The sequence below is a fragment of the Streptomyces radicis genome (assembly GCF_003626575.1).
GTDB lineage: Bacteria > Actinomycetota > Actinomycetes > Streptomycetales > Streptomycetaceae > Streptomyces > Streptomyces radicis.
In genome coordinates this window covers 111014-168684 of the sequence record NZ_RBDY01000012.1, presented here as the reverse complement: position 1 = coordinate 168684, position 57671 = coordinate 111014, and the positions used below count along the sequence as shown (strand labels likewise).

Genomic DNA, 57671 nt, shown 5'->3' with positions numbered 1-57671 from the left:
CGAACGCCTCGATGGCCTCGCTGCTCGGATGGCTCGCGCCGACGCCGCGGATGACCGGCGCCCGGCAGCCGGCCGGTGGCCGCAGGGGGGCGTGCGGCGCGAGCAGCACCAGCTGGTCGTAGGCCCGTGCGCGGGCGTGCGCCATCAGCGAGTGCACAGGGCGCTGGCCGCTGAGCACGAGCACGAGCTGCTGGGCGAACCAGTCCTGCGGCTTGGGGTGCGGGCGGCGCGCGAGCGGCACGCGGCCCGCGGGGCGCCCGGAATCGACGCGGCGGACATCGCCGCGGCACAGGTCGGCGCGGCCTCTCGGCGCGCGATGGCCGGTCTGCCTTCCGGTCTGGCTGACGGTTTTCACGAGTGGACCACCCCCGATGACGGAACGCCGGGGCCGAGCCCCGGCAACAAGCTACCGACGAGTAACTATCGCGGATTGTAAGGCTCCGATCACCCAGGGGCAAGCGCCCGCCGCACTGGTACAGTGAGCGGCCCCGCGGACCGGGGCGAGGTCCGCCGTTCCCACGCCCTCCCACGACAACGGGGCTTCACGAAAGGGGCCGTTCATGCGTGTCTATGTGCCCCTCACGCTGTCGTCGCTCGCCGAGCTGCACCGGACGGAGAAGCTCGGCCCCGTGCCGTTGACCGCCTACGCCGTCACCCCCGCGCTGCGCGAGTGGTATCTCTCGGGCAACGAGGAGGAGTTGGAGTACGCCGCGCTCAACAGGGCAGCCGCCGCGTCGCTGCGGCTGGTGGCCGCCGAGCCCGGCGTGGCCAGGCGGCGGGTCGTCGCCGCGGCCGACGTGCCCGACCGGGCCGCGGTCGCCGACCCCGATCAGGCGCTGCTGGTCGAGGCGTTGGGCGAGGTGCGGCTGACCGAGCCGGTGCCGCTGCACGCGCTGGCCTCCGTGCACGTCGACGCGGCCGAGGCCGAGCCCGATGTCAGGGCCGCCGCCGACGCGTTGGGCGCGGCCGACCAGGGCGACGACGACGCGCGGTTCGTCGTGGACGGGGCCGCCGACCACGAGCTTCTCTGGTACGGCGTGCAGGAGATCGACCGCCTGGTGTGACGCGGACCGCTCCCCGACGCCGGTCGCTCCAGGACCGATTGTCGGTGGGGCGTCGTACTGTCGAGGCATGGCTTCACGGAACGGCTCGACGCGATCGGACCACATCGTCTGGGACTGGAACGGCACGCTGCTCCACGACATCGACGTGGTGGTCGAGGCGACCAACGTCTCGTTCGCCGAGATCGGCATACCCCCCATCACGTTGGAGCGTTACCGCGAGCTCTACTGCGTGCCCGTGCCGCGGTTCTACGAGCGGCTGATCGGCCGGCTGCCGACCGACGAGGAGTGGGCTGTGATGGACAGCACATTCCACCGGCACTACTTCGCGCGGGCCGACTCGGCCGCGCTCGCCGAGGGGGCCGCGGCGCTCCTCGCCGACTGGCAGGAGGCGGGCCGCACGCAGTCGGTGTGCTCCCTCGCGCCCCATGAGCGGCTGCTGCCGTGGGTCACGCGCCTCGGCATCCACAGCCACTTCCTGCGCGTCGACGGGAACGTCACGGACGGCGTCGTGACGGGCAAGGCCGAGCAGATGGCGCGCCACCTCGCGGCGCTATCCGCCCTGCCCAGCGGGCTCGACCCCGGGCGCGTGGTGGTGATAGGCGACGCCACGGACGACGCGGCCGCCGCCGCGCACGCCGGGGCGAAGGCCGTGCTGTACACGGGGGGTTCGCACAGCAGGCGCAGCCTGCTCGCGGCGGGGGTCCCGGTGGTGGACACGCTGGACGAGGCGGTGCGGACGGCCGAGGAGCTGCTCGCGCGGATGTGAACGACCGGTGAGCTTCCCACGAGCCAGTGGTGAACCGGCACTCCGTTTTTCATCCGATGTCGACCCACCCGTTATCGCGGGGGCGCTAGCCTGGTCGTCGTGATCAGTGCGACAGCGCCTGGACGCCAGGGCGAAGGCGACGCGGCCCCGCCCCGGAATCCGCGTACCCGCGGGGCTGTTCGGCCACTGACTCCTTCCGCCGGGCGCGGCCATGCCATCACAGCGAGCGTCGCCCGGTGACCGTTTCTCGACGTCACGCAACGGCGCGCGACAGGAGTAAGAGGACATGCACAGCAAGCTGGACGAAGCCAAGGCTGAACTACTGACACAGGCCGCGCAGGTGGCCGACCGTGGCACCGCGGGAGGGCCCCCGGGACACGGCCTGGACTCCGAGGCGGTCGTCGCGTACCTCCAGCGTTACTACCTCTATGTGGCCCCCGAGGACATCGTCCAGCGGGACCCGGTCGACCTGTACGGCGCGGCGTTCTCACAGCACCGGCTGGCCGCCGAGCGGCCGCAGGGCACGGCCAGGATCCGCGTGCACAGCCCGACGGTCGAGGAGATGGGCTGGACGTGCAGCCACACCGTCGTCGAGGTGATCAGCGACGACATGCCGTTCCTCGTCGACTCCGTGACGAACGAGCTCTCCCGGCAGGGCCGGGGGATCCACCTCGTCGTCCACCCGCAGATCGTCGTGCGGCGCGATGTCACGGGGACGTTGCTCGAGGTGCTCGACGCGGGCCGTGACCCCGACGGCCCGGTCGCGACCACCTACGACCCGGACGAGCTGCCGGACGACGCGGTGATCGAGAGCTGGATCCACGTCGAGATCGACCTGGAGACCGACCACGACGACCTCGTCGGCATCGAGGCCGGCCTGCGGGCCGTGCTCAGCGACGTCCGCGAGGCCGTGGAGGACTGGCAGAAGATGCGCGGCACCGCGCTGCGCATCGCCGAGGGGCTCCCCGACGAGTCGCTGCCCGCGACGCTGCCCGAGCCCGACGTCGAGGAGGCCAGGGAGCTGCTGCGGTGGCTGGCCGCCGACCACTTCACGTTCCTCGGGTACCGCGAGTACGAGCTGGCGCGCGAGCGCGAGGACGGCTCGGTCGACGTGTTGCGCGCCGTCCCCGGCACCGGCCTCGGCATCCTGCGTTCCGACCCCGCGCACGACCGTGACTCGCCGTACCCCAGCGCGTCGGCGGCGTTCGCCCGCCTCTCGCCCTCCGCGCGCGCCAAGGCGCGCGAGCCCAGGCTGCTGATCCTCACCAAGGCCAACAGCCGCGCGACCGTGCACCGTCGTTCGTATCTCGACTACGTCGGGGTCAAGACGTTCGACGCCGACGGCCGGGTCACGGGGGAGCGGCGCTTCCTCGGTCTCTTCTCCGCCGCCGCCTACACCGAGTCGGTGCGCCGCATCCCGGTCATCAGGCGCAATGTCGCCAAGGTGCTGGCGGCGGCCGGGTTCGCGCCCGACAGCCACAGCGGCCGTGACCTGCTCCAGATCCTGGAGACCTATCCGCGCGACGAGCTGTTCCAGACGCCGGTCGGCACGCTGCGCTCCATCGCCACATCCGTGCTGCACCTCCAGGAGCGGCGCAGGCTGCGGCTGTTCCTGCGGCAGGAGGAGTACGGGCGGTACTACTCGGCGCTGGTGTATCTGCCGCGCGACCGCTACACCACGTCGGTGCGGCTGCGGCTGACCGACATCCTCATCGAGGAGCTGTCGGGCACCAACGTGGACTTCAGCGGGTGGAACACCGAATCGGTGCTCTCCCGGCTGCACTTCGTGGTCCGCGTCGAGCCGGGCACCGAGCTGCCCGAGCTCACCGAGTCGGACGTGGAGCGCATCGAGACCCGGCTGGCCGAGGCTTCCCGCTCGTGGACCGACGGCTTCGCCGACGCCCTCGCGGCCGAGTGCGGCGAGGAGCAGGCCGCCGAGCTCGGCAGACAGTATCTGGACGCCTTCCCCGAGGGGTACAAGGCGGACTTCGCCCCGCGCGTCGCCGTGACCGACCTCCAGTACGTCGCGGGCCTGCGCCCCGACGCCGGGCGGGACTTCGCGCTCAGCCTCTACGAGCCGGTGAACGCGGGTCCTGGCGAGCGGCGTTTCAAGATCTACCGCACGGGCGAGCCCGTCTCGCTCTCCGCGGTGCTCCCGGTGCTCCAGTGCCTGGGCGTCGAGGTGGTCGACGAGCGGCCCTACGAGCTGCGGCCCGTCGGCGGACCGACCGCCTGGATCTACGACTTCGGCCTGCGGATCCCCGAGCGGCTGGCCGGCGGCCTGGTGGGCGACGGCAGGGAGCGCTTCCAGGACGCGTTCTCCGCGGCCTGGACCGGCGCGGCGGAGAACGACGGGTTCAACGCCCTGGTGCTCACCGCCGGGCTCACCTGGCGCGAGGCGATGGTGCTGCGCGCCTACGCCAAGTACCTGTGGCAGGCGGGCGCGCGGTTCACCCAGGAGCGCATGGAGGCGACCCTCAGGAAGAACGCGCACACCACGCGCCTCCTGGTGAACCTCTTCGAGGCCAGGCTCTCCCCGCAGCGCCAGGGCGCGGGCCGGGAGTTGACCGACGGCCTGCTCGAGGAGCTCGACGGCGCGCTCGAGCACGTGGCCAACCTCGACGAGGACCGCATCCTGCGCGCGTTCCTCACGGTGATCAAGGCCACCCTGCGGACGAACTACTTCCAGAGCGGCGGGGACGGCGCGCCCCACGCCTATCTGTCGATGAAGCTCGAGCCCAAGGCCATCCCCGAGCTGCCCGAGCCGCGCCCGGCGTTCGAGATCTGGGTGTACTCGCCCCGGGTCGAGGGCGTGCACCTGCGCTTCGGCAAGGTGGCGCGCGGCGGGCTGCGCTGGTCCGACCGGCGCGAGGACTTCCGCACCGAGATCCTGGGCCTGGTGAAGGCCCAGGAGGTGAAGAACACCGTGATCGTGCCCGTCGGCGCCAAGGGCGGGTTCGTCGGCAAGCGGCTGCCCGACCCGGGCGCCGACCGCGACGCGTGGCTGGCCGAGGGCATCGCGTGCTACCGGACGTTCATCTCGGGCCTGCTCGACATCACGGACAACCTGGTGGACGGCCGGGTCGCGCCCCCCGACGACGTCGTGCGGCACGACGGCGACGACACCTACCTGGTGGTCGCGGCGGACAAGGGCACCGCGACGTTCTCCGACATCGCCAACGAGGTCGCCGTCTCGTACGGCTTCTGGCTCGGCGACGCGTTCGCCTCGGGCGGCTCGGCCGGGTACGACCACAAGGGCATGGGCATCACCGCGCGCGGCGCCTGGGAGTCGGTCAAGCGGCACTTCAGGGAGCTGGGGCACGACACCCAGACCGAGGACTTCACGGTCGCGGGGATCGGCGACATGTCGGGCGACGTGTTCGGCAACGGCATGCTGCTCTCCGAGCACATCAGGCTGGTCGCCGCGTTCGACCACCGGCACATCTTCCTCGACCCCGACCCCGACGCGGCGGTCTCGTTCGCCGAGCGGCGGCGGCTGTTCGCGCTGCCGCGCTCGTCGTGGGCCGACTACGACGCGTCGCTGCTGTCCAGGGGCGGCGGGATCCACCCGCGTTCGGCCAAGTCCATCCCGGTCACCCCGCAGGTGCGCCAGGCCCTGGGCATCGAGGGCTCGGCGCCCTCGCTCACCCCGGCCGAGCTGATGCAGGCCATCCTGCGCGCCCCCGTCGACCTGCTGTGGAACGGCGGGATCGGCACCTATGTGAAGGCGGCGACCGAGACCCACGGCGACGCGGGCGACAAGGCCAACGACGCGATCCGGGTCAACGGGCGTGAGCTGCGCGCCAAGGTCGTCGGCGAGGGCGGGAACCTCGGCCTGACCCAGCGCGGCCGCATCGAGTACGCGGTCTCGGGCGGCCGGTGCAACACCGACGCCATCGACAACAGCGCGGGCGTCGACACCTCGGACCACGAGGTGAACATCAAGATCCTGCTCAACGCCGTGGTGGCCAACGGCGACCTGACGGTCAAGCAGCGGAACGTCCTGCTGGCCCGGATGACCGACGAGGTCGGCGCCCTCGTCCTGCGGAACAACTACGCGCAGAACATCGCCCTGGCCAACGGCGCCGCCACCGCGCCCGGGCTGATCCTGGCCCACCAGCGGTTCATCGCCCGGCTCACCGGGGAGGGCAGGCTGGATCGCGAGCTCGAGTTCCTGCCGTCCGACGACGAGTTCCGCGAGCGGCGCGCCGCGGGGCGCGGGCTGACCGAGCCCGAGCTCGCGGTGCTGCTCGCGTACGCCAAGCTGACGGTCACCGGCGAGCTGCTCGGCACCGAGCTGCCCGACGACCCGTATGTCGGGCGCCTGCTGCACGCGTACTTCCCCTCGGCGCTGCGCGAGCGCTTCCCCGACCGGATCGAGACGCACGCGCTGCGCCGGGAGATCATCACCACCCTGCTGGTCAACGACACGATCAACGTGGCGGGTTGCTCGTTCGTCCACCGGATGCAGGAGGAGTCGGGCGCGGCCACCGAGGAGATCGTCAGGGCGCACACCGCGGCGCGGGCGATCTTCGGCCTGGCCGAGATCTGGGACACGGCCGAGAGCCTGGACAACGTGGTGGAGGCCGAGGTCCTGACCCGGCTGCGGCTGCACGCCAGGCGGCTGGTGGAGCGCGGCGCCCGCTGGCTGCTGAACAACCGCCCGCAGCCGCTCGAGCTGGCCGACACGATCGACCTGTTCGCCGACCGGGTGGGGCAGGTCTGGCAGGAGCTGCCGAAGCTGCTGCGCGGCCTCGACCTGGAGTGGCACACCGCGCGCCTGGACGAGCTGGTGGCGGGCGGCATCCCGACGGAGCTGGCGCTGCGGGTGGCGGGGTTCTCGGCGGCGTTCCCGACGCTGGACATCGTGGCGGTCGCCGACCGCACCGCGCGCCCGCTGCTCGACGTCGCCGAGGTGTACTTCCACCTCAGCGACGAGCTGGGGATCTCCGACCTCCAGAACAGGATCAGCGAGCTGCCGCGCGCCGACCGCTGGCAGTCCATGGCGCGCACGGCGATCCGCGAGGACCTGTACGCCGCACACCAGTTGGTCACGGCCGATGTGCTGGCGGCGGGCGAGGCGGACGTGTCGCCCGAGGAGCGGTTCGCGGCCTGGTCCCGGCGGAACGCCGCGATCCTCGGCCGGGCCAGGGGCACCCTGGGGGAGATCCAGTCGTCGGAGAGCTTCGACCTGGCGAACCTGTCGGTGGCCATGCGCACGATGCGCACGCTGCTGCGCAGCAACCGGTAGCGGGGTCCGCGGCCTCAGCCGGTCGCGGATCCGGAGGCGGATCCGGTCGCGGGGCCGGACGCCCTGGGGCGGGCGCGGACGTGCATGCGCTCGCCCTGGGGCCCGAAGAGGCTCAGCACCTCGACGGGCCGCGGGTCCGCGCTGCCGAACCAGTGCGGCAGCCTGGTGTCGAACTCCGCCGCCTCGCCCTGGCCGAGCACGATGTCCCGCTCGGCCAGCACGAGCCGCAGCCGCCCGGCCAGCACGAAGAGCCACTCGTAGCCCTCGTGGGTGCGCGGGTCAGGCTCGCCCCGCTCCGGGATGATCATCTTGTACGCCTGAAGCGGGCCCGGCTGCCGCGTCAGCGGGACGACGGTGTGGCCGTGCACCGTGCGCGGCACGAGGCGCACGCGGGGATCGCCCGTCTCGGGGGCGCCCACCAGCTCGTCGAGCGCCACGTGGTGCGCGCGGGCGATGGGCAGCAGCAGCTCGAGGCTGGGCCGCCGCTGTCCGGACTCGAGCCGGGACAGCGTGCTCTTGGAGATCCCGGTCGCCTCGGACAGCGCGGCCAGCGTCACGCCACGCGCCGTCCGCACCCGCCGCAGCCGGGGCCCGACCCCGGCGAGCACCTCGGTCATGTCAGCCGTCATGGCGACATTCAAGCGAGCGCGTCCCGGAAATGGCAACGTGAGTTGCTCCCGGCGCCGCCACGGCCCAGGCTCGCCCTGAGCACCCCGACGCGACACCCCGTGTGAGCCACCACCCCAGGAGGACACCTTGACCCGCAGTGAAGACGGCCCCCCGCACGGCGACCGCCACCCGCACACCCAGGACCACGCCCATGCCCGTGGCCATGCCCACAGTCATGGCCGCGGCGCCGACGACGTCGACTGGGAGGCCATGGCCGACCAGCTGGAACGCGGCGGTGAGCTGCACCGCCCCGCCGTGGCCGAGGCCGCGGCCTGGCTGCGCGAGCGGCTGCCCGAGGAGCCCCGCCTGATCCTGGACGTGGGCAGCGGCCCGGGGGTGGGCACATGCGTGCTGGCCGAGGCGTTCCCCGGCGCCGAGGTGGTCGCGGTCGACGGCGCCGATGGCCTGCTCGAACGCGCCACCGCCCGCGCCGAGCGCCTCGGGCTCGGCGACCGTGTGCGCGTCCACCGGGCGGAGCTGCCCGGCGGGCTCGACGCGTTCGGCGGCGTGGACCTGATCTGGACGAGCAGATTTGTGCACCATGTGGGCGACCAGCGGGCGGCGTTGGCCGCGCTCGGCGGGGTGCTGCGCCCTGGCGGGCTGCTCGCGGTGGGCGAGGGCGGGCTGCCCGTCAGGTTCCTGCCGAGCCACCCGGGGGTCGGCCGCCCCGGCCTCCAGGCCAGGCTCGACGCGGCGGGCGACGAGTGGTTCGGCGAGATGCGCGCGGAGCTGCCGGGCGCGGTGGACGCCGTGGACGACTGGCCCGCGCTGCTGACCGCCGCCGGGCTCGCCCCCGCGGGCAGCCGCAGCTTCCTGATCGACCACCCCGCGCCGCTCGGCGAGGTGGGCCGCGCCTATCTGCACGCCCACCTCACCCGGATCAGGGGGAACGACGGCGACCGGCTCGCACCCGAGGACCGCGCGGCGCTCGACGCGCTGCTCGCGCCCGACGGGATCCTCACGCGCCCCGACGCGTTCTATCTGACGGCCTCCACGGTCCACACCGCCCTCACCCCACCCGCCTCCTGAGCCCGCCGCCCGGCGCGGGGGAGAGCCGGGGGCGCGGGGTGACCGCGGCGGGGGCCGGGCGGCGTTCGGCCTCGGGCACGGTCGGCGGGATGCCGCGCCCGCCGAAGAAGACCTGGCGCACGACGCGTTCGGCGGCGTACCCGTCGTCGTGCGGGCAGAACCTCCGCCGGAACGCCGCCCGCCGCGCCGCCTCATCGCGACCGGTCCACAGCGCCGCCCCCGACAGCGCCGCCGCCAGCTCGGCCGGGGTGCGCGTCACGGGTCCTGGGGCGGCGGCGGGCAGGTCGAGATAGGCGCCGTGCACCGCGCGGTACGCCTCCCAGTCGTCGGCGTGCAGGACGATGGGCCGGTCGAGGTTGGCGTAGTCGAACAGCACGGGCGCGTAGTCGGTGACCAGCGCGTCCGCCGCCAGGCACAGCTCCTCGATCCGGGGGTGCGCGGAGACATCGAGCACGCCGGCGCCCGCGCCCGCCGCCACACCGGGGGCGCGCACCAGCAGCAGAAAGCCGGGGCCGAGCGCCCGCGCGAGCCACCGCGGGTCGAGACGCGGCGGGCGCCCCCGGTCGTAGCCGCGCCGCGCGGGCGCGTACAGGATCGCCAACACGTCGTCGGGAACGCCGAGTTCGGCCCGCACCCGGCGCACGTCCTCGCCCGTGGCGGTGTGGAAGAGGTCGGCGCGGGGGGAGCCGAACTCCAGGGTCAGATAGTCCGCCGGATAGGCGCCCTCGGTGGCGAGGGTCGCATGGCGGCTGGCGGAGAGGCAGTAGTCCCAGCTGTCGATCTGGCGCAGCAGGCGCGGCAGGTCGCGCGGGGCCGCGTCGAGCCCGGTGTGGGTGAGCGGGGTGCCGTGGTGGGTCTGGAGGCGGAGCTGTCCCGCGCGGGGGCTGAGGGCGTCGGGGAAGCCGTTGTCGCTGATCAGGTAGCGGGCGCGGGCCATGGCGGTCCAGTAGGGCGCGGTGCCGGGGACGAGCCGGTCGCCGGGGGGCGCGTTTCCTCCGGGGGGCGCGGGCCCGTCGGTGCGGGTGTGCTCGCCGGGCGCGGCGACCCAGGCGGTGCGGATGCCGGGTGCCATCTCGCGGAGCTTGGCCTCGATCGCGGCCGGGTGGCCGCTGCGGCCGCCGACGCTCGTGAAGACGGCGAGCCGGTGGTTCACCGGGAGGCGCCGCTGGACCAGGTAGTGCGCGCGCAGCAGCCCGGCGCGCAGCCGCCCTCGCGCGCGGGCGCGCAGCCGCCGGGTCAACCGCTGGCAGGCGCCCAGCAGTTGGAACGCGCGCCGGGCGCCGAGGCGCATCAGCAGCGCGCGGGGCCCGGGGCGTCGGCGCCCGCCGATCGCGGTCGCGCCCGACGCGGCCCTGTGGCGGCGGCACAGCGCGGCGGCGCGCCGGAAGAACTCCGCGCGGTCGGCCGCGGGCAGCCGGTCCTTCGCGTGGTACACGGCCGTGAGGTGGTCGACCATGCGGCGGTGGACGGCGGGCCGCCACCGGTCGCCGCCCGGCAGCGCGGCCAGCCGGGCGAAGACGCGCTCGTACTGCGTCAGCACGTCGAAGTGGCCCCGGCCCGCGGTCCGCGTCCTGCCGCCGGTCCTGCGGCCGCGGTGCTCCACACAGACCCGGTCGAGCACGGCGACGGAGGCGGCCGCGGCGAGCGCCGCGTAGACGAACGGCAGGTCCTGGTAGTGCCCCGCGGGGAAGCGCAGATCGAGCCCCTCGACGAGGTCGCGGCGGTAGGCGGCGCCCCACGCGACGGGTGGCAGGCGCAGCAGCGTGGGGCGTTCGGCCAGGGTGAACGCGCCCGGCGCGCGCTGGGTGAGAAGCCCGGGGCGCGTGCCCGGGGCGCTCGCGCCGTGCCATGCGATCCGCACATGGTCGAACAGCAGCAGCTCCGGCCCGCCCGTGGCGGTCAGGCGCTCGGCGACGGCCGCCAGGGCGCCGGGGGCGAGGGTGTCGTCGCCGTCGAGGAAGAGGACGTAGTCGCCCCTGGCCCGGTCGAGGGCGGCGTTGCGCGCGGGGCCAGGGCCGACGGCGCGCTCCATGCGCAGCCCGGTGACGCGGGGGTCGTCGGCGGCGGCCTCGGCGATGATCTCGCCACAGGCGTCGGGGGAGGCGTCGTCCACGGCGATCAGCTCGAAGTCCCCGAAGTCCTGGGAGCGTACGGACGCGAGGCAGGCCGGGAGCTGGGCCTGGATCCGGTGGGCGGGGACGATGATGCTGAAGCGGGGCACGGCGACATCCAGGGGCGTCCGGAGGGCGAAGGCATCGGGATACACCGACCATCCGACAATCGCCCTTCGGGGCGGGGATTCGGGGGAACCGGCGCCCTGGAGGCCGCCCTTTCCCCCGTTCGGCCGACCCGGCGCCGCCACCCGGCCCCCCGGGTCGGCCCTCCGGATCGGCCGAAGGAGAGGCCCTACTTCACCGCGCCCGCCATCACGCCCGACACGAACTGCCGCTGGAAGGCGAAGAAGATCGCCAGCGGGATGACCATCGTCAGGAACGCACCCGGCGCCAGCACGTCGAAGTTGCTGCCGAGCTGCCGCATCTCCTGCTGGAGCGCCACCGTCATGGGCGGCGAGCCCGAGTCGGCGAAGATCAGCGCGACCAGCATGTCGTTCCACACCCACATGAACTGGAAGATCGCGAGCGCCGCGATCGCCGGGCCGCCGAGCGGCAGCACCACCCGGGTGAACAGCCGCAGCTCGCCCGCCCCGTCGAGGCGCGCCGCCTCGAGCAGCTCCCGCGGTATCTCCGCGAAGAAGTTCCGCAGCAGGAAGATGGCGAACGGCAGCCCGAAGGCCGTGTGGAAGATGACCACGCCGAGCGTCGTCTCGAAGATGCCGAGCGTGTTGAACAGCCGCGCCACCGGGATCAACGCCACCTGCACCGGCACCACGAGCAGGGCGACGACCAGCAGGAACCACCAGTCGCGGCCGGGGAAGTCCAGCCAGGCGAAGGCGTAGGCGGCGGCCGAGCCCAGGACGATCACCAGCAACGTCGAGGGAACGGTGATGGCCACCGTGGTCCAGATCGAGCCGGTGAAGTTGTCGCTGGAGAGCAGCGCGTCGTAGTTGCTCCAGGTGAGCTGGTCGAGATCCGTGAGCGTCTCCCACCAGCCCGTGGACGCGATGTCCCTGGCGTCGCGGAACGACGACGCGAACAGGCCCGCGGTCGGCAGCAGCCACACCACGGCGAGCACGACGAGGACGACCCGCACGCCGCCGCCCGCGGCGATGGAGGCGAGCCGGGAGGCGACCGAGCGCTTCGGCGGTCCCACGGGGGAGACCGGCCGGGCGTCCGCCGGCTCGGGTAGTTGAGCGGTCTTGGTGGGAGTGGTCACCGCGCGTTCTCCCGTCGCAGCCTACGCAGATTGATGAACATCACCGGCAGCACCAGCAGGAGCAGGACCACCGCGATCGCGCTGCCCACCCCCTGGTGGGAGTCGGCGCCGAAGGACGACAGATAGAGCTGAAGGGCCAGCACGTTCGCCTCGTCCTGGCTTGCCGTCGGCGCGATGACATAGACGAGGTCGAAGATCTTCAGCACGTTGATCATCAGCGTCACCATCACCACCGCGAGCACAGGGGCGAGCAGCGGGACGGTGATGCGGCGGAAGACCTGCCACTCGTTGGCGCCGTCGACCCGCGCCGCCTCGAGCGTCTCGCGTGGAACGCTGGCCAGGCCCGCCGCGATGAGGACCATCGCGAAGCCCGCCCACATCCACACATAGCTGCCGATGATCGCCGGGGTGATCAGGGAGGGGCCGAGCCAGTCGGCGCCGTTGTAGGGGGCCGAGAAGTTGTCGGCGCCCATGCGGAGTTGGGCGCCGTCGGCCTCGGCGGGCAGCGAGAACGTCCCGTCCGCCGCCGTCTCGGCCTCCGCGACCACCCTGCCGTCCACCACCGCCTCGACGGATATCCCGGCCAGCGCCTTCTCCTCGGGGTCGATGGCGCCGGGGGTGCCACCGCCGCCCCGCGTGAAGTCCATCCACACCGTGCCCGTGACCGCGTCGGCCGCGGGCTCGGGCACCGCCGCCGTGTCGGCGTCCTCGAGCTCCGGCTGCGGGACCGCGACCAGCGGCAGCAGCGCCGTCCCGCCCGCCTCGGCGGGCGGCAGCAGGACATAGGAGCCGTCCTCCTGTGCCTCGATCGGGCCATCGGGGCGCGGCTGGGCGTCGGGCCAGGACGAGCCGTCCGTGAACGTGTCGTGCACGGTCGTCATGACCGCGTTCGCCACACCCCGGTCGGGGTTCTGCTCGTACACCAGCCGGAAGATGATGCCCGCGGCCAGCATCGAGATCGCCATCGGCATGAAAATGATCAGCTTGAACGCCGTCGCCCACCGCATGCGCTCGGTGAGCACCGCGAAGACCAGACCGAGCGCCGTGGCCACGGTCGGGGCCACCACGATCCAGATCAGGTTGTTCTGAAGTGCTGTCCTGATCCCGTCGTTGGTGAACAGCTCCACGAAGTTGTCGAGGCCCACGAACGAGTCGCCCGACGCGTCGAAGAAGCTGCGCCACACCGAGTACCCGATGGGGTAGAGGACCAGCGCGCCGAGCAGCAGCAGCGCGGGCAGCAGAAAGCACGCGACCGCCCAGGGCCGCGCCCTGATCACCGCCACCTTGCCGGATGCCATGGGAAGTTGTCTCCGTCCGTCTGGTCGTCAGTCGCCGTAGGCGTCGGCGGCCTGGGACTCCAGGTACGCCTGGGCCCCCTCGATGTCGTCGGGGTCGGCCAGGAAGTCCTGGAGCCCTCGCCACATGCCCTGCCCCGTCGTGCCACCGAACGCCGCCGGGGTCTGGTCGGACAGGTCGAACCTGAAGTCGTCGCCCGCCGCGATCAGCGCCTCGGCGATGCCGCGCTGCACGTCGTTGGGGTACGCCTCGAACTCCAGCGACTTGTTGGGCGAGATGAAGCCGCCCCGCTCGGCCCAGATGCGCGCCGCGTCCGTCGACGCGAGGAACGTCAGCATCGCCTGCTGCGCCTCGGACGCCTCGCCGCTCGGCGCCACCGCCACCGCGGCGTCGCCCGCGCTGACCACCGGGGCGTCCCCGGCGCCCACCCGCGGGAACGGGAAGACCAGCGCGTCCTCGCCGATGACCGCGTCGGTGGTGTCGTTGATGACCGCCCCGACGAAGTCCGCCTCGAACACCATCCCGGCGTCGGGCGTGGTCAGGTCGATGAACGTCTGGGTGACGGAGTCGGGGAAGATCGTCTGGAGCGAGCCACCGGTGCCGTTGGCCAGCAGCCTGGACTCGCCGAAGACCTCGCCGAGGGCCGTCAGCGCCTCGGTGACGCTCGGGTCGGTCCACGGGATCTCGTGGGCGGCGAGCCGGTCGTACATCTCGCCGCCGGCCACGGAGAGATAGATGTTCTCGAACCAGTCCGTCAGGGTCCAGCCGTCGCCGCCCGCCACCGAGAGCGGCGTGGTGCCCGACTCCCACAGCGTCCACGCGGTGGAGACGAACCCGTCCCAGTCCGCGGGTGGTTCGACGCCCGCGTAGTCGAACGCCGCGGGGCTGTACCAGACGAGCGACTTGTTCGCGGCCTTGACATAGACGCCGTACTGCTCGCCCTCGTGGGAGCCGAGGTCCTGCCAGCCCTGTGTGAAGTTGGCGTCGAGCTGCTGCCGCACCGCGTCGTCGACCGGCGCTATCCAGCCGTTCTCGGCGAACTCCCGCAGCACGCCGGGCTGGGGCACCATCACCACGTCGGGCGGCGAGCCGCCCTCGATCTTCGTGCCGACGAACTGCGAGACGTTGTCGCCGCTCGGCACGAAGCTCACCGTGGCGCCGGTGAGCGACTCGAACTCGTCGAGCACCGCCTCGAAGTTGTCCCGCTCGGCGCCGGTCCAGACGGCCGAGACCTCGATCCGCTGGCCGCTGAGATCGGGCAGCTCGATCGTGGACTCTCTCTCGCCGCGCTCGCCGTCGCCGTCGTCACCGCACGCCGTCAGCGTCAGCGCGGACACGGCGACCAACGCCGCTGCCGCACGAGTGGCTCTCCGCCGGGAAACCCGGCCCGAACCGCGCATTGAGCACCGCCCTCACCCGAATCAGGTGCGGCCGATGCCCTACCAAGCGCAGGGCCTGCCACGCCGCACGTCCTACGGGGGACTTTCCTACGCGCTACCAGAGGAACGAGCAAGGGTCCGGCACATGTCAAGTGCCCTTTGTGATCATGATGTTACCGCCAGGGGGCGATCTTCACCGGACCTGTCAGACCAGGGTGGCCGGGGTGGCGGCGCGCTCGCCCCGCGCCGCGCGGGCCGCGGCGCTGGCCAGCAGGGCGACATCGGTCGGCCCGTTCCCCAGCTCCCTGACCGGGCGCCGGGCGGGCGGATCCCCGGCCCTGGCCCAGTCGAGCCGCGTCACGGTGGGCCGCAGCGTCGAGGTGCGCGGGATGCGCGCGGTGACCCGGCCCGCCTGGAACGGAACGGCGGGGGCCGAGGGCCGCCGCAGCTCGGCGCGGCCCACCGGCCCGCCGGTCAGCGCCAGGCGTATCGCCGCGCCGGGCAGGGCCCCCGCGACGATCAGCCGCACCCGCAGCGTGTGCCCGTCCTGGACCACCGCGTCCAGCGCCCGCACCACCGACCCCGCGGCGGGCCGCCCCGGCGCCCCCAGCGGCGGCGAGGTCAGCGCGTCGAAGTCGTCCACGAGGACCGCGAGCCACGGCAGCGCCCCGACGCCCCCGCCAGGGCCGCCCTCGGCGGCGACCGCGGCCCGCCGCTTCAGCTCGTCGCGCAGCGCCTGGGTGAACGCCCGCATCCGCACCGGGTCCGTCGCCCCCACGTAGGAGGTGACATGCGGCAGCTCCGCACAGGGCCGCAGCCCCTCGCCCGCGCCCTCGACCAGCAGCAGCGACAGGTCTCCCGGGCCCGCCCCGGTGGCCAGCGACGCGGCGAGCGCGCTCAGCAGCTCCGTGCGCCCTGAGCCCGGCGCGCCCTCGACCGCCACCGGTCCTGGCGCCTCCGCCAGGTCGAGCGCGAGCGGCCCCTCGGCCGCCGTGCCGAGCACGAGCGGCAGCCCCGAACGCCGCGCCCAGCGCTCGCGCAGCGCCCCCGGGGTGACCCGGGCCAGCTCGAGCGCGTCGAGCAGGCGACAGCTCTCGGGGAGCGCGCTCGCCGAGGGCGGCGGGGGCGTGGCCGCGTCCTCGCGCACGGGGGCGAGCGCCCGCGCGAACCGCTCGGCCCACGCCGGGGACACCGCGTCCGCGCCCGCCGTGGGCCCCGGCACGCCCCCCGCGCCGACCAGCCGAAGCGCCGTGGCCACGGGCCCCGTCAGCACCCCGACCGTCCCGCAGTCCCGCAGCGCGGGAACGGCCGCCGACGCGGCGGCCAGCGTCTCGGCCAGCGGCGAGGACGCCGTGGCCGACGGCGCCTCGGCCAGCACGAGGAGGTGGATGCCCGCCGCGGGCCCCTCGGCCGCGAGCCGGTCGAGGGCCGCCCTGGTGTCCGCGCCGCCCGGATCGCCGTCGACCAGCACGACCGTGCGCCGCCCGTCCCCCGGCACGCCGAGCCGCCGCGTCAACTCCCGTAGCCTGGCCGCCACCTGGCGGGCGTCGAAGCCGAGCAGCAGCGAGCAGTCCTGGCCGCGCTCGGGCCGCACATGCGGCAGCCAGCCGAGCCACGACCACGCGTCGGCCCGCCCCGGGGCCAGCGCCACCAGCTCGAGCGCGCCCGGCGGGTGCGAGGCGGCCAGCTGCGCCACCACGGCCCTGGCCACGCCGGCCAGCCGCTCGCGCGGCCCGACCAGCCCGAGCGAGCCCGCGTCGGTCAGGGAGACCGTGACGGGCGGCAGCACGTCGGGCGCCTGCTGGGCCGCGCCCAGCCTGACGGTGAACGCGTCGGGGTGGGCCGCGCCGCGCTCCCACAGCCTGGGCCCCCGGTCCAGCGCCATCAGCAGCACCGCGGCCAGGTCGGGCCACCTGGCCTCGGCCGCCTCACCGCGGCGCACCGCCCCGCCCGGCGCGGGCCGCACGGGCTCGGCGGCCTCGGGCGCCGCGCCCCCGAGCCGCTCGCGCGCCCACTCGGCCAGGCCGCGCCGCCCGCCCCCGCGCTGCGCTGGCACCTGGGCCGGCGGCCGCGGGGGCACCGGCGGCGGAGCGGCCCGCCGCGCGACGACCCGCAGCACGGACTCGCCGATGCGCAGCAGCGCCCCCGACCGCACGGGCACGGGGCCGTGGCGCACGGGCGCGCCGTCGAGCAGCGTGCCGTTGGTCGAGCCGAGGTCGGTCACGGTCACGGACCCGTCGGGGTGGAGCGCTATCGCGCAGTGCGTCCGCGAGACGTCGGGGTCGTCGAGCGGCACATCCGCCTCGGCCGACCTGCCCACCCGCGCCTCCCCGCCGCGCAGCAGGTGGACGCCGCCCGCGTCGGGCCCGGCGACCACCAGGACCGTCGCGGGCACCTGAGCGGGCACGGGAGCGGCGTCGAGCGGCCGGTGGAACGCCAGCACCGCGCCGTCCACGAGCGGCGGGCTGCCGAGCGCCGTGCGCCTGGGGTCGAGCCGCCGGTCCTCGCAGAACACCACGGCGGGCACGCTCGCGCCCGGCGCCACCGTCGTGGCCAGGGTGCCGAGCACCGCGTCGAGCGGGGTGCCGTCGGGGGCGGTGACCTGGACGTCGGTGCCGCCTTCGGCGTCACCGTGTCCGAGAACGGTCAACCTGATCTGAATCGGCATCGGCCCTCCCGGTCACCTCGCCCATCCGCCCGCCACACCCCCGACCGCGCGAGCCGACCGCGCAAGCCCGACCGCACGAGTCGTCGCATCGGATGGTGATGCTGAAAACATCCTCGCACCCGCCGCTGACAGCTCGCTCCGCCCCCGGCCCCCGATGATCTTGATTGACCGCTTCTGGGCGTTTCCCATCGCCATCTCGACCGCTTCTGGACTGCTCCCCGGCCTGAACGCCGCGTTCCCCGCCCTCGCAACCGCGCGCCGCCGCGCGAGCGTCCCCCCGGGCGGGAACCCCGTCGAGGCCACGGACCGCCCCGAACACATGGCCGCCCGCCCACCGGGCAGGCGCCACTACAGTAGGTGGCTCGGGTCTCGACACCACCAGCGAAGCATCAGGGAGCACACGTGCGGCCGGTAGGCAGCAAGTATCTGCTTGAGGAGCCGATCGGGCGCGGCGCGACCGGCACCGTCTGGCGGGGGCGGCAGCGCGAGGCCGCCGGGGACGAGGCGGCGGTCACCGGGCAGGCGGGCGAGCCCCTGGCCGTCAAGGTGCTGAAGGAGGAGCTGGCCCACGACCCCGACGTCGTGATGCGCTTCCTGCGCGAGCGCTCCGTCCTGCTGCGCCTCGGCAGCGACTCCCACGACAACATCGTGCGCACCCGCGACCTCGTCGTCGAGGGCGAGCTGATCGCCCTCGTCATGGACCTGATCGACGGCCCCGACCTGCACCGTTACCTCTACGAGCGGGGCACCCTCAGCCCCGTCGCCGCCGCCCTGCTCACCGCGCAGATCGCCGACGCGCTCGCCGCCGCGCACGCCAAGGGCGTCGTCCACCGCGACCTCAAGCCCGCCAACGTCCTGCTGGCGGGCGCGAACGACGAGGACGGCCCGCTGCGCCCGATGCTCACCGACTTCGGCATCGCGCGCCTGGCCGACTCCCCGGGCGTCACGCGCGCCCACGAGTTCGTCGGCACCCCCTCGTACGTCGCGCCCGAGTCCGCCGAGGGCCGCCCCCAGACCTCCGCCGTCGACGTCTACGCCGCCGGAATCCTGCTGTACGAGCTGGTCGCGGGCCACCCGCCGTTCAGCGGCAGCAGCACCCTCCAGGTGCTCCAGCGGCACATCACCGAGGAGCCGAGGCAGCCCGAGGGCGTCCCTGGCCCGCTGTGGACCGTCATCGACTGCTGCCTGCGGAAGAACGCCGACGAGCGCCCCGCCGCCGCCAGCCTCGCCCGCGCCCTGCGCACCGTCGCCGCCGGGCTGACCGACCACGCCACCCCCGAGCAGCGCACCGCCGCCCTCGGCGTCACCGCGCTGCTGACCCCCGACCCCACGCCGATCCGCGTCGTCGGCACGGGCATCACGCCCGCCGGGTCCGCCGAGCCCACCCGCGCGATGCCGGGCGGCTCGGCCGCCCCCGACCCGTTCGCCGCGACCAGCGTCCTGCCCCAGCCGGGCCGGAGCGGGGCCGACGACGTCAACACCACCCGCGCCATGCCCGCCGGGGGCCCGTCCGAGCCCGATGGCCCGCACCCCTGGCAGGACCAGATGCGCGCGGCCCGCGACCGGAACGAACCCACCCGCGTCCAGCCGCCGGTCGCCCCCGGCGAGGACCCGCTGCACCGCGCGCCCCAGCGCCAGCCGCAACGGCGCCCGCAGCGCCGCCCCGTCCCCCCGCCGCAGCCGCAACAGCAGCAGAGCTACGGCTACCCCCCGCAGTACCAGCAGACCCAGGCGCCCTACCCGCCGCCGCAGCAGTACCAGCGCCCCGTGCCGCCGCCGTACCAGGAGCCCCAGCCCCGCAGGCGCGACGCCGAGCCCCCGCGCCGGGACCGCGAGCCGCGCTCCCGGTCACGCAGCGCGAACCCCATGCGCATCCCGGGACTTGGCTGCCTCAAGGGCTGCCTGTTCATGGTGCTGATCCTCGTGGTCATCGGCTTTCTCGTGTGGAACTTCACACCGCTCCAGGACTGGATTGCGGACGGCCGGAGTTTCTGGGAGGCGACCCAGGACTGGTTCGACGACGTTCGCGAATGGATGGGTCTGATCGAGGAGGCCGATCAGCAGCGCCAGGAGATCGAGGAGAACATCTCGAATAACCAATGACCCCGGAGATTTATCGACTTCCGGGGGTTGAATTTCGCCGGAGCACCCCACTAAAACCGGGCACAACGGGCGGGGCGTCCTCCCGCTGTCGGAGCGGCGTCGTAGCCTCACGCCATGGCACGGAACATCGGTGGCCAGTACACCACTCACCGCGTCCTCGGCCGCGGCGGCGCAGGGACGGTGTGGCTCGGGGAGGGGCCCGAGGGGCCCGTCGCCATCAAGGTGCTCCGCGAGGACCTCGCGGCCGACCCCGACCTCGCCGAGCGCTTCGCCCATGAGCGGCACGCCCTCCTCGGCCTCGAGCACCCGCACATCGTCGGCGTTCACGACCTCCTTGTCTCCGAAGGGCCCGAGGGCCGCGACATCGCCCTCGTGATGGACCTGGTCAGGGGCCCCGACCTGCGCGCCCACCTCGACCGCGAGCGCCGCCTCGCCCCCCATGACGCGGTCGCGCTCACCGCCGAGGTGGCGAGCGCCCTGGCCGTCGCGCACGCCGCGGGCATCGTCCATCGCGACGTCAAGCCGGAGAACATCCTGCTCGACCCCGTCGAAGGGGGCCGCGGAGAGGGAGCGGGACGCGGATTCACCGCGCTGCTCACCGACTTCGGGGTGGCCAAGCTCATCGACGAGCCCCGGCACGGCGGCAAGGGCGGCGTCGTCGGCACCCCCGACTACATGGCCCCCGAGATCGTCGAGGGCCTGCCCCCGCGCGCCGCCGTGGACATCTACGCGCTGGTCACCGTGTTGTACGAGCTGCTCGCCGGGTTCACGCCCTTCGGCGGCGGCCACCCCGGCGCCGTGCTGCGCCGCCAGGTGACCGAGACCGCGGCCCCGCTGCCCGGCGTCCCCGCGGAGCTGTGGGAGCTGATCCAGCAGTGCCTCGCCAAGGCGCCCGCCTCCCGGCTGCGCGCCGCCGAGCTGGCCTCCAGGCTCCGCGAGCTGCTGCCCGCCGTCGCCGGTCTTCCGCCCCTGGACATCGGCGACCCGCTGGCCGAGCCCACCCCCGAGGCCGAGCCCGCCCCCGCCGCCGCGCACGCGGCAGGGGCGGCGGACGAGGACCAGGGCCCCGAGCGGGTGGCCGTTCCGCTGGTGCGGGGCGCGGCCCCCGACTCGGAGCGGGCCACGCACACCCGCATGCGGGTCCCCGACGCCGACGAGCTGGCCGGCGGGGCCCACGGCACCGCCCGCGTCATCCGCCCCGCGGGGGCGCCCCGCGCGGGCTCCGCCCGGCACGGCGCCGCGGCCCGCCGCAGGCGCCGCCTCGCGGTCACGGCGGCGGCGCTGCTCGCCGCGGGCGCGGTGGGCGGCTGGCTGCTGTTCTCCGGCGGCGACGGCGACAGCGGGGACAACGGCGCTCCCCCCGGGGTCGTCGAGCGGCTGGACGAGCCGGGTGAGCCCTGACGCCCAGCGGTTACGCTGGGGGGTGTGGCAGTCGTCGACGTTTCCGAAGCTCTGAAGTCCCTCACCTCCACCATGGAGTCCATCGAGGCCGTGATCGACCTCGACCGGCTGAGGGCTGACATCGCCGCGCTCGAGGAGCAGGCGGCCGTGCCCACCCTCTGGGACGACCCCGAGCGCGCCCAGCAGGTCACCAGCCGGCTCTCCCTGCTCCAGGGCCAGCTGCGCAAGACCGAGGAGCTGCACGGCCGCATCGAGGACCTGGAGGTCCTCTTCGAGCTGGCCGAGTCCGAGGACGACGCGGACGCCCGCCGCGAGGCCGACGCCGAGCTGGAGTCCGTGCGCAAGGCCGTGGCCGAGCTCGAGGTGCGCACGCTGCTCTCGGGGGAGTACGACCAGCGCGAGGCCATGGTCTCCATCAGGGCCGAGGCGGGCGGCGTCGACGCGGCCGACTTCGCCGAGCAGCTCCAGCGCATGTATCTGCGCTGGGCCGAGCGGCGCGGGTACTCCACGGAGGTGCTCGACACGTCGTACGCCGAGGAGGCGGGGATCAAGTCGACGACGTTCACCGTCAGGGCGCCCTACGCCTACGGCACGCTGTCCGTCGAGCAGGGCACGCACCGCATGGTGCGCATCTCCCCCTTCGACAACCAGGGCCGCCGCCAGACGTCGTTCGCCGGCGTCGAGGTGCTGCCCGTCGTGGAGCAGACCGACCACATCGAGATCCCGGAGAACGAGATCCGGGTCGACGTCTTCCGCTCATCGGGCCCCGGCGGACAGTCCGTCAACACCACGGACTCCGCGGTCCGGATGACCCACCTGCCGACCGGCATCGTCGTCTCCTGCCAGAACGAGAAGTCCCAGATCCAGAACCGCGCGGCGGCCATGCGCGTCCTCCAGGCCCGGCTGCTCGCGCACCAACGGGCCCAGGAGCAGGCCAAGATGGACGCCCTCAAGGGCGACGGGGGCAACTCCTGGGGGAACCAGATGCGCAGTTACGTCCTTCAGCCGTACCAGATGGTCAAGGACCTCAGGACGGAACACGAAGTCGGAAACCCCCAGTCCGTTTTGGACGGCGATATCGACGACTTCCTCGAAGCCGGAATCCGCTGGCGCAAACAGCGCGAGAAGTAACCTTCACGCAACTTCCACCGTCGGGTTGGTATTTAGCGGACATCCTGCTTGACGACTGTCGGCTCAACGGGAAAGCTGTTCGCTTGGCATGCCTGTGTTCTGGGGTGCGTGATGCGCGAGGGCCGTGTGAGGAAGACCGACGGCTCCCTGCGGCCGCGCTGCCCTTGCGGGAGGCTGCCCCAGACGGGACCTTGTCACTCATCGAACAGCTACAGGGGGTAGTGGATCACATGGCCAGTCCGAAGACTCGCGCCAACATGGCGCGCGTGGCCGCGGCCGCGGTGTTCGCCGCGGGGGCCTCGATCGCCGTGGTCGGCACCGCGTCGGCCAGCAACACCGAGTCGAAGACCCAGCGGGAGACCCAGGAGAACAGCATCGTCGGCATCGCCGGTGGCGCTGACGGCGGCATCGTCGGCCTCGTCGAGGGCGCCGAAGGTGGCGCCGAGCAGGGTGGTGGCGAGGAAGGCGGTGCCGAAGAGGGTGGCGCCGAGCAGGGTGGCGGTGAGGAAGGCGGTGCCGAGGAAGGTGGCGCCGAGCAGGGTGGTGGCGAGGAAGGCGGTGCCGAGGAAGGTGGCGCCGAGCAGGGTGGCGGTGAGGAAGGCGGTGCCGAGGAAGGTGGCGCCGAGCAGGGTGGCGGTGAGGAAGGCGGCGCCGAGCAGGGCGGCGGCGAAGAGGGTGGCGCCGAGCAGGGCGGCGGCGAGGAGGGTGGTGCCGAGCAGGGTGGCTCCAGCGTCCAGGGCGTGAACGAGGGCGCCACCGGCCCCGACCCGGACAGCGAGGGTGCCACCAGCCCCATCGAGCAGGAGGACCCGACCGAGGACATCACCGCCCCCGAGGAAGACGAGGGCGAGCTCGCGGAGACCGGCTCCTCCACCAACCAGACGCTGCTGATCATCGGTGCCGCCACCATGATCGCCGGCGGCGTGGGCTTCCGTTACCTGCCGCGTCTGATCAACAAGGGCGGCGCGACCCCCGCCTGAGCGGGTCGGTAGTCCGTCGCACCATGCGAGGGGCCCGGAGCGACGGATCGATCCGTCGCTCCGGGCCCCTCGTGCGCTCTCGTGGGAGCCTGTGCGAGCTCAGGTGGGCCGCGTCACCAGGAAGGTCACGGCGACCAGGGTCAGCAGCAGGGCGATCAACGCCGCCGGGCTGCCGAAGTGAGACCAGGGACCGCGCCCCTCCCTGAGCCGGGCCAGCTCGGCCCGGCACACGGCGCAGCGGCCCTCGCTCACCCTCCCCGCGCAGTTCGCGCACACCAGCCAGTCGGCGGTCATGCGATCGTCTCCTCTCATCTCCCCCCTCTCCCTCTACTGTGCCAGGCCCGGCCCGGAAGCGCAGAACGCCGGACGCGGACCGGGACAAAGGGGATGGGTCGGGACGCTGCCTGCGGATCGCCTGCCGCTTCGCGTAGGGTCTGCCCCAGCGAGGGGGAGCCTTCTCCCCGTACCCAGTCCCGACATGGTGTAACCGTGATCCGATTCGACAACGTCTCCAAGACATACCCCCGGCAGAACGCGCCGGCCCTGCACGATGTCTCGCTGGAGATCGAGCGCGGCGAGTTCGTCTTCCTCGTCGGCTCGTCCGGCTCGGGTAAGTCGACGTTCCTGCGGCTGATACTGCGCGAGGAGCGCGCCAGCACGGGCACCGTCCACGTGCTGGGCAAGGACCTCGCGCGCCTCTCCAACTGGAAGGTGCCCCAGGTCCGCCGCCAGCTCGGCACGGTCTTCCAGGACTTCAGGCTGCTGCCCAACAAGACCGTGGGCGAGAACGTCGCGTTCGCCCTCGAGGTCATCGGCAAGTCGCGCGGTCAGATCCGCAAGACCGTTCCCGAGGTGCTCGATCTGGTGGGCCTCGGCGGCAAGGACGACCGCATGCCCGGCGAGCTGTCCGGCGGTGAGCAGCAACGCGTCGCGATCGCACGGGCGTTCGTCAACCGCCCGATGCTGCTGATCGCCGACGAGCCGACCGGCAACCTCGACCCGCAGACCTCCGTGGGCATCATGAAGCTGCTGGACCGCATCAACCGCACGGGCACCACGGTCGTCATGGCGACCCACGACGCCCAGATCGTCGACCAGATGCGCAAGCGCGTGATCGAGCTCGAACGGGGCCGTCTCGTCCGCGACCAGGTCCGCGGCGTCTACGGCTACCAGCACTGACTGAAAGGACGCCATGCGCGCCCACTTCGTCCTGTCGGAGATCGGCGTCGGTCTCCGCCGCAACGTCACGATGACCCTGGCCGTCATCGTCTCCGTGGCTCTCTCGCTCGCCCTCCTCGGCGGCTCGCTGCTGGCCCGCAAGCAGGTCAACAGCATGGAGAACTACTGGTACGACCGGGTCGAGGTGTCGATATTCCTCTGCAACGCCAACGACGCCGAGACCGGTGACCCGGCCTGCGCGCGGGGCGCGGTCACCGAGGAGCAGAAGGAACAGATCGACGCCGAGCTCCAGGAGTACGACCTCGTCGACAACGTCTACTTCGAGACGGCGGAGGAGGCGTTCGAGCACTACCAGGAGCAGCAGGCGGACTCGCCGATCGCGGCCGTGGTCACGCCCGACCAGATGCAGGAGTCGTTCCGCGTCAAGCTGACCGACCCCACGAGGTACGAGGTGATCTCGTCAGCGTTCGCGGGTCGCGACGGCGTGCAGTCGGTGCGCGACCAACGGTCCACGCTCGAGCCGCTGTTCAACCTGCTCAACGGCGTCAACTACGCCGCGCTCGGGCTCATGGCGCTCATGCTCGTGGTGGCCCTGCTGCTGATCGTCAACACCGTGCGCGTCTCGGCGTTCAGCCGTCGGCGGGAAACCGGGATCATGCGGCTCGTGGGGGCGTCCAGCTTCTACATCCAGATGCCGTTCATCCTTGAGGCCACGATCGCGGGGATGCTGGGCGCGCTGCTCGCGTGCGTCCTGCTGGTCGGGGTCAAACAGTTCGCGATCGACACGTTCCTCGCCGACGAGATCCAAGTGATCGACTTCGTGGGCTGGGACGCGGTGCTCTCGGTGCTGCCCTGGGTGCTGGTCGTGGGCGCGTTGATGCCGTCCATTGCAGCTTTCTTCGCGCTGCGCAAGTACCTGAAGGTGTAAAGCGGGTGTGATTTTTCCCCGCCTCATCACCTTGTTCGTCTCCCGTGCGCCCCCCGTATGTGTCCTACACTCCGCAGCATGTCACGTCCGTGTCACGACATTTCGGCCCGTCGCCCCCTGCGGCGCGGGGCCGCCCTGGCGTGCGTCTTCGCCGGTGTCCTGATGACCGGCGCGGCGACCGGCTCCTGGCCCGAGTCGGCCGACGGCAGCGAACCGGCGGAGGACGCCGGGCAGTTGGTCAGCCGCAGCGGCGACCGCTGGGCCGCGGCGTACTCCGCCGAGGAGTACGCGCGGGTGGCGTGGAGCCTGGAGGGCGAGTACGTCGGCACCGGCATAACGGTCATCAGGACCGCGGAGGGCCGGATCGAGGTCACTGAGGTCCACGAGGACAGCCCGGCCGAGCGCGCGGGGGTCCGCGCGGGCGACGAGATCCGCACGATCGACGGCGTCGGCCTGGACGGCCGCCCGGTGACCGACGCCGTGGGCAGGCTCCGCGGCAGCGACCAGGAGGAGCTCGCGGGCCCCGGCAGCACCGTGCTGCTCGGCCTGGTGCGCGACGACGACTTCTGGGAGGCCGAGGTGGAACGGGCCCGGCTCACCGCCGAGCCCGTCACCGTCACCCGCGAGGCGCCCGGCGTCACGCGCATCCATGTGAGCACGTTCACCCGTGGCTCCGCCGAGCAGCTCGGCGACGCCGTCGACGCGGTCGAGCCGGGCGACGCCATCGTGCTCGACCTCAGGGGGAACGCCGGGGGCCTGCTGACCGAGGCCGCGGGGGCCGCCTCCGTCTTCCTCGACGGCGGCCTCGTCGCCACCTACGACGTGCACGGCACCCAGCACGCGCTGCACGCCGAGCGCGGCGGCGACACCACCACCCCGCTCGTCGTCCTCGTCGACGGCACCACCATGAGCTCGGCCGAGATGCTCACCGGAGCACTCCAGGACCGCAACCGCGCGGTGATCGTCGGCAGCCGCACGTTCGGCAAGGGCACCGTCCAGATGCCGAGCGAGCAGCCCGACGGCTCCGTGGCCGAGCTGACCGTCGGGCACTACGCGACGCCCTCGGGCCGGACCGTCGACGACGACGGCATCCTGCCCGACCTCGTCGTCCAGCCGGGCGCCGACCCCGAGGCCGAGGCCCGCACGGTGCTCGAGGGCCTGGTCGCCCCCTCGTAACCCGGGGGCCATCGAGCGGCCAGGCCAGTACAGTGGACAGGTCATGGCTAAGGGGAAAGAGACCACGCGCAAGATGATCGCGCAGCACAAGCGCGCGCGGCACGACTATCACATTCTGGACACGTACGAGTGCGGTCTGGTACTGACCGGTACCGAGGTCAAGTCGCTGCGCCAGGGCCGCGCCTCGCTCGTCGACGGCTTCGCCCAGCTCGACGGCGGCGAGGCATGGCTGCACAACGTGCACATCCCGGAATACGCCCAGGGCACGTGGACCAACCACAGCGCCCGGCGCAAGCGCAAGCTCCTCCTGCACCGCGAGGAGCTGGACAAGCTCATCGGCAAGACCCAGGAGAGCGGCCTCACGCTCGTCCCGCTCGCCCTCTACTTCAAGGAGGGCCGCGCCAAGGTCGAGATCGCGCTGGCCAGGGGCAAGCGGGAGTTCGACAAGCGGCAGACCCTGCGCGAGAAGCAGGACCGCCGCGAGGCGGACCGGGCCATGTCCGCCGCTCGCCGCAAGCAGCGGGCCTGACGTATACTGGCGCGTGGTGCACGGGTGACTCCCGGGAATTTCTCCGGGGCCCACCTGGTTGTCAATTCCACATGGGGATGATCGGTTTCGACAGCGGATGTCGAAGCAGGGGAAGCGAGCCGAGGAAGCGGCAATGATCTCGTTAACCATATGTCGCAAAAAAATAATCGCCAATAACAAGCGCGATTCCTTCGCCCTCGCTGCCTGAGCAGCGACCTGCGAAGTGTCAGTCCGGGTGCGTCCCCGCCCCGGGTCCTGGCATCAGCTAGGGGACTCCACCGTTAGCCTCGGTCACGGGGGCTGACGGGACACCACACAGTGACTGGGCCCGTCGGAGACTTGTCCGCGTGATCTCCGGGGCCGAGAAAATCGCAGCGGACTGCGCTCGGAGAAGCCCTCCTTCCGCTCCGTTGGACGCGGGTTCGATTCCCGCCATCTCCACGAGGTCGAGGGCGATCTGTGTCCGCGGAAAGCGCGGACCGGGTCGCCCTCTTCTTTTTTGCTCGGCTTCGCCTCGCGAGCGGGGGCTCCGCCACCCGCACCCCCTTCGGCGATGGGCGACGAGTGTCTGCGGAAAGCGCAGACCTCGTCGCCTTCGTCGTTTCTGCTCGGCTTCGCCTCGCGTTGCGGAGGCTCCGCCACCCGCACCCCCCGGCCTCCGCCCTCCCCCACCCGCCCCGCCCCTCCTCCCCGCCCACCCACCCTTGGTTGTCGGTGGGTGGGGGTAGGGTGCGGCACATGGGGAGGAATCGTGCGCGCCTCGGGGCGCTTGTCGGGGGAGTGGCCGTCGTCGTCGCGCTGGCGGTCATCGCCGTTCTGGTGCTGCGCGGCGGGGGTGACGACAGCGGGGAGGAGGCGCGGGCCGGTGCGGACGCGTTCCTCGACGCCTGGGCCGAGGGCGACCTCGAAGGGGCCGCCGGGCACACCGACGACCCCGAGGCCGCGCTGTCCCTGCTCGACTCGATCCAGCAGAACACCCGGCCCGAGGCGGTCGACCTCCGCTCCACCGGGCCGGGCGAGGAGCCCGAGGGCGAGGACGTGCCCGACGGCGCCCTGAGCGTCCCGTTCAGCGCCACCCTCACCCTGGAGGGCATGGGCGAATGGGGCTATGAGTCGAGCGCGCTGATGCTGCCGGGCGAGGGCGGCGACGGGTGGACCGTCCGCTGGTCCTCCGCCGTCGCGCACCCCGCGCTCGCCGAGGGGCAGACCCTCGTGCTCACCCTGGAGGACGCCCGGCGCGCCCCCATCCTCGCCGCGGGCGGCGAGGAGCTGGCCGGGCTCGCCACCGTGTGGGACGTCACCATATGGCCCGCCCAGCTCGGCGACCCCGACGCCGCCTACGAGGCGCTCGACGACCTCGACGCCGGGATCGACATCGACGCCCTGCGCGAGCGGGTCGACGAGGCCGACCCCGACCAGGCCGTGCCCGTGGTCACCCTCAGGGACGAGGCGTACCAGGAGCACGCCGAGGCGCTCGGGGCCGTCGCCGGGCTCCAGTTCGCCGAGGCCGTCCGGCCCCTTGCCCATGCCGCGCGCCCCCTCGTCGGCGGGCTCGACGCCGCCACGGGCGCGGGCGCCTCGGGGCTCCAGGAGCGCTACGACGAGCAGCTCACGGGCGCCTCGTCCGGCGCCGTCGTCATCGCCGACCGCGCCTCGGGCGAGGCCGTCGAGACCCTGCACGAGCAGGGCGGCGGCGAGCCCGGCACCCCCGTCACCACCACCATCGACGCCGACATCCAGCGGGCCGCCGAGGAGGCGCTCGCCGACCTCGGAAGGGACGGCTCCATCGTCGCCGTCCGGCCCTCCACCGGGGACATCCTGGCCGCCGCCGACTGGCCGGCCGACGGGTTCAACCGCTCACTCCAGGGACAGCTCGCCCCCGGCTCCACCTTCAAGGTCGTCACCACGGCGGCGCTCCTGGAGGGCGGCACCGGGCCCGACGACGTCCTCGGCTGCCCCCGGTACGCCACGGTCGAGGGGCAACGCTTCGAGAACCAGGGCGAGTTCGAGCTCGGGCCCGACACCACGCTGCGCGAGGCGTTCACCGAGTCGTGCAACACCGCGTTCATAGAGAACCTCGACCGGTTCGAGGACGACACCCTGCCCACCACGGCCGAGGCGTTCGGCATCGGCGCGGTGTGGGACGTCGGCGCGGTGACGTTCGACGGGGCCGTGCCGCCCGCGCGGTCGCCCAACCAGCTCGCCGCCTCGCTCATAGGCCAGGCCGAGGTGCAGGCCAGCCCGCTGGTCATGGCCTCGGTCGCCGCCACCGTCGCCGACGGCACCTTCAGACAGCCCGTCCTGGTGCCCGACGCCGTCGATGAGCGCCACGAGGCCGCTTCGGCCCTGTCCGACGGGACGCTCGACGCGCTGCGCGACCTGATGCGCGAGACCGTCACCGACGGCTCGGCCTCGGCCCTCGACGGCGTCCCCGGCACGCCGCACGGCAAGACCGGCACCGCCGAATTCCACGACGAGGAAGGGGAGTTGTCCACCAACGCCTGGATGATCGGCTATCTCGGCGACTCCGACCTGGCGTTCGCCGTCGTGCTCGAGGACGGCGGCTCAGGTGGCTCGGACGCCGGGCCGCTCGCCGCCGACTTCCTGCGCGCCCTGTAGGACTCCGCCCACGCGCCGGCGGCGGCCACGAGCGCCGCCGCGCCCGCCGCCGCCACCGGCAGCGCGAAGCCCGTCGCCGCGCCCCCGGCCTCCACCAGCGCGCCCCCGCCCGCCGAGCCGAGCGCGATGCCGCCGAGGAGCGCCGCCACCGTCAGCGTCATCGTCTCGTTGAGGCGCCCGGGCGGCGCGATGTCCTGCGCCAGGGTCATCCCGGTCACCATCGCGGGGGCCGTGGCCATCCCCGCGAGCAGCAGCGCCGGGGCGAGCAGCGGCAGCGACCCCGTGCGCGCCACCAGCGCGGGCAGGACCATCAGCCCCGTCATGGCCGCCGCGCACACCGCGAACCGAGTCCGCGCCGAGCCCCGCACCGCGAGCAGCCCGAACAGCAGCCCCGCCAGCGCCGAGCCCGCGGCCTGCGCCGCCAACACAGGCCCGCCCCAGGCCCGTTGACCCCGCTCGTCGGCGAACGCCAGCGTCACCACCTCCATCGCCCCGAACACCACCCCGGCGCACACGAACGCCGCGAGCAGCGGCCGCATCCCCCGCGCCCGCAGCGGTCCAGGCCCCGAGGCCCCGCCGCCCACCGGCAGCGGCGGCTCCGTGTCACGGCGCGCCGCGAACGCCGCGACCCCCACCACGAGCAGCGCCACCGCCACCACCGTGCCCGCCTCGACGAACAGCGCCGAGCACAGGAGCGCGGCCAGCACGGGCCCGCCCACGAAGCACAGCTCGTCCATGGCCTGTTCGAGGGAGTTGGCCGTGTGCCGCGCCGATATCCGCTCGGGCGACGAGCCGCGCAGCAGATGGGCCCAGCGCGCCCGCGACATCCCGCCGGTGTTCGGCGTCGCCGCCCCCAGCACCGCGCAAGCGAACCACGTCCACACCGGCGCCCCCGTCACCAGGCACACCACGAGCGCCCCCTGGCCCGTCGCCGCGAGCGCCGCCGCGGGAAGCGCCACCCGCCCCTGCCCCCGCCGGTCCACGAGGCGCGCGACCAGCGGCCCGCCCACGGTCGACGCGGCGAGACCGGTCGCCACCACCGCCCCGGCCAGCGCGTAGGAGCCATGGTGCTCGGTGACCATCAGCACCGTCGCCACCCCGAACATCGCCATCGGCAGCCGCGCCAGCAGCCCCGGCACGGCGAACGCCAACGCGCCCGGCACGGCCAGCAGTCGGGCATAGGGCGCGAGCGGTGACGGGCGCGAGCGGCCCGCGGGGGAGTGCGGCATGGCCCCTACGCTCCAGGCCCGCGCCCGCCGCCGTCCAACACCTGAACGGCCGTCATTCACGCCCCCACGTTGTGAATCACTGGCTCGCGCGCCGCCCCGGGCGACAATGCCCCGGTGCCTCATGACACCGACCCCCGCCTGCTCCGCGCCTTCGTGGCCGTCGCCGAGGAGCTGCACTTCACTCGCGCCGCCGCCCGGCTGATCGTCGCGCAGCAGGCGCTCAGCCGCGACATCAGGAGGCTCGAACGGGAGTGGGGCGCCGCGCTGTTCGTCCGCGACACCCGGCATGTGGCGCTCACCCCCGAGGCCGAACGGCTCCTGCCCGCCGTGCGCGGGCTGCTCGCGGCGTACGACCAGCTGGCGGGCGCGGTCGCGGCGAGCGGCGACCGGCCCCTCGTGGTCGACGCCTCGGCGCCCGTCTCCACCGGGCACCGGGTGCTGGCCGCGGCCCGGGAGGCCGAGCCGGGCCTCGAGTTCGTGGCCCGCTTCCACAGCGGGCTCGCCAGGGGCGCTGCCGAGGTGGCGGGCGGGCGGCTCGACGTGTCGTTCGGCCGGGTCGCCGGGCTGCCCCACGCCGTGCGCGGCGGGCTCGAGCACGGCCTGGTCCGCTACGAGCGGGCCGCCGTCCTGCTGCCTGAGGAGCACCCGCTCGCCGCCCGCGCCGAGGTCGAACTGGCCGCGCTCGAAGGGGAGGCGGTCTACGCGGCGGCGGGCAACGACGAGACGGCCGAGTGGACGGACTACGCCCGCGCGCTGTTCGCCGGGCGCGGCATCGAGCTCGCGGCGCCGTTCCCGAAGATCGAGGGCGAGGCCGAGTTCGAGCGCGTGGTGCGGAAGCGCGGCTGGTCGGTGCTGGCGAGCGAGGAGTTCACCGAGGTGCGCGGCATGGTGCTGCGCCCGCTGACCGGGCCCGTGCCGTTGATCCCGGTGTCCATGGTCTGGCGCCGCGGGCTGCGCCACCCCGGGCTCGCCGCGCTGACCGCCGCCGCCCGAGGGCTGGCCGCGGCCGAGGGCTGGCTGCTCCGCCCCCGCGACGCCTGGCTCCCCGAGGCCGACCGCGGCCTGCCCGTCCTCCCCGTGGTCCCAGGGCGCCCCGCCGAACGGTCCGGCGGGGAAGTAGAGTAGATGCATGCGTATGTATCTAATGGGCGCCGCGGGCCATGGGGCCCGGCGATGACCGCCGTTGTGCCGCCCCCGGGGCCGCCGACCCCGCAGGGCGAGGCCATGGTGGCCGAGCTGCGCTGGATCCACGACATGATCCGCCGCGACCTCGGCATCGCCCTGCGGCTGGCCGACGAGGTCACCGCGGGCGCGCCCGCCGACGAGATCAGGAGGGGCCTCACCTCCCTCGCCTCCCAGGGCCCGCTCTGGCAGCTGAAGATCAACTGCCTGCGGTACTGCCGCTTCGTGCACGCCCACCACGGCATCGAGTCCGCGTCGCTCTTCCCGGCCCTGCGCGCCGCCAACCCCGCGCTCGGCCCCGTGGTCGACCGCCTCGAGGCCGACCACCGCACCGTCTCCGACGTGCTCGACGCCGTCGAGGCGGAGGCCGCGGGGCTCGGCGGCCCCGACGAGCCCGCGGTGCGCGGGCGCCTCGCCGCCGCGCTCCGGCGCCTCGCCGACGAGCTGCTGCCGCACCTGGAGTACGAGGAAGAGCACATCTCCGGCACGCTGGCCACGTTCACCGGACCCACTGGCTGAAGGACGGCACCCATGGAGCACACCGAGGAGAGCTGCGCCCGCGCGTTCACGGCGCTCGCCGACGCGCACGCCCGCGTGAGCGAGGCGCTCGGGGCCGCGCTCGCCGCCTCCTGCGGCCTGACGGTCAACGACTTCGAGGTGCTGGTCCGCCTCAGCGCCGCCCCGCCGCCCGGGCTGCGGCTCAAGGATCTTGCGCCCGCCGTCCGGCTCACCCAGCCCTCGCTCAGCAGGCTCGTCGCCCGCCTCGAGGCGGGCGGCCTGGTCGCCCGCTCGGGCGCCCCCGACGACCGGCGCGGCGTGCTGATCACCCTCACCGCAGCGGGGCGGGCCGCGTTGGACGAGGCCGTGCCGATACAGACGCGGATCGTGCGCGAGCTGCTCCTCGACCGGCTCACCCCCGAGGAGCAGGACCTGCTCGCCCGCGCCCTGGCCCGCATCGGCGAGCAGGGCTGACCCCACCCGCGAACCCTCAAGCCCTCAGGAGAACGCCATGGCCGCACCGGCCCCTTCCCCTTCCGTCGCCTTCGGCCTCAACGTCGACCCCCATGCCGCGGGGCTGCCCACCGCCGCCCGCATCGCCGAGATCGCCGACACCGCGGGCCTCGACTACGTCGGCATCCAGGACCACCCCTACCAGGCCGACTTCCTCGACACGTTCACCCTCATCACGTGGCTGGCGTCCAGGACGCGCTCGGTCCGCTTCTTCCCCAACGTCGCCAACCTCGCGCTGCGCCCGCCCACGATGCTCGCCAAGCAGGCGGCCTCGATCGACGTGCTCAGCGGCGGCCGCGTCGAACTCGGCCTGGGCTCCGGCGGGTTCGTCGACGCCATCGCGGGGATGGGCGGCCCGCGCCGGTCGCCGGGGACCGCCCGCGCCGCCCTCGGCGAGGCCGTCGACATCATCCGCGCCGCCTGGGCCGGGCAGCCCTACGCGTACGAGGGCGCCCACCACACCGTCCCCGGCACCCGCCCGGGCCCTCGCCCCGCGCACGACATCGCCATCTGGCTCGGCGTCATGGGCCCGAAGGCGCTCGCCCTGCTCGGCGCCAAGGCCGACGGCTGGTCCGTCTCCAGCCCCTATGTCCCGCCGGAGCGGCTCCCCGGGCTCAACGCGATCATCGACGACGCCGCGCGCGACGCGGGCCGCGACCCCGCCCGGCTGACCCGCCTCTACAACGTGATGGGCACGGTCGTGCCCACCGCCCATGACCCGTTCAACGGACCGGTGGAGCACTGGGCCGACACCCTCGCCGAGGCCCACACCGCGCACGGCATGAACACGTTCGTCTTCTGGCCGGGGCGCGACCGCGAGCGCCAGGCCCGGATCTTCGCCGACGAGGTCGTCCCCGCGGTGCGCGCCCGCCTGGGCTGAACGTTCCGCCTCGGGTGAACGCCCCGCGCCCGGCTCAGCTCAGCCAGCCGCGCGCCGCCGCGCGCACGCCCGCCTGGAAGCGGTTGGTGGCGTCGAGCCGGTCCATCAGCTGGGCCACCAGCCTGCTGATGGACCGCTGGGCGAGCCCGAGGCGTTCGGCGATCTCGTCGTTGGTGCGCCCCGCCGCGAGCAGCATCAGCACCTCGCGCTCCAACCCCGTGGGCTCAGGGCCCTGTTCGGCCTCCCGCTCCGTGAACTCCACGCCCTCGTCCCAGCACTGGTCGAACAGCTGGCACAGGAAGCCGAGCACCGAGGGGTCGCGCACGAGCGCCGCGCCCGCCGCCGTGTCGTGCGGGTCGAGGGGCAGAACGGCGCAGCCGCGGTCGTAGATCTGCATGCGGGACGGCAGCACACCGGCGCTGCGCACCCGCGCGCCCGCCGCCGTGATCAGCTCCGCGTAGTGCACGGTGGGGCGGTGGCGGCGCGCGCTGTGCTGGAAGAGCGACCTGATCCTGATGCCGCGGCCGAGCAGTTCGAGGTCGAGCGGGGTGGCCGCGCCGATCGCCGCCTCGGACTGCCCGCCGCCGGGGGCCAGCGCGTCGAGCGAGGCCACACACGTGCGCGCGAGGTCGTCGATGACGGCCCTGATGTTGTCCAGGCCCCTGACCACCTCGACGCTGCTGCGGGCGAAGCGCAGGCTGCGCGCCTCCAGGTAGTCGCCCGACAGCGAGTGCAGGCGCTCGCGCGTGGCGGCCATGGCGATGCGGCGCTCCAGGACGTCCTGCTCGAACGGCGCGAGCAGCGCGTCCGCCGCGCTCTCCGGACTGATCGCCACCCAGCCGCCGCCGGGCGACTGCTGGAGCAGCCCCAGCTGGGCGAGCCGCTCCTCGGCGGCTGACACGTCCTCCACCGTGAGACCGGCCCTGGCCGCCAACTGGCTGGCCAGATCGGTGGGATGGGTCACGCGCAACTGATAGACCCGCACGGTCACCGCGTCGATCTCGTCGTCGAACGACGGGGACGAGTGGAACGAGTGGGACACGCCCTTGTCCTTTGATTCGGTCCGGGGATTCGATTCGGTCCGGGGAGGGGGATTCAGGACAGCCAGCCGTTGAGCGCCGCGCGCACCCCGGCCTGGAACCGGCTGTCCGCGTCGAGCCGGTCCATCAGCCGCGCGACCACGCGGCTCACCGACCGGGGCGACACGCCCAGTTGGTGGGCGATGGCCTCGTCCTTCTTCCCCGCGGCCATCAGCAGCAGCACGTCACGTTCGACGCCGGTGGGCTCGGGGCCTGACGTGCGCTCGGCCTCGGAGAACTCCGAGGCCCTGTCCCAGTAGTGCTCGAACAGCTGCTGAAGGAAGCTCAGGACCGCCGGGTCGCGGATCAGCGCGACACCGACCGCCGTCTGAGCCGGGTCGATCGGCAGAACGGCGCAGCTGCGGTCGTAGATCAGCACGCGGGACGGCAGGACGCTGGTGATGCGCATCTGGGCCCCCTCCCGTTCCAGTGCCTCGACATACTGCACCGTCGGGGGGTGGTTGCGCGCGGTCTGCTGGAACAACTGGCGCATTTTCCCGCCCCGTTTGAGGATCCTGAGGTCCAGCGGCCTGGCCGCGCGGACCGCCTCCTCGGTCGGGCGCCCCGGCATGAGCGCGTCGAGCGACGTCATGCAGGTGCGGGCCAGGTCGTCGATGACGGCCCTGATGTTGTCGATCCCCTCGACGACTTCGATGCTCGTCTTGGCCGAACGCAGGCTGCGCGCCTCCAGGTAGTCGCCCGAGAGCGAGTGCAGGCGCGCGCGGGTGGTCGCCATGGCGATGCGGCGTTCCAGGATGTCCTGTTCCAGGGGGGCGAGCAGGGCGTCGGCGGCGCTCTCGGGGCTGATGGCCACCCGGCCGCCGCCGGGCGACGACCTCAGCAAACCCAAGGAGAAAAGGCGTGATTCGGCATCTTTCACATCATCCGGGGTCAGGTCGGCCCGCGCCGCGATCTGTTCCACCGAGTCCGTGGGATGGATCACACGGAGCCGGTAAACTGTGGTGGCCGCTGTGTCTATTTCGCCGGATTCGTGCACGCTCTTCTTCCTTGGACGACATCGGCCTGCCCCTGGCGTCAACCTGACAGGCGAGATGATGCCACAGCGACTCTATCGACTTCCCCGTGAAAGCTCGTGAGCATGATGAGAGTCACCATGCCACTTATGTTCGCCTCTGTGGGCACGGAAGAGGGAAACTGTGAAGAAGTTCGCTCTCAGTGTTATCGCCGCTCTCGCGATCGCGGCGGCCACTGTCGGGTTCGCCCAGGGCACCGCCACCGCGGCGGGTCAGAGCTCCGCGAATCAGTCGGTCGGCACGACGAGCCTCTGGTACTGACCAGAGTACGCGCCCCGAGCGCCGTTTGACCACGATCCGATCAGCTCGATCACGCATGGATGCCCTCGAAGTCGTCCGGGCCAGGCCCGCAGGATGAAGCGGATAGAGGAGGCGGCACGATGACGCCCCAGACTCCCCTGGCGGTCCTGCTCAGTCCACGGCTCGCCGTCGTGGAAGCGGCTCGCGAGGTCGGAGCGCGCAGCCTCGTGCTGGCGCCCGATCTCACCGACCCGGACATCCGGGAGGCTGCCGCGGCGGCCGACGAGGCCATGACCGTCGACTGGCGGGACCACCCGCGGTTGATGATGGCCATCGGGCACCTCGCCAACCTCTCGGTCAGGGTCTCGGTGTTCGGATTCGCGGAGCCGAGCGCGCTCATCGCCGCACGGGCGAACGAGGCGCTGCGCTTCCCCGGGAACCCCCATGCGGCCGTCGCGTACCTCACCGACAAGGCTGCCCTGCGCGGCAAGGTCAACCAGCTCACCGGTGCCCCCGTCCGGTTCGAGCACTGCGACCGCGCCGCGCACCTGGCAGCAGTCGCCGAGCGCGTCGGCTTCCCGTGCGTGGCCAAGCCACGTACCGGGTTCGGCGGCCAGGACGTCCATCTGCTGCGCGCCGCGGCGGACGCGGCGCTCCTGGCCGCCGATCTACCTCCCGAGCCCGCGTTGATCGTCGAGGAGTTCCTCGAGGGGCCCGAGTACAGCGTGGAGGCGCACTCCCAGGACGGGAAGCACCGCATCCTGGTCATCACCAGGAAGCACACCAGCGGCACCCCCGGGTGCCCGGAGACCGGCTACGACCTGCCGGCGGATCTGGACGACGACACCACCGACCGGATCCACCAGCTGGTCCATGCCACGCTCAACACGGCGGGCCAGCGCAGCGGTCCGTCCCAGACCGAGGTCATCCTCACCGAGGAAGGCCCGCGGCTGATCGAGTCGCACGCCCACCCGGGCGAGGACCGCGTCAGCGAGCTGCTCCTGTCGACCGGGACCGACATCCCGGCCCTGACGATCGCCACCGTGCTGGGACTTCCCGCACCGGCCCCGGCCCCGGCCGACCGGTATGTGGGTATGCGCTTCCTGCGGTTCCCGCCCGGCCTTCTCGAAGGCGTGGACGGGTTCGCGGAGGCGCGGGGACTGCCGGGTGTCACCCGGCTCGAGATCGACGTTCCCCTCGGCAGCCATGTTCCGGAGACCACCAGCCGGGTCGCCGGACATGGCTTCGTCACCGCCGTCGCCGACACGTCACAGGAGTTGGAGGCCGTGCTCCGCAAGGCCATGGACACCGTGCGTCCGGTGGTGGTTGCCGCGTCCTCGAAGGAGGAGGAGCACACTGCTGCCTGACCTGTTCCCCGCGTTGGTCCCCCCGGGGACCCCGGCCCCACGGACAGACCTTCTCCTTCCCTTCCACGGCGTGCTCGCCCAACCCCTGGGCCGCGCCAGCTACTACGTGCTCGAACGCCGCGACGCCGCGGGCGACATCCAGCAGCGCGGCGTCATCGGTGCCCTGAGCCTGGACGGCGTCGAGACCGGTCACGTGCTGCGCAGGCAGCAGGTCGGCGAGTCGGACGTGCGCGTCCAGGCCAGGCTGCTGCGGCAACGCGGCGGCGTGATCGAGCCGTTGCTGCTCGCCGCGCCCGACCTCACCACGTTCCAGCGGTGCATCGACGAGACCACGCGCGGCCCGGCCGACCAGGAGCTCGCCACCCCCGAGGGCGGCGTCCAACGCCTGTGGGCCTGCGCCGCGTCGTGGACCGCCGACCCCCCGGCGCTCGCTCCCGTGCTGCTCGCCGACGGGCACCACAGGCTCGAGGCCGCCCGCCGCCTGCACCGGGCGCACCCCGGGGCGGTGGCCGACCGGCTGCTCGCGCTCGTGGTCGACCACCGGCGTTACCCCTTGACGCTGTCGGCCACCCACCGCGTGCTGCCCGGGCTCGACATCGACCGCGCGGTGCGCGCCGCCGCCCGGATCGCCCGCGTGCACGCCCACCCGCCGGGGGCGCAGCGCGTGCCGCGCCCAGGAACGTTCCTGCTGACCGGCGGCGGCCAGACCTGGGGGCTCTCCGAGATCTCGCCCGCGGCGATGGCCGGGCGGCTGCGGTCCGTTCCCGCGGAGTGGGTCGAGCTGCCCGCGGCGATCAGCGACCATGTGCTGATCCCCGCGCTGTGCGAGGACCAGGGCATCGAGCCCGCGCCCCGCTACACCAGCAGCGTCCCTGGCCCGGGCGAGGTGGGGCTGATCCTGCCGCCGCCGACCTGGGACCAGATCTGGGCGGGCGCGGCGAGCGGGGCGGGGATGCCCGCCAAGAGCACGAGCCTGGGACCCGTGCCGGTCGCCGAGGGCGGCTGGCAGCGCTAGGCCCCGCCCGGGCGGGCTTCGGGGACCGGCCGGTGCCCGTCGGATGCGGTGCTCCCCCGGCTCGACGCGTCGGCGCGCTGCGCTCACGGTGGGGTCAGGGCCCGGGTGAGGGCGAGGTTGCGTCGGTGTCACCTGCCGCCACGGGAAGGAAACGCGGCCTGCCTACCGTCGGGCGGGATGGCCAACCGACCCCGCTGGAGGCGCCATGCCGATGCCCGAGCCCGCAGCAGCCGAGATCGCGGCGGCCACGCCCGCGGCCACCCGCCGAGGGGGGCGCTGGATCGACGCGTGGGACCCGGAGGACGAGGACTTCTGGCGCACCACGGGCGAACGCGTCGCCCGCCGCAACCTCGTCCTGTCCATCGTGGCCGAGCACATCGGGTTCTCCATTTGGACCCTGTGGTCGGTGCTCGTCCTCTTCATGGGCCCCGAGTACGGGGTGGACGCGGCGGGGAAGTTCTTCCTGGTCTCGGTCGCCACGCTGGTCGGCGCGCTGGTGCGGGTGCCCTACACGTTCGCCGTGGCGCGCTTCGGCGGCCGCAACTGGACGGTCGTGTCCGCCTCGATGCTGCTCCTGCCCACCGTCGCCGCGTGGCTGGTGATGGAACCCGGCACGTCCTACGGGACGTTCCTGCTCGTCGCGGTCCTCACCGGCGTCGGCGGCGGCAACTTCGCCTCGTCCATGACCAACATCAACTCCTTCTTCCCGCTGCGCCGCAAGGGCTGGGCCCTCGGCCTCAACGCGGGCGGCGGCAACATCGGCGTGCCCGTCGTCCAGCTCGTCGGCCTGCTGGTCATCGCCACCGCGGGCGAGGGGCACCCCCGCGTGCTGCTCGCGGCCTACGCCCCGCTGATCGTGCTCGCCGCCGTGTTGGCCTGGCGGTACATGGACAACCTCGGCCCGGTGACCAACGACACCGGCGCCGCCCGCGAGTCGGTGCGGGACGGGCACACCTGGATCATGTCGTTCCTCTACATCGGCACGTTCGGCTCGTTCATCGGCTACAGCTTCGCGTTCGGGCTCGTCCTCCAGAACGAGTTCGACCGCACCCCGCTCCAGGCCGCGGCCGTCACGTTCATCGGGCCGCTGCTCGGGTCGCTGATCCGGCCGCTCGGCGGCTCGTGGGCGGACCGCTGGGGTGGCGCGCGGATCACGCTGCTGACGTTCGCGGGGATGGCGGGGGCCACGGGCGTGGTGATCGCGGCCTCGGTCAGCGGCTCGCTCGCGGTCTTCCTCGTGGGCTTCATCGCCCTCTTCGCGCTCAGCGGCCTGGGCAACGGCTCCACCTACAAGATGATCCCCGGCATCTACCAGGCCAAGGCGCGGGCGCGGGGGCTCACGGGCGAGGCGGCGGCCGCGTGGGGCCGCCGCCTCTCCGGCGCGGCCATCGGGCTCATCGGCGCGGTCGGCGCGCTCGGCGGCCTGGGCATCAACCTCGCCTTCCGGCAGTCGTTCCAGTCCACGGGCTCCGGAACGGCGGCGTTCGTCGCGTTCCTCGGCTTCTACGCCGCCTGCTCCCTGGTCACCTGGGCCGTATACCTGCGGCGCGCGCCAGGGACCGGCGGCGGTGGCGCACCGGCGGCGGCCTCACCCCGCGACGCCAGGGAGCAACACGCCTACGCCGGGGTGTGAGCGCGGCGCCACGCGCCCGGCGCGGGAGCCGGGCGCGTAACGCCGGGGAAACCGGCGAGCCCCAGGGCCGACACGCCCCGTTGACAGTCTCGGCACCGGGCCACCCCACGGGGAGGGCGCGGGAGACGGGCACCGGGGACGGGCCGCAGGGACACGGCACAGGCACGGGCGGGAGCGGATGGGCGCATCGGAGATCAGGCCACTCGACGGGTTCGCCGTGGGCGTCACCGCCGCGCGGCGCGCCGACGAGCTGACCGCGCTGCTGCGCCGCCGGGGCGCGGAGGTGCAGCACGCGCCGGCGCTGCGCATCGTGCCCCTGGCGGACGACGAGGAACTGCTCGCCGCCACCCGGGCGTTGATCGACGCCGCGCCCGACGTGGTGGTGGCCACCACGGCCATCGGGTTCCGCGGCTGGGTCGCGGCCGCCGACGGCTGGGGCGTCGGCGAGGAGCTGCTCGGCACCCTCGGCGGCGCCCGGCTGCTGGCCAGGGGCCCCAAGGTGCGCGGCGCGGTACGCGCCGCCGGGCTGACCGAGGAGTGGTCGCCCGCGTCCGAGTCCATGGCCGAGGTGCTCCAGCGCCTGCTCGACGAGGGCGTGCGCGGCACCAGGATCGCGCTCCAGCTGCACGGCGAGCCGCTGCCCGGCTTCATCGAGTCGCTGCGCGAGGCGGGCGCCGAGGTCGTGGACGTGCCCGTCTACCGCTGGATGCCGCCCGTGGACATCGGCCCGGTGGACCGGCTGGTCGACACCGTGCTCGCCGGGGGCCTCGACGCCGTCACGTTCACGAGCGCGCCCGCCGCCGCGTCCCTGCTGCGCCGGGCCGGGGAGCGCGACCTGACCGAGCCGCTGCTCGCCGCGTTCCGCCACCGCGTGCTCGCCGCGTGCGTCGGCCCGGTGACCGCGCTGCCGCTCCAGGCCCACGACGTGCCCACCCGCCAGCCTGAGCGCTTCAGGCTCGGCCCGCTCGTCCAGCTGCTCTGCAACGAGCTGCCCGCCCGCGCCCAGCCGTTGCTCGTGGCCAGGCGCCGCCTCGAGATCCGTGGCCACGCGGTCGTCGTGGACGAGCGGCTGCGCCCCGTGCCCCCCGCGGGCATGGCGCTGCTGCGCGCCCTGGCCCGCCGCCCCGGCTGGGTCGTCCCGCGCGCGGAGCTGCTGCGCGCGCTCCCGGGTGCGGGCCGCGACGAACACGCCGTCGAGACCGCGATGGCCCGCCTGCGCACGGCACTCGGCGCCCCGGCCATGATCCAGACGGTCGTCAAGCGCGGCTACCGGCTCGCCCTCGACCCGGCCCTCGACAGCGCGAAGTACGGTGAGTGACCCCGCCCTGACCCGCGCGTGTCCGCCGGTTGTCGACTACGGTGGACCGCTGCCGAAGTGGACAGGGACGAAGGGGGTCCGAGGCGTTGGACGTGCGGGAACGGGAGATCCGTGACGAGCAGCGGCACCTTGACGCGGTGTACCGGCGGCTGACCGAGAAGATCCACGAGGCCGAGTACCTCATGGCGGACGCGGCGCGCCGCGTCCAGGTCGGCACGCCGGGCGCGCTGGCGGAGCGTGACGCGCAGGTCTTCCGCGCCGGGCTCCATCTGTCACGCCTCAACAACGAGTTCGAGGACTTCCTCTTCGGCCGCATCGACCTGCTCGCGGGCAAGGACGGCGAGCGCGGCCCCGACGGCGCCACCACCTCCGTCGAGCCGGCCGACGACGCCGTCACCGAGACGCCCGGGGGCGACCCCACCGCCGAGATCGCCGAAACGCTGCACATCGGCCGCCTCGGCGTGCTCGACGCCGACTATGTCCCGCTGGTCATCGACTGGCGCGCGCCCGCGGCCGCCCCGTTCTACCGCGCCACCCCCGTCGCCCCCGGGCGGGTCGTGCGCCGGCGCGTGATCCGCAGCAAGGGGCGCCAGGTGCTCGGCGTCGAGGACGACCTGCTCCGCCCCGAGCTGCGCGTGCTGAGCGAGGGGCACGAGCTGCCCGTGGTCGGCGACGGCGCGCTGATGGCCGCCCTCGGGCGGGCCCGCGGGCACCGCATGACCGACATCGTCGCCTCCATCCAGGCCGAGCAGGACGAGGTGATCCGCGCCCCCGCCGTCTCCGTGACCGAGGTCACCGGGGGCCCGGGCACGGGCAAGACCGCCGTCGCGCTGCACCGCGCCGCCTATCTGCTGTACCAGGACCGGCGGCGCTACGCGGGCGGGATCCTGGTGGTCAGCCCGACGCCGCTGCTCGTCTCCTACACCGAGGGCGTGCTGCCCTCGCTCGGCGAGGAGGGCCAGGTGGCCATCAGGGCGCTCGGCGACCTGGTCGAGGGCGCGTCGGCCGACTCCTACGACGACCAGGCCGTCGCCAGGGTCAAGGGCTCGGCCGCCATGGCGCGCGTGCTGCAACGGGCCGCGCGGGGCGTGTTGGAGTCCGCGCGCGCCCCGGGGCGGCTCCGGGTGGTGGCGTTCGGCAGGCGCGTGGAGCTCGACGGCGAGGCGCTCTCCCGCGTCAGGCAGCAGGCCCTCGGCGGCACGGCCCCCGTCAACCTGCTGCGCCCCCGCGCCCGCCGCCTGCTGCTCGACGCCCTGTGGCGCGCGTCGGGCGCGGCCCGGCGGTACGAGGACCCGGGGATGGCCGAGGAGGCGCGCGAGGCGTTCACCGATGACATCGGCGCCGAGGACGCGTTCATCGACTTCCTCGACGCGTGGTGGCCCGAGGTCACCCCGCTCCAGGTGCTCGCCGCGATGAGCGACGAGCAGCGGCTCGGGCGCTGGGCGCGGCGGGTGCTGCGGCCGCGCGAGATCCGGCAGGTCGCCCGTTCGCTGCGCCGGATCACCCCGGCGGGGGCCGGGCTCTCGGCGCACGACGTGGCGCTGCTCGACGAGCTGCGCGTGCTGCTCGGCACCCCGGCCAGGCCCGCGAGGCCGCGCGAGGCGGACCCGTTGGACCAGCTCACCGGGCTCCAGGAGCTCACGACCTACGCCGAGCGCCGGTCCGCGCGCCGGGAGACGCCGGAGCGCGAGGGGGAGCGCGTGGACTACGCGCACATCATCGTGGACGAGGCGCAGGACCTCACGCCCATGCAGTGGCGCATGGTCGGGCGGCGCGGCAGGAGCGCCACCTGGACCGTGGTGGGCGACCCGGCCCAGAGCTCGTGGCCCGCGCCCGACGAGGCGGCCGCCGAGCGGGACGCCGCGCTCCGCGGCCGCGCGCGCCGCCGGTTCGAGCTGACCGTCAACTACCGCAACCCCGCCGAGATCGCCCGAGTCGCGGACCGGGTCCTCCAGCGCGCGGTCCCTGGCGCGCGCCCCCCGCGTGCGGTGCGCGAGACCGGGGTCGCGCCCCGGTTCACCACCGTGCCCGCCCCCGAGGCGCTGCCCGGCGCGGTGCGCGCGGAGGCCGAGCGGCTGCTCGCCGAGGTCGAGGGCACGGTCGGCGTCGTGGTCGCGATGGGCCGCCGCGCCGAGGCGGCCCGCTGGCTGGCCGCACCCGCGGGCGCGGGGGCGGGCGAGGCCTTGGGGCGGCTTGTCGTGCTGGGCAGCCTGGAGGTCAAGGGCCTGGAGTACGACGCCACGCTCGTGGTCGCCCCCGGCGAGATCGCCGGGGAGTCGCCGTCCGGTCACCGTGTGCTCTACGTGGCGCTGACGCGGGCCACCCAGCGGCTCACCGTGCTGTCCACGCCGGCCGACGAGCCGGGCCCCGACGGCGTTCCTGAGCCGCTGCGAGCGCCCTGACCAGCGTGTCTGCGGCCGGTTGACCTCCGGCGTGAGTGGGGTAGCCTTGAAAAGGCGCCGGCCCGTTCCATGCCCCCGGGCCCAACCATTGTCGCTACGAGCGACCACTTGCCGCGAGGCGAGCTGGCGGGTCGGTGCCTCTGACTTCCCCCCCGGGATCCCCCCACGTTCCTCACCCGCGCTTCGCCCGCGCGTTGTCCTGGCGCCGTCCGCGCGTCGGCTTCCCGAGGGCTCACGTCCGCCCTTCCTGTTACGGTCATATCGGTCGGCCGTCCCGACTTTCACCGGGGGATGAGCTCTCGTAAGGTGACAGCGACTTGGGGGGCGGCAACAGGAAAGTGAAGGAAGTCGACCCATGGCAACGGCGCCCAGTGTCTCCTACTCGATGACGGTCAGGCTCGAAGTCCCCGCGAGCGGCACGGCGGTGAGCCAGCTCACGACCGTCGTCGAGTCGTCCGGAGGCTCTGTCACCGGCCTCGACGTCACGGCGTCGGGGCACGAGAAGCTGCGCATCGACGTCACCATCGCGGCGAGTTCCACCGCGCACGCCGACGAGATCGTCCAGAAGCTCCGCGGCATCGAGGGCGTGGCGCTCGGCAAGGTCTCGGACCGTACATTCCTGATGCATCTCGGCGGAAAGATCGAGATGACATCGAAGCACCCAATTCGCAATCGCGATGATTTGTCCATGATTTACACCCCCGGCGTCGCCCGCGTCTGCACGCAGATCGCGGCCCACCCCGAGGACGCCCGCCGCCTGACCATCAAGCGCAACAGCGTGGCCGTGGTCACCGACGGCTCCGCGGTCCTCGGCCTCGGCAACATCGGGCCGCACGCCGCGCTTCCCGTGATGGAGGGCAAGGCGGCCCTGTTCAAACGGTTCGCGGGCATCGACGCCTGGCCGCTGTGCCTCGACACCCAGGACACCGACGCCATCGTGGAGATCGTCAAGGCGATCGCGCCAGGGTTCGCGGGGATCAACCTCGAGGACATCTCGGCGCCCCGCTGCTTCGAGATCGAGGCGAGGCTGCGCGAGGCGCTCGACATCCCGGTCTTCCACGACGACCAGCACGGCACCGCGATCGTCGTCCTGGCCGCCCTGCACAACGCGTTGCGCGTCGTCGGCAAGGAACTCGGCGCGGTGCGCGTGGTGATGTCGGGCGCGGGCGCGGCCGGGACGGCCATCCTCAAGCTGCTGATCGACGCGGGCGTCAAGCACGCGGTCGTGGCCGACATCCACGGCGTCGTGCACGCGGGCCGCCCCGATCTCGTGGGCGCGGACGGCGATTCGCCGCTGCGCTGGATCGCGGACAACACCAACCCCGAGGGGATCACCGGCACGCTCAAGGAGGCCGTCGCGGGCGCCGACGTCTTCATCGGCGTCTCGGCCCCCGACGTGCTGGACGCCGCGGATGTCGCGGCCATGGCGGACCGCGCCATCGTCTTCGCGCTCGCGAATCCGGATCCCGAGATCGACCCGGCCATCGCCCGGCAGACCGCCGCCGTCGTGGCCACGGGGCGCTCCGACTTCCCCAACCAGATTAACAACGTCCTGGTCTTCCCCGGGGTCTTCCGCGGCCTGCTCGACGCGCAGTCCCACACGGTCACCAGCGCGATGATGCTCGCCGCGGCCCGCGCGCTCGCCGATGTCGTCGGCGAGGACGAGCTGAACGCCAACTACATCGTGCCGAGCGTCTTCAACGAGCGGGTCTCGGGCGCCGTCGCTGGCGCGGTCCGCGAGGCGGCCCAGGGAGCCTAGGGGCGCCCCCAGGAAGACGGGCCACGGGCGGGCGAGTCGGTTGCCCCTGCCGCGCGGGTGACCCTTAGGGTGACCGGGAGGCAAAGCCTCGGGAACGTCACCGGCGGGACGAGCAGCGCTCTCCGTGTGACCCCCGCTGGTGCCGGATTGGCCTTCCCGCCACTGGTGGGGGCAGGATGCGTATCCGGGCGAGGGGTTTACGGCAGGCAGACCCGGGTCCGGGCACTGTCAGTGGGCCCTGGCAGCATCGGCTTCGATCTCACGCCTCATTGGCAAGTTGAACACGGGAGTACGAAATATGAACCGCAGTGAGCTGGTGGCCGCTCTCTCCGAGCGCGCCGAGGTGACTCGGAAGGACGCCGACGCTGTGCTGGCGGCCCTCGCCGAGACCGTCGGCGAGGTCGTTGCCAAGGGGGACGAGAAGGTCACCATTCCCGGCTTCCTGACCTTCGAGCGGACCCACCGCGCCGCTCGCACCGCGCGGAACCCGCAGACCGGCGAGCCCATCCAGATCCCCGCCGGGTACAGCGTCAAGGTCTCCGCGGGCTCCAAGCTCAAGGAAGCCGCCAAGGGCTGACCACACCCCACACGCGACAAGAGGTGGCCTCCCGCCCGGAGGCCACCTCTTTCGCATGCGCCGAACGCCCCGCCCCAGCCCGTCCCCAGCCCGCCCGCGACGCGTCCACCGCCCGTTCCCTGCCGGGAACACCCCCCGGGAACGGGTCTGCGAACGCGCCCGCTACGGGCGTTCGACCTTGGCGCCCAGATCCTCCAGCTTCCGCACGAAGTTCTCGTAGCCGCGGTTGATCAGCTCGATGCCGTGCACGCGCGACGTGCCCTGCGCCGCGAGCGCCGCGATCAGATACGAGAAGCCGCCCCGCAGATCGGGGATCACCAGGTCCGCGCCCTGGAGCGGCGTCGGGCCCGAGACCACCGCGGAATGCTGGAAGTTGCGCTGCCCGAAGCGGCACGGCGTCCCGCCGAGGCACTCGCGGTAGAGCTGGATGCGCGCGCCCATCGCGTTGAGCGCCTCCGTGAAGCCGAGCCGCGACTCGTACACCGTCTCGTGCACGATCGAGAGCCCCGACGCCTGCGTCAACGCCACGACGAGCGGCTGCTGCCAGTCGGTCTGGAAGCCGGGGTGCACGTCCGTCTCGAGCGCGATCGCGTTGAGCGGGCCACCGGGGTGCCAGAAGCGGATGCCCGCGTCGTCAACCTCGAACGCCCCGCCCACCTTCCGGAACACGTTGAGGAACGTCATCATCTCCCGCTGGCTCGCGCCCCGCGCGTAGACGCTGCCCTTGGTCGCGAGCGCGGCGCTCGCCCACGACGCCGCCTCGAGGCGGTCGGGCAGCGCCCGGTGCGTGTAGCCGGTGAGGCTGTCCACGCCCGTGATGCGGATCGTCCTGTCGGTGTCCATCGAGATGATCGCGCCCATCTTCTGGAGCACGCAGATCAGATCCTCGATCTCCGGCTCCACCGCGGCGTTGGACAGCTCCGTGACGCCCTCGGCGAGCACGGCCGTCAGCAGCACCTGCTCCGTCGAGCCCACCGAGGGGTAGGGCAGCTTGATGCGGCAGCCGCGCAGGCCGCGCGGCGCCTCGAGATACTGGCCGTCCGCGCGCTTCTCGATCACCGCGCCGAACTGCCGCAGCACGTCGAAGTGGAAGTCGACGGGGCGCCCGCCGATGTCGCACCCGCCGAGCCCTGGGATGAACGCGTGCCCGAGCCGGTGCAGCAGCGGCCCGCAGAACAGGATCGGGATGCGCGACGACCCGGCGTGCGCGTCGATGTCGGCGACGTTGGCGCTCTCCACCCGCGACGGGTCGAGCACCAGCTCGCCCTCCTCCTCGCCCCCGCGCACGGTCACCCCGTGCAGCTGCAACAGCCCGCGCACGACCCGCACATCGCGGATCTCGGGGACGTTCCGCAGCCGGCTCGGGGTGTTCCCGAGCAGCGCGGCGACCATCGCCTTGGGCACCAGGTTCTTGGCCCCCCGGACGCGGATCTCGCCCTGGAGGGGGGTGCCGCCGTGAACAAGCAGTACGTCGTCCGTCATGGAACTCACGATCTGAACGTAGGAAGCCTTCGGCCACCGGAATCGTAATCCGAGCCGGGCGGCCCGCCTCGGGGGCGGGCCCGGGACAACACTCCCCAGTACCCGGAGGGATGCGGAATCATGGCCCCATGACCGAGGCGTCCTCGCTCACCGGGCGGCTGCTGGTTGCCGCCCCGGCCCTGTCCGATCCCAACTTCGATCGCTCCGTGGTCCTTCTGCTCGACCACGACCGCGAGGGGGCCCTCGGGGTCGTCCTCAACCGGCCGACGCCCGTCGGCGTGTCCGAGGTCCTCCAGCCGTGGGCGGCGCTCGCCGGGGAGCCGGGGGTCGTCTTCCAGGGCGGTCCCGTGGCCCTCGACGCCGCGCTCGCGCTCGCCGTCGTCCCGGGCGCGGGCCCGCTCGGCTGGCGTCGCGTGCACGGCTCGATCGGACTCGTCGACCTGGAGGCGCCGCCCGAGGTGCTGGCCGCCGAGCTGGGCAGCCTGCGGATCTTCGCGGGCTACGCGGGCTGGGGCCCCGAGCAGCTGGAGCGCGAGCTCGACGAGGGCGCGTGGTACGTCGTGGAGTCCGAGCCGGGCGATGTCTCCGTGCCCGAGCCCGAGCGCCTGTGGCGTGCGGTCCTGCGCCGTCAGAGAGGCAGTCTGGCGCTGCTCGCCACATACCCGGACGACCCGTCGCTCAACTAGGCTGGGGACCCATGAGCACTCTTGAGCCCGAGCGCGGAGCGGGCACCGGCACGCTGGTCGAGCCCACTCCGCAGACGACGCACGGCGATGGCGACCATGAGCGCTTCGCCCACTATGTCCAGAAGGACAAGATCATGGCGAGCGCGATGGACGGCACCCCCGTCGTCGCGCTCTGCGGCAAGGTGTGGGTGCCGGGCCGGGACCCGAAGAAGTATCCGGTGTGTCCCATGTGCAAGGAGATCTACGAGTCCATGGGCGCGTTCGGCGGCGGTGGCGGCAAGGACGGCGGCGGCAAGAAGTAACGCCGCGCATGCCCTGATCGTGTGAGTCGCCCGGGCGCCCGTCCGGCCCCCGAAGGCCCCCCGCGGAGAGGGCCCGAAGGCCCCGGTGGACGCCCCGACCACCCCCGCGTCTGCCGGGCGGGAAAATATGCCAGAGTTGCCACGTCCCGGCTCCCAGCACGTACCGTACGGCTCGGCAGCCGGGACGACCGGAAAGGGGCAGCTGGATTGAGCACCCACGCACCGCACGCAGCGCACACGGACCGGCTCGTCGCGCTCCCGGCCACGCTGGACGAGGCGGTCGCCGCGCTGGCCGCGGTGCCAGCGGCCGTGCCCGTCGCCGGGGGCACGGATCTCATGGCCGGGGTCAACGCCGGGCTGTTGCGCCCCGCGGCCCTCGTCGGCCTCGGTCGGCTGGCCGAGCTGCGCGGCTGGGCGTACCAGGACGGCCACGCGCTGCTCGGCGCGTGCCTGACCCACGCGCGGATGAGCCGCCCCGACTTCGCCGCCCTGATCCCGGCCCTCGCCGCCGCGGCCCGCTCCGCCGGGCCGCCCCAGGTGCGCAACGCCGGCACCCTCGGCGGGAACATCATCACCGCGGCCCCCTCGGGCGACACCCTCCCCGTGCTCGCGGCCCTCGACGCCACCCTGCTGGTCGCAGGCCCCGACGGGGAAGGCCGCCAGATCCCGGTCAGCCACCTGCTCGCGGGCCGCGACCGGCTGCGCCCCGGCGAGCTGCTCGCCCATGTCAGGGTGCCGCTGCTGCACGCGCCGCAGACGTTCCTCAAGGCCACGAGCAGGACGGGCCCCGCGCGCGCGACCGCGTCGGTCTCCGTGGTCCTCGACCCCGTGCGCCGCGAGGTGCGCTGCGCGGTCGGCGCGGTGGCCCCCATGCCGCTGCGCCCGCTCGACGCCGAGCGATGGGTGGCGTCCCTCGTGGACTGGGACGGGGAGCGCGGCCTCGCCCCCGAGGCGTTGGCCGCGTTCGGCGACTATGTCGGGATGGCCTGCATCCCGGACCCCGCCGCTCCTGAGGACGGCGGCGAACCTCCTCAACTCCCCCCCGCCCTCCTGCACATGAGGCGTACCGTGACAGCACTGGCCCGCCGCGGACTCGGAAGGGCTCTCGCATGAACGACGACCAGCAGCCCGAGGAGAACTCCCAGGGCCCGCAGCCGGGCTGGGGCGGGGAGTACGACGCGGAGGCGACCGCGTTCATAGAGCTGCCGGGCGGCTACGCCCAGGAGCCGGGGGGCGAGCCGCTCGCTGCCCCCGGGCACGGGTACCAGCCGCCCGAGATCGGCGGCCCCGCGGCGCAGCCCGCCACCGCCGACCCCACGACGGACCCGGGCTCGACCGGGCAGTGGACCATGCCGTTCTCCTGGGGCGAGCCCGACGCCGCGGGGGACCAGCAGGGCGCCGCCCGCGGCCCCTCGCGGGCCGCCGCCATGAGCCAGGGCGCCGCCGCGCTGGCCGGCGGGCGGCGCAGACTCGGCGAAGGGCCCGCCGGGGTCGACGCCGAGGCGCCGCAGCTCCAGGAGACGAGCCCCTGGCCGCCCGAGCGGCAGGCCGCGGCCGAGCAGCCGCCGCCGTCCCCGTGGGCCGCGCCCCCCGCGGGCGAGCCGCACCCGGCCGAGTCCGTGCCGGGGCCCGCCTCGCCCACACCCCCGGAGCCCACGGCGGCCGAGCCCGCCGACGCCGGGGGCCGCAGCGAGCACCCCGAGGTCTCCTACGTCCTGCGGGTCAACGGCGTCGACCGCCCCGTCTCGGGCGCCTGGATCGGCGAGTCCCTGCTCTACGTCCTGCGCGAGCGCCTCGGCCTCGCGGGCGCGAAGGACGGCTGCGCGCAGGGCGAGTGCGGCGCCTGCTCGGTGCAGGTGGACGGCCGCCTCGTCGCCGCCTGCCTGGTCCCGGCCGCGACCGCGGCGGGCAGCGAGATCCGCACCGTCGAGGGCCTGAGCGCCGACGGCACCCCCTCCGACGTGCAGCGCGCGCTGGCCGCCTCCACCGTGCAGTGCGGGTTCTGCCTGCCCGGCATGGCCATGACGGTGCACGACCTGCTCGAGGGGAACCACACGCCCACCGACCTGGAGACCCGGCAGGCCCTGTGCGGGAACCTGTGCCGCTGCTCCGGCTACCGGGGCGTGCTCAACGCCGTGCGCGCCGTCGTGGAGGAGCGCGCGGCCCGGGCCGAGGCCCCGCAGGGCGAGGACCGCCAGGCCCGCATTCCGCACCAGGCCGGACCCCCGGCAGGAGGCATGTGATGACATACCAGGCCGGCGACGCGGCGGCCGTCACCGTGGTCGCCTCGCAGGCGGGCGGCGGCGGGCAGGGCAGCCAGGCGCCGCACGGGCTCGGCGCCTCGGTGCCGTCGGCCGAGGCGGACGCCAAGGTGCTCGGCACCTACCCGTACACCGCCGACCTGTGGGCCGAGGGCCTGCTGTGGGCCGCCGTGCTGCGCTCGCCGCACCCGCACGCGCGGATCAAGCGCGTCGACACCGCCGACGCCGCCGCGATGCCGGGCGTGCGGGCCGTGGTCACGCACGAGGACGTGACGGGTGAGGCGGGCCTCGGGCGCACGGTCGAGGACCGGCCCGCGCTGGCCTCCGACGTGGTGCGTTACCACGGGGAGCCGGTCGCGGCCGTCGCCGCCGACCACCCCGAGACCGCCAGGCTCGCCGCCGCGGCGATCGTCGTCGAGTACGAGGTGCTCGAGGCGGTGACCGACCCGGAGAAGGCGTTCGAGGCCGAGCCGCTGCACCCCGAAGGGAACCTGATCCGCCACATCCCGCTGCGCCACGGCGACCCGTCGGCGACCGGCGAGGTCGTGGTCGAGGGCCTGTACCGCATCGGCCGCCAGGACCCGGCGCCCATCGGCGTCGAGGCGGGCCTCGCCGTGCCGCGCCCCGACGGCGGCGTCGAGATGTACACCGCGTCGACCGACCCGCACGGCGACCGCGACCGGCTCGCCGCGTGCCTCGGCCTCACCGAGGAGCAGGTCAAGGTGTATGTGACGGGCGTGCCAGGGGCGTTGGGCGACCGCGAGGACCTGGGGTTCCAGCTGCCGCTCTCGCTGCTCGCCATCCGCACCGGCAGCCCGGTCAAGCTGGCGGCGACCCGCGAGGAGTCGTTCCTGGGGCACGGCCACCGGCACCCCACGCTCCTGCGGTACTGGCACCACGCGGACCGCGAGGGGAAGCTCGTCAAGGTCGAGGCGCAGATCCTCATGGACGCCGGGGCCTACGCGGACGACTCGGCGGAGGCGCTGGCCGCGGCGGTCTCGTTCGCCGGGGGGCCCTATGTCGTGCCCAACGCCGTGGTCGACGGCTGGGTCGTGCGCACCAACAACCCGCCCTCGGGCTATGTGCGGGGCGAGGGCGCGATGCAGGTGTGCGCCGCCCACGAGGGCCAGATGGACAAGCTGGCCGCCCGACTCGGCATCGATCCCGACGAGTTGCGCGCGCGGAACGTCCTGGCCACCGGCGACGCGCTGCCCACGGGGCAGGCCGTGACATGCCCCGCGCCCGTCGCCGAGCTGCTGGGCGCGGTGCGCGAGGCGCCGCTGCCCGCGCTGCCCAAGGACGGCCCGGTCGAGGACTGGCTGCTGCCCGGCGGCCCCGACGGCGCGGCCGACCCGGGCGCGGTGCGCCGCGGCGTCGGCTACGCCCTCGGCATGGTGCACATGCTCGGCGCCGAGGGCGCGGACGAGGTGGCGACGGCGACGGTCAAGGTCGAGGGCACGTCGGCCACCGTGCTGTGCGCCGCCGTGGAGTCGGGCCAGGGCTTCGCGACGCTGGCCCGGCAGATCGTCCAGGATGTCCTCGGCGTGGACGACGTGCAGGTCGCGCCGGTCGACACCGACCAGCCGCCCGCGGGCCCTGGCTGCCGCTCGCGGCACACCTGGGTCTCGGGCGGCGCGGTGGAACGGGCCGCCAAGATGGTCCGCACCCAGCTGCTCCAGCCGCTCGCCGCGACGTTCGGGATGTCCGCCGAGCTGCTCTCGATCGCCGACGGCAAGATCACCTCCTACGACGGGGTGCTCTCCACGACGGTGGCCGAGGCCCTCGAGGGCAAGGAGCTGTGGGCGACCGCGCAGTGCCGCCCGCACCCCACCGAGCCGCTGAACGAGTCGGGCCAGGGCGACGCGTTCGTCGGCATGGCCTTCGCCGCGATCCGTGCGGTGGTGGACGTGGACGTGGAGCTCGGCTCGGTCCGCGTGGTCGAGATGGCGGTCGCGCAGGACGTCGGCCGCGTGCTCAACCCCCGCCAGCTGCGCGCCCGCATCGAGGCCGGGGTCACCCAGGGCATCGGCGCGGCGCTCACCGAGCACCTGCGCGTGGTGCGCGGCGTGGTGCGGCGGCCCGACCTGGCGGGTTACGCCCTGCCGACCGCGTTGGACGCGCCCGACGTGCGGATCGTGCGGCTGGTCGAGGAGCGCGACGTGGTGGCGCCGTTCGGGGCGAAGGCCGCGAGCGCGGTGCCGCTCGTGGTCGCGCCCGCGGCGGTCGCGGCGGCGGTCCGCGCGGCCACGGGCCGCCCGGTGAACCGCCTCCCGATCCGCCCGCAGGCCGCGGTCAGCACCGGCTGAGCGGCGGCCTACGACCAACGGCCGACGTGGTTCCTGGCGCCGGTCCATAGGCGCGGCGGCCCCTCGCTCCTTACGGTGTCCCCATGAGCGACACCGACGCCGCCGCCGGCTCCGTGCCCCCGCCGACCGACGCGACGTCCGACGCGACGTCCGACGCGACGTCCGATGCGCGGGAGTGGGACGACGACGGCGGTGGCGGGGTGCTCAGCGCGCCGTACCGGGCGCTGACGCTCGGGTGTGTCAGCACGATCCTGCTGATCGCGTTCGAGGCGATGGCCGTCGGCACGGCGATGCCCGCCGCCGCGGAGGCGCTCGACGGTCTCGCGCTGTACGCGTTCGCGTTCTCGGCGTTCTTCACCACCAGCCTGCTCGGGATGGTCGTCTCGGGGCAGTGGTGCGACCGGCGGGGGCCGCTCGCGCCCGTGATGGCGGGCATATCCGCGTTCTCCGCCGGTCTGCTGCTCTCGGGCACCGCGCAGTCGATGTGGGTCTTCGTGCTGGGGCGCGCCGCGCAGGGCGTGGGCGGCGGCCTGGTGATCGTGGCGCTGTATGTCACGGTGCGCAGGGCGTATCCGGAACGGCTGCGGGCGTCGGCGCTCGCGTCGTTCTCGGCGGCGTGGGTGGTGCCCTCGATGGTGGGCCCGGTGATCTCGGGAACGGTGACGGAACGGTTCGGCTGGCGCTGGGTCTTCCTCGGGATCACCGTTCTCGTGCTGCTCCCCGTCCTGGTGATGCTGCCCGCGCTGCGGCGGCTCGGCGGCCCGGGGGAGCCGGGGGCGCGCTTCGACCGGCGGGGGCTGCGGCTCGCGGCCGCGGTGGCGCTGGGCGCGGGGCTGCTCCAGTACGGCGGGCAGGAGCTGCGCTGGCTCTCGCTCGTGCCGGTGCTCGTCGGCGTCGCGCTGCTGGCGCCCTCGGCGCGGCTGCTGCTGCCGCGCGGGACGTTCCGCGCGGCGCGCGGGCTCCCCGCGGTGATCACGCTGCGGGGGCTTGTGTCGATGGCGTATCTGTCGACGCAGAGCTTTGTCCCGCTGATGCTGGTCACCCAGCGCGGCCTGTCGTACACCGAGGCGGGGCTGGCCCTGGCGGCGTCGGGGCTGCTGTGGGCGTCGGGCTCGTTCACGCAGTCGCGGGCGTGGGTCGAGCCGCACCGGCTCGGTCTTGTGCGCCTCGGCACGGTGCTGGTCACGGCGGGGGTGGCGGCGACGCCGCTGGTGCTGATCGACGCGGTGCCGGTGTGGCTCCCGGCGCTGACGCTCGCGGTGGCGGCGTTCGGCATGGGCGCGGTGACCGCCTCGGTCGGGGTGCTGGTGCTGCGGCTCTCGGCGCCCGACGAGGCGGGCGGGAACGTCGCCTCGCTCCAGGTGTGCGACAGCCTGGGCAACGTCGTGATGCTCACGACGGTGGGCACGCTCTTCGCCGCCCTGGGCGGCGACGCGTCGGCCACGGCGCACGCGGCGACGGCGGACGCGGCCGGGGTGGCGGTGGAGGCGACGGCGTTCCTCCCGGTCTACGCGGCGACGACGACGGCGGCACTGTTCAGCATCGCGGTGGCGGGCCGCCTGCGCACCCGAACGTGAATTCGGTACCATTCTGGTACCACTTCCGGTACTGTGGGAGTATGGCTATGAACTTGCGACTGCCCGATGAGGTTCAGGAAGCGCTGAAGCAGCGGGCCGAGGAGGAGGGGCGGAGCATGCACGCCATAGTGGTTCAGGCGGTGGAGCGGTATCTCGTGGAGGAGGCGGACCGGGCGACCGTCCGCAAGCTGGGGGCGAAGTACGCGGCCAAGCACGCGGACTTGCTGCGGCGGCTGGGGGAGTAGCGCGTGAAGTACCTGACGGTCCGGGAGGCCCTGGACCTCGCCCAGCTCGCGTGCGACCCACAGGAGGTCGCCGTCCGGGACTTCGGACTGCTGTCGTCGGCGCTGCACAGGCCGCGGTCCGAGATGTTCGGGGTGGCCGCCTATCCCGACCTGTTCGAGAAGGCGGCGGCGCTCCTCCAGTCGCTCGCGGTCAACCACCCCTTGGTGGACGGGAACAAGCGAACGGCGTGGATGTGCACCGTCGTCTTTCTCGACCTCAACGGGGTGGACATGGCGGAGGTCGACCAGGACGCGGCGTATGGCCTGGTCATCGATGTCGCCGCAGGCAAGGCGGAGGAAGTCGCCCTCGTCGCCTCGGCGTTGCGCTCGCTGCACCGTGATGTGAGCTGAGCCGCATCGGCGGGCCGGTCTCCGGGGGTAGGCTGTCGCGGTCCTCGTGCCGTCAAGACCCACCCCGGAGACCGTGACCGCCGCCGCCTCATCCTCCGCCGCCCACTCCTCCCATCTCTCCCCGGCGTTCCCCGGCCGTGCCCCCTGGGGCACGGCCGGCAAGCTGCGGGCCTGGCAGCAGGCGGCGATGGACGCCTATCTCCAGGCGCAGCCGCGGGACTTCCTCGCGGTCGCCACCCCGGGCGCGGGCAAGACGACGTTCGCCCTGACCCTCGCGTCCTGGCTGCTGCACCACCACGTCGTGCAGCAGGTCACCGTCGTCGCGCCCACCGAGCACCTCAAGACCCAGTGGGCCGACGCCGCGGCGCGGATAGGGATCAGGCTCGACCCCGAGTACAGCGCGGGGCCCGTCGCGCGCGGGTACCAGGGCGTCGCCGTCACCTACGCGGGCGTCGGCGTGCGGCCGATGCTGCACCGCAACCGCTGCGAGCAGCGCAAGACGCTGGTCATCCTGGACGAGATCCACCACGCGGGGGACTCCAGGTCGTGGGGCGAGGCGTGCCTCGAGGCGTTCGAGCCCGCGACGCGGCGGCTCGCGCTGACGGGGACGCCGTTCCGCTCGGACACCAACCCCATCCCGTTCGTCTCCTACGCCGAGGGCAACGACGGCATCCGCAGGTCCGTCGCCGACTACACGTACGGCTACGGCAACGCGCTCGCCGACGGCGTCGTCCGGCCGGTCATCTTCCTCTCCTACAGCGGCAGCATGCGCTGGCGCACCCGCGCGGGCGACGAGGTGGCGGCGCGGCTCGGGGAGCCCATGACCAAGGACGCCACCTCCCAGGCGTGGCGCACCGCGCTCGACGCCAAGGGCGAGTGGATGCCCGCCGTGCTCGGCGCGGCCGACCGGCGGCTCACCGAGGTGCGCCGCTCGGTGCCCGACGCGGGCGGCCTGGTCATCGCGACCGACCAGGAGTCCGCGCGCGCCTACGCCAAGCTGATCAGGGAGATCACCGGCGCCTCCGCGACCGTGGTGCTCTCCGACGACGCGGGGGCCTCGGGGCGGATCGAGGAGTTCAGGACGGGTCAGGACCGCTGGATGGTCGCGGTCCGCATGGTGTCCGAGGGCGTGGACGTCCCCAGGCTGGCCGTCGGGGTCTACGCCACGACGATCGCGACGCCGCTCTTCTTCGCGCAGGCCGTCGGCCGCTTCGTGCGCTCGAGGCGCAGGGGCGAGACCGCGTCCGTCTTCCTGCCGACCATTCCCATGCTCATGGGGTTCGCCCACGAGCTGGAGCTCGAGCGCGACCATGTCCTCGACAAGCCGCGCAAGGACGCCGACGACGACCCGTACGGGCCCGAGGCCGACCTGCTGAAGGACGCCGAGCGCGAGAAGGACGAGCCGGACGGCGAGCAGGACCAACTCTCGTTCGAGGCACTGGAGTCGGACGCCGTGTTCGACCGGGTGATGTACGACGGGGCCGAGTTCGGCATGCAGGCGCACCCGGGCAGCGACGAGGAGCAGGACTACCTCGGGATCCCCGGGCTGCTCGAACCCGACCAGGTGCGGCTCCTGTTGGGCAAGCGCCAGGCCCGGCAGATCGCGCACAGCAGGAAGAAGCCCGACGAGGAGGCCGACCTGCTCGAACTCCCCGCCGACCGGCGCCCGGTGGTGAGCCACAAGGAGATGATGGAGCTGCGCCGCGAGCTGAACTCCCTCGTCGGCGCCTATGCCCACCAGTCGGGCAAGCCCCATGGCGTGATCCATACCGAGCTGCGCCGCGCGTGCGGCGGCCCGGCCACCGCGGAGGCCAGCGCGGGGCAGCTGAGGCAACGCCTGCTCAAGGTGCGGGAATGGGCCACCCGGATGCGGTGACCTGCGGCGACATGCGACGGAGATGAGCGCATAGCGTTCGAAAGTCGTGCTCGACCGCTCGGATTCTGGACAGGCCCTTCCGCTGAGCGGTGCCCCCCGATAAATTTCCGGACACGCGCACGCCGAAGGGACACACGGCGGCGGGCAACGTTGCCCGGTGCGCGGTCAACCTCTGTGACCTGCCACCTGGCACCTGCCAGCAACCTGCTTCGAACTGCTTCGAGGGGGCGTCGTGACCGCGGAGACCTCCCAGACGCTCGACCGAGGGCTACGGGTTCTGAAGCTGCTCGCCGAGACCGACCACGGCCTGACCGTCACC

46 protein-coding genes and 1 other RNA gene (2 of these 47 running past the window's edge) are annotated in these 57671 nt (G+C 73.6%); 35 read left to right on the top strand and 12 right to left on the bottom strand.

Annotation, left to right across the window (positions count from 1 at the left end; genetic code table 11):
* Window positions 1–355, bottom strand: partial view of an Rv3235 family protein gene (locus D7318_RS17890; protein ID WP_220729680.1) — the 5' portion only. It extends 110 nt beyond the left edge of the window; the window shows 355 of its 465 coding nt (coding positions 1–355); the start codon lies at window positions 353–355; the stop codon falls past the left edge of the window.
* Between the two features lie 205 nt (window positions 356–560).
* Here D7318_RS17890 and D7318_RS17885 point away from each other — a divergent pair, with 205 nt between their 5' ends.
* The 3 genes from D7318_RS17885 (at window position 561) to D7318_RS17875 (ending at window position 7081) form a co-directional block, all read left to right on the top strand.
* Window positions 561–1064 (top strand): DUF6912 family protein, encoded by a 504-nt coding sequence (locus D7318_RS17885; RefSeq protein ID WP_120698107.1) that lies wholly within the window; start codon window positions 561–563, stop codon window positions 1062–1064.
* A 67-nt stretch (window positions 1065–1131) separates the two neighbouring features.
* Window positions 1132–1830 carry an HAD family hydrolase gene (locus tag D7318_RS17880; RefSeq protein WP_120698106.1) on the top strand — a complete coding sequence of 233 codons (699 nt, stop codon included), beginning with the start codon at window positions 1132–1134 and terminating at the stop codon, window positions 1828–1830.
* 286 nt (window positions 1831–2116) lie between these two features.
* Window positions 2117–7081, top strand: a complete 4965-nt coding sequence (locus D7318_RS17875; protein ID WP_120698105.1) for an NAD-glutamate dehydrogenase — start codon at window positions 2117–2119, stop codon at window positions 7079–7081.
* 14 nt (window positions 7082–7095) lie between these two features.
* Here D7318_RS17875 and D7318_RS17870 read toward each other — a convergent pair whose 3' ends face one another.
* Entirely contained in the window at window positions 7096–7710 is a 615-nt protein-coding gene (locus D7318_RS17870) for a helix-turn-helix domain-containing protein (protein ID WP_120698104.1), read from the bottom strand.
* A gap of 127 nt (window positions 7711–7837) precedes the next feature.
* Here D7318_RS17870 and D7318_RS17865 point away from each other — a divergent pair, with 127 nt between their 5' ends.
* Window positions 7838–8779 carry a class I SAM-dependent methyltransferase gene (locus D7318_RS17865; RefSeq protein ID WP_230423839.1) on the top strand — a complete coding sequence of 314 codons (942 nt, stop codon included), beginning with the start codon at window positions 7838–7840 and terminating at the stop codon, window positions 8777–8779.
* Here D7318_RS17865 and D7318_RS17860 read toward each other — a convergent pair.
* The 5 genes from D7318_RS17860 to D7318_RS17840 form a co-directional block, all read right to left on the bottom strand.
* Complete coding sequence (locus D7318_RS17860) at window positions 8760–11000, bottom strand: bifunctional glycosyltransferase/CDP-glycerol:glycerophosphate glycerophosphotransferase (RefSeq protein WP_120698141.1); 2241 nt, start codon at window positions 10998–11000, stop codon at window positions 8760–8762. The two genes, D7318_RS17865 and D7318_RS17860, sit on opposite strands and share 20 nt — an antisense overlap.
* Window positions 11001–11185: 185 nt before the next feature.
* On the bottom strand, window positions 11186–12112 hold the full coding sequence (locus tag D7318_RS17855; RefSeq protein ID WP_120698103.1) for a carbohydrate ABC transporter permease: 927 nt from the start codon (window positions 12110–12112) through the stop codon (window positions 11186–11188).
* Window positions 12109–13410: a carbohydrate ABC transporter permease gene (locus D7318_RS17850; RefSeq protein ID WP_120698102.1), complete on the bottom strand. Its 1302-nt coding sequence runs from the start codon at window positions 13408–13410 to the stop codon at window positions 12109–12111. The genes D7318_RS17855 and D7318_RS17850 overlap by 4 nt, the downstream gene beginning before the upstream one ends.
* Window positions 13411–13437: 27 nt before the next feature.
* Entirely contained in the window at window positions 13438–14808 is a 1371-nt protein-coding gene (locus D7318_RS17845) for an ABC transporter substrate-binding protein (RefSeq protein WP_120698101.1), read from the bottom strand.
* Between the two features lie 184 nt (window positions 14809–14992).
* Complete coding sequence (locus D7318_RS17840) at window positions 14993–17449, bottom strand: FHA domain-containing protein (RefSeq protein WP_120698140.1); 2457 nt, start codon at window positions 17447–17449, stop codon at window positions 14993–14995.
* A gap of 408 nt (window positions 17450–17857) precedes the next feature.
* Here D7318_RS17840 and D7318_RS17830 point away from each other — a divergent pair, with 408 nt between their 5' ends.
* The 4 genes from D7318_RS17830 (at window position 17858) to D7318_RS17815 (ending at window position 23070) form a co-directional block, all read left to right on the top strand.
* Entirely contained in the window at window positions 17858–19558 is a 1701-nt protein-coding gene (locus tag D7318_RS17830) for a serine/threonine-protein kinase (RefSeq protein ID WP_120698099.1), read from the top strand.
* Between the two features lie 114 nt (window positions 19559–19672).
* On the top strand, window positions 19673–20959 hold the full coding sequence (locus D7318_RS17825) for a serine/threonine-protein kinase (RefSeq protein ID WP_120698098.1): 1287 nt from the start codon (window positions 19673–19675) through the stop codon (window positions 20957–20959).
* Between the two features lie 24 nt (window positions 20960–20983).
* Window positions 20984–22090 (top strand): peptide chain release factor 2, encoded by a 1107-nt coding sequence (gene prfB / locus D7318_RS17820; protein WP_120698097.1) that lies wholly within the window; start codon window positions 20984–20986, stop codon window positions 22088–22090.
* 230 nt (window positions 22091–22320) lie between these two features.
* Window positions 22321–23070, top strand: coding sequence for an LPXTG cell wall anchor domain-containing protein (locus D7318_RS17815; protein ID WP_120698096.1), 750 nt, complete (start codon window positions 22321–22323; stop codon window positions 23068–23070).
* 99 nt (window positions 23071–23169) lie between these two features.
* Here the strand turns inward: D7318_RS17815 and D7318_RS17810 are convergent, their stop codons facing one another.
* Window positions 23170–23364 (bottom strand): hypothetical protein, encoded by a 195-nt coding sequence (locus D7318_RS17810; protein ID WP_120698095.1) that lies wholly within the window; start codon window positions 23362–23364, stop codon window positions 23170–23172.
* 195 nt (window positions 23365–23559) lie between these two features.
* Here D7318_RS17810 and ftsE point away from each other — a divergent pair, with 195 nt between their 5' ends.
* The 6 genes from ftsE (at window position 23560) to D7318_RS34595 (ending at window position 29501) form a co-directional block, all read left to right on the top strand.
* Entirely contained in the window at window positions 23560–24249 is a 690-nt protein-coding gene (gene ftsE, locus D7318_RS17805; protein ID WP_113685843.1) for a cell division ATP-binding protein FtsE, read from the top strand.
* 13 nt (window positions 24250–24262) lie between these two features.
* Complete coding sequence (gene ftsX, locus D7318_RS17800; RefSeq protein ID WP_120698094.1) at window positions 24263–25177, top strand: permease-like cell division protein FtsX; 915 nt, start codon at window positions 24263–24265, stop codon at window positions 25175–25177.
* A 78-nt stretch (window positions 25178–25255) separates the two neighbouring features.
* Complete coding sequence (locus tag D7318_RS17795; RefSeq protein ID WP_120698093.1) at window positions 25256–26353, top strand: S41 family peptidase; 1098 nt, start codon at window positions 25256–25258, stop codon at window positions 26351–26353.
* 43 nt (window positions 26354–26396) lie between these two features.
* Entirely contained in the window at window positions 26397–26882 is a 486-nt protein-coding gene (gene smpB / locus D7318_RS17790) for an SsrA-binding protein SmpB (RefSeq protein WP_120698092.1), read from the top strand.
* Between the two features lie 73 nt (window positions 26883–26955).
* Window positions 26956–27326: a transfer-messenger RNA gene (gene ssrA / locus D7318_RS17785) on the top strand.
* A gap of 294 nt (window positions 27327–27620) precedes the next feature.
* Window positions 27621–29501 carry a penicillin-binding transpeptidase domain-containing protein gene (locus D7318_RS34595; protein WP_120698091.1) on the top strand — a complete coding sequence of 627 codons (1881 nt, stop codon included), beginning with the start codon at window positions 27621–27623 and terminating at the stop codon, window positions 29499–29501.
* Here the strand turns inward: D7318_RS34595 and D7318_RS17775 are convergent.
* Window positions 29396–30730 carry an MFS transporter gene (locus tag D7318_RS17775; RefSeq protein WP_230423838.1) on the bottom strand — a complete coding sequence of 445 codons (1335 nt, stop codon included), beginning with the start codon at window positions 30728–30730 and terminating at the stop codon, window positions 29396–29398. The genes D7318_RS34595 and D7318_RS17775 overlap by 106 nt on opposite strands.
* A gap of 114 nt (window positions 30731–30844) precedes the next feature.
* Here D7318_RS17775 and D7318_RS17770 point away from each other — a divergent pair, with 114 nt between their 5' ends.
* The 4 genes from D7318_RS17770 to D7318_RS17755 are packed head-to-tail and all read left to right on the top strand — an operon-like array spanning window position 30845 to window position 33803.
* Complete coding sequence (locus tag D7318_RS17770; protein ID WP_120698090.1) at window positions 30845–31855, top strand: LysR family transcriptional regulator; 1011 nt, start codon at window positions 30845–30847, stop codon at window positions 31853–31855.
* Window positions 31856–31903: 48 nt separating this feature from the next.
* A complete protein-coding gene (locus D7318_RS17765) occupies window positions 31904–32431 on the top strand; it encodes a hemerythrin domain-containing protein (RefSeq protein ID WP_183091461.1) in 528 nt (175 codons plus the stop codon).
* Between the two features lie 12 nt (window positions 32432–32443).
* A complete protein-coding gene (locus tag D7318_RS17760) occupies window positions 32444–32884 on the top strand; it encodes a MarR family winged helix-turn-helix transcriptional regulator (protein ID WP_120698088.1) in 441 nt (146 codons plus the stop codon).
* A 37-nt stretch (window positions 32885–32921) separates the two neighbouring features.
* Complete coding sequence (locus tag D7318_RS17755) at window positions 32922–33803, top strand: LLM class flavin-dependent oxidoreductase (RefSeq protein ID WP_120698087.1); 882 nt, start codon at window positions 32922–32924, stop codon at window positions 33801–33803.
* A gap of 34 nt (window positions 33804–33837) precedes the next feature.
* On the opposite strand, the gene D7318_RS17750 is transcribed toward D7318_RS17755, so the two are convergent.
* Window positions 33838–34845, bottom strand: coding sequence for a helix-turn-helix transcriptional regulator (locus D7318_RS17750; RefSeq protein WP_230423837.1), 1008 nt, complete (start codon window positions 34843–34845; stop codon window positions 33838–33840).
* A gap of 53 nt (window positions 34846–34898) precedes the next feature.
* Complete coding sequence (locus tag D7318_RS17745) at window positions 34899–35732, bottom strand: helix-turn-helix transcriptional regulator (RefSeq protein WP_230423836.1); 834 nt, start codon at window positions 35730–35732, stop codon at window positions 34899–34901.
* Window positions 35733–36296: 564 nt separating this feature from the next.
* Here D7318_RS17745 and D7318_RS17740 point away from each other — a divergent pair.
* From D7318_RS17740 to D7318_RS17705, 7 genes are all read left to right on the top strand, one after another.
* The gene (locus D7318_RS17740) at window positions 36297–37523 is read left to right on the top strand and encodes an ATP-grasp domain-containing protein (protein WP_183091462.1); all 1227 of its coding nucleotides are present in this window, start codon (window positions 36297–36299) and stop codon (window positions 37521–37523) included.
* Between the two features lie 70 nt (window positions 37524–37593).
* The gene (locus D7318_RS17735; RefSeq protein ID WP_183091463.1) at window positions 37594–38538 is read left to right on the top strand and encodes a DUF1015 family protein; all 945 of its coding nucleotides are present in this window, start codon (window positions 37594–37596) and stop codon (window positions 38536–38538) included.
* A gap of 211 nt (window positions 38539–38749) precedes the next feature.
* The gene (locus tag D7318_RS17730) at window positions 38750–40171 is read left to right on the top strand and encodes a nitrate/nitrite transporter (protein ID WP_120698138.1); all 1422 of its coding nucleotides are present in this window, start codon (window positions 38750–38752) and stop codon (window positions 40169–40171) included.
* Between the two features lie 178 nt (window positions 40172–40349).
* Window positions 40350–41489, top strand: coding sequence for a uroporphyrinogen-III synthase (locus D7318_RS17725; RefSeq protein WP_120698083.1), 1140 nt, complete (start codon window positions 40350–40352; stop codon window positions 41487–41489).
* A gap of 86 nt (window positions 41490–41575) precedes the next feature.
* Window positions 41576–43891, top strand: a complete 2316-nt coding sequence (locus D7318_RS17720; protein WP_183091464.1) for a HelD family protein — start codon at window positions 41576–41578, stop codon at window positions 43889–43891.
* Between the two features lie 355 nt (window positions 43892–44246).
* A complete protein-coding gene (locus tag D7318_RS17715) occupies window positions 44247–45650 on the top strand; it encodes an NAD-dependent malic enzyme (RefSeq protein ID WP_120698081.1) in 1404 nt (467 codons plus the stop codon).
* A gap of 298 nt (window positions 45651–45948) precedes the next feature.
* Entirely contained in the window at window positions 45949–46227 is a 279-nt protein-coding gene (locus tag D7318_RS17705) for an HU family DNA-binding protein (RefSeq protein WP_113685828.1), read from the top strand.
* 162 nt (window positions 46228–46389) lie between these two features.
* Here D7318_RS17705 and murA read toward each other — a convergent pair whose 3' ends face one another.
* Entirely contained in the window at window positions 46390–47709 is a 1320-nt protein-coding gene (murA, locus tag D7318_RS17700) for a UDP-N-acetylglucosamine 1-carboxyvinyltransferase (RefSeq protein WP_120698080.1), read from the bottom strand.
* Between the two features lie 128 nt (window positions 47710–47837).
* Between murA and D7318_RS17695 the strand changes: the two genes are divergently transcribed.
* The 10 genes from D7318_RS17695 to D7318_RS17650 form a co-directional block, all read left to right on the top strand.
* Complete coding sequence (locus D7318_RS17695) at window positions 47838–48395, top strand: YqgE/AlgH family protein (RefSeq protein WP_120698079.1); 558 nt, start codon at window positions 47838–47840, stop codon at window positions 48393–48395.
* An 11-nt stretch (window positions 48396–48406) separates the two neighbouring features.
* The gene (locus D7318_RS17690; protein ID WP_120698078.1) at window positions 48407–48697 is read left to right on the top strand and encodes a DUF3039 domain-containing protein; all 291 of its coding nucleotides are present in this window, start codon (window positions 48407–48409) and stop codon (window positions 48695–48697) included.
* A 207-nt stretch (window positions 48698–48904) separates the two neighbouring features.
* A complete protein-coding gene (locus tag D7318_RS17685) occupies window positions 48905–49810 on the top strand; it encodes an FAD binding domain-containing protein (RefSeq protein ID WP_120698077.1) in 906 nt (301 codons plus the stop codon).
* Window positions 49807–50940, top strand: coding sequence for a 2Fe-2S iron-sulfur cluster-binding protein (locus tag D7318_RS17680; protein WP_120698076.1), 1134 nt, complete (start codon window positions 49807–49809; stop codon window positions 50938–50940). The genes D7318_RS17685 and D7318_RS17680 overlap by 4 nt, the downstream gene beginning before the upstream one ends.
* Window positions 50940–53264 carry a xanthine dehydrogenase family protein molybdopterin-binding subunit gene (locus tag D7318_RS17675; RefSeq protein ID WP_120698075.1) on the top strand — a complete coding sequence of 775 codons (2325 nt, stop codon included), beginning with the start codon at window positions 50940–50942 and terminating at the stop codon, window positions 53262–53264. The genes D7318_RS17680 and D7318_RS17675 overlap by 1 nt, the downstream gene beginning before the upstream one ends.
* Window positions 53265–53347: 83 nt before the next feature.
* Complete coding sequence (locus tag D7318_RS17670; RefSeq protein WP_120698074.1) at window positions 53348–54841, top strand: MFS transporter; 1494 nt, start codon at window positions 53348–53350, stop codon at window positions 54839–54841.
* Between the two features lie 47 nt (window positions 54842–54888).
* Window positions 54889–55086 (top strand): Arc family DNA-binding protein, encoded by a 198-nt coding sequence (locus D7318_RS17665; RefSeq protein WP_120698073.1) that lies wholly within the window; start codon window positions 54889–54891, stop codon window positions 55084–55086.
* Window positions 55087–55089: 3 nt separating this feature from the next.
* Window positions 55090–55476, top strand: a complete 387-nt coding sequence (locus tag D7318_RS17660) for a type II toxin-antitoxin system death-on-curing family toxin (protein WP_120698072.1) — start codon at window positions 55090–55092, stop codon at window positions 55474–55476.
* Window positions 55477–55549: 73 nt separating this feature from the next.
* On the top strand, window positions 55550–57352 hold the full coding sequence (locus D7318_RS17655; RefSeq protein ID WP_120698071.1) for a DEAD/DEAH box helicase: 1803 nt from the start codon (window positions 55550–55552) through the stop codon (window positions 57350–57352).
* A 232-nt stretch (window positions 57353–57584) separates the two neighbouring features.
* A protein-coding gene (locus tag D7318_RS17650) for an IclR family transcriptional regulator (RefSeq protein WP_120698070.1) crosses the window boundary here: on the top strand, window positions 57585–57671 show its 5' portion. 558 nt of this gene lie beyond the right edge of the window; the window shows 87 of its 645 coding nt (coding positions 1–87); it begins with the start codon at window positions 57585–57587; its stop codon lies beyond the right edge, outside the window.

Bases quoted from the DNA above. Each gene is read 5' to 3' on its own strand.
- D7318_RS17810 (WP_120698095.1), bottom strand. From the start codon at position 23,364: ATGACCGCCGACTGGCTGGTGTGCGCGAACTGCGCGGGGAGGGTGAGC.
- D7318_RS17815 (WP_120698096.1), top strand. From the start codon at position 22,321: ATGGCCAGTCCGAAGACTCGCGCCAACATGGCGCGCGTGGCCGCGGCC.
- D7318_RS17885 (WP_120698107.1), top strand. From the start codon at position 561: ATGCGTGTCTATGTGCCCCTCACGCTGTCGTCGCTCGCCGAGCTGCAC.
- D7318_RS17675 (WP_120698075.1), top strand. From the start codon at position 50,940: ATGACATACCAGGCCGGCGACGCGGCGGCCGTCACCGTGGTCGCCTCG.
- D7318_RS17730 (WP_120698138.1), top strand. From the start codon at position 38,750: ATGCCCGAGCCCGCAGCAGCCGAGATCGCGGCGGCCACGCCCGCGGCC.
- D7318_RS17880 (WP_120698106.1), top strand. From the start codon at position 1,132: ATGGCTTCACGGAACGGCTCGACGCGATCGGACCACATCGTCTGGGAC.
- D7318_RS17795 (WP_120698093.1), top strand. From the start codon at position 25,256: ATGTCACGTCCGTGTCACGACATTTCGGCCCGTCGCCCCCTGCGGCGC.
- smpB (WP_120698092.1), top strand. From the start codon at position 26,397: ATGGCTAAGGGGAAAGAGACCACGCGCAAGATGATCGCGCAGCACAAG.
- murA (WP_120698080.1), bottom strand. From the start codon at position 47,709: ATGACGGACGACGTACTGCTTGTTCACGGCGGCACCCCCCTCCAGGGC.
- D7318_RS17665 (WP_120698073.1), top strand. From the start codon at position 54,889: ATGAACTTGCGACTGCCCGATGAGGTTCAGGAAGCGCTGAAGCAGCGG.
- D7318_RS34595 (WP_120698091.1), top strand. From the start codon at position 27,621: ATGGGGAGGAATCGTGCGCGCCTCGGGGCGCTTGTCGGGGGAGTGGCC.
- D7318_RS17670 (WP_120698074.1), top strand. From the start codon at position 53,348: ATGAGCGACACCGACGCCGCCGCCGGCTCCGTGCCCCCGCCGACCGAC.
- D7318_RS17850 (WP_120698102.1), bottom strand. From the start codon at position 13,410: ATGGCATCCGGCAAGGTGGCGGTGATCAGGGCGCGGCCCTGGGCGGTC.
- D7318_RS17705 (WP_113685828.1), top strand. From the start codon at position 45,949: ATGAACCGCAGTGAGCTGGTGGCCGCTCTCTCCGAGCGCGCCGAGGTG.
- D7318_RS17680 (WP_120698076.1), top strand. From the start codon at position 49,807: ATGAACGACGACCAGCAGCCCGAGGAGAACTCCCAGGGCCCGCAGCCG.
- D7318_RS17775 (WP_230423838.1), bottom strand. From the start codon at position 30,730: ATGCCGCACTCCCCCGCGGGCCGCTCGCGCCCGTCACCGCTCGCGCCC.
- D7318_RS17765 (WP_183091461.1), top strand. From the start codon at position 31,904: ATGACCGCCGTTGTGCCGCCCCCGGGGCCGCCGACCCCGCAGGGCGAG.
- D7318_RS17690 (WP_120698078.1), top strand. From the start codon at position 48,407: ATGAGCACTCTTGAGCCCGAGCGCGGAGCGGGCACCGGCACGCTGGTC.
- D7318_RS17825 (WP_120698098.1), top strand. From the start codon at position 19,673: ATGGCACGGAACATCGGTGGCCAGTACACCACTCACCGCGTCCTCGGC.
- D7318_RS17845 (WP_120698101.1), bottom strand. From the start codon at position 14,808: ATGCGCGGTTCGGGCCGGGTTTCCCGGCGGAGAGCCACTCGTGCGGCA.
- D7318_RS17715 (WP_120698081.1), top strand. From the start codon at position 44,247: ATGGCAACGGCGCCCAGTGTCTCCTACTCGATGACGGTCAGGCTCGAA.
- D7318_RS17755 (WP_120698087.1), top strand. From the start codon at position 32,922: ATGGCCGCACCGGCCCCTTCCCCTTCCGTCGCCTTCGGCCTCAACGTC.
- D7318_RS17870 (WP_120698104.1), bottom strand. From the start codon at position 7,710: ATGACGGCTGACATGACCGAGGTGCTCGCCGGGGTCGGGCCCCGGCTG.
- D7318_RS17740 (WP_183091462.1), top strand. From the start codon at position 36,297: ATGACGCCCCAGACTCCCCTGGCGGTCCTGCTCAGTCCACGGCTCGCC.
- D7318_RS17875 (WP_120698105.1), top strand. From the start codon at position 2,117: ATGCACAGCAAGCTGGACGAAGCCAAGGCTGAACTACTGACACAGGCC.
- D7318_RS17725 (WP_120698083.1), top strand. From the start codon at position 40,350: ATGGGCGCATCGGAGATCAGGCCACTCGACGGGTTCGCCGTGGGCGTC.
- ftsX (WP_120698094.1), top strand. From the start codon at position 24,263: ATGCGCGCCCACTTCGTCCTGTCGGAGATCGGCGTCGGTCTCCGCCGC.
- D7318_RS17695 (WP_120698079.1), top strand. From the start codon at position 47,838: ATGACCGAGGCGTCCTCGCTCACCGGGCGGCTGCTGGTTGCCGCCCCG.
- D7318_RS17760 (WP_120698088.1), top strand. From the start codon at position 32,444: ATGGAGCACACCGAGGAGAGCTGCGCCCGCGCGTTCACGGCGCTCGCC.